The sequence below is a fragment of the Roseibium aggregatum genome (genome assembly GCF_017309185.1).
Taxonomy (GTDB): Bacteria; Pseudomonadota; Alphaproteobacteria; order Rhizobiales; family Stappiaceae; genus Roseibium; species Roseibium aggregatum_B.
The window spans coordinates 113,495-171,165 of record NZ_JAEKJZ010000008.1 but is presented as its reverse complement, the minus strand read 5'-3'; the positions used below and the strand labels follow the sequence as shown (position 1 = coordinate 171,165).

The 57,671-nt window shown below is 62.3% G+C and carries 48 protein-coding genes (2 of these 48 running past the window's edge); 27 read left to right on the top strand and 21 right to left on the bottom strand.

Features of this window, described 5'->3' with window-relative positions; genetic code table 11:
* Window positions 1-561 carry the 3' portion of a phosphotransferase family protein gene (locus tag JF539_RS26270; RefSeq protein ID WP_207144190.1) on the top strand. The gene continues 369 nt to the left of window position 1, outside the view, so 561 of the gene's 930 nt are visible here — the last part of the coding sequence; its start codon lies off the left edge, out of view; the stop codon is at window positions 559-561.
* Window positions 562-639: 78 nt separating this feature from the next.
* Here the strand turns inward: JF539_RS26270 and JF539_RS26265 are convergent, their stop codons facing one another.
* Window positions 640-1,416, bottom strand: a complete 777-nt coding sequence (locus JF539_RS26265) for an inositol monophosphatase family protein (protein ID WP_209017611.1) — start codon at window positions 1,414-1,416, stop codon at window positions 640-642.
* 234 nt (window positions 1,417-1,650) lie between these two features.
* Between JF539_RS26265 and JF539_RS26260 the strand changes: the two genes are divergently transcribed.
* The 9 genes from JF539_RS26260 (at window position 1,651) to JF539_RS26220 (ending at window position 12,162) form a co-directional block, all read left to right on the top strand.
* On the top strand, window positions 1,651-2,592 hold the full coding sequence (locus JF539_RS26260) for an ABC transporter substrate-binding protein (protein ID WP_207144189.1): 942 nt from the start codon (window positions 1,651-1,653) through the stop codon (window positions 2,590-2,592).
* A gap of 72 nt (window positions 2,593-2,664) precedes the next feature.
* Window positions 2,665-3,693 (top strand): quaternary amine ABC transporter ATP-binding protein, encoded by a 1,029-nt coding sequence (locus JF539_RS26255; protein ID WP_207144188.1) that lies wholly within the window; start codon window positions 2,665-2,667, stop codon window positions 3,691-3,693.
* Window positions 3,690-5,723, top strand: a complete 2,034-nt coding sequence (locus JF539_RS26250; protein WP_207144187.1) for an ABC transporter permease — start codon at window positions 3,690-3,692, stop codon at window positions 5,721-5,723. Before JF539_RS26255 ends, JF539_RS26250 begins: the two co-directional genes overlap by 4 nt.
* Window positions 5,720-6,595, top strand: a complete 876-nt coding sequence (locus JF539_RS26245) for a choline kinase family protein (RefSeq protein WP_207144186.1) — start codon at window positions 5,720-5,722, stop codon at window positions 6,593-6,595. Before JF539_RS26250 ends, JF539_RS26245 begins: the two co-directional genes overlap by 4 nt.
* Window positions 6,596-6,850: 255 nt before the next feature.
* The gene (locus tag JF539_RS26240) at window positions 6,851-7,993 is read left to right on the top strand and encodes a CaiB/BaiF CoA transferase family protein (RefSeq protein ID WP_207144185.1); all 1,143 of its coding nucleotides are present in this window, start codon (window positions 6,851-6,853) and stop codon (window positions 7,991-7,993) included.
* Between the two features lie 27 nt (window positions 7,994-8,020).
* On the top strand, window positions 8,021-9,190 hold the full coding sequence (locus tag JF539_RS26235) for an acyl-CoA dehydrogenase family protein (protein WP_207144184.1): 1,170 nt from the start codon (window positions 8,021-8,023) through the stop codon (window positions 9,188-9,190).
* Window positions 9,191-9,201: 11 nt separating this feature from the next.
* Window positions 9,202-10,026 carry an HpcH/HpaI aldolase/citrate lyase family protein gene (locus JF539_RS26230; protein WP_207144183.1) on the top strand — a complete coding sequence of 275 codons (825 nt, stop codon included), beginning with the start codon at window positions 9,202-9,204 and terminating at the stop codon, window positions 10,024-10,026.
* 1 nt (window position 10,027) lies between these two features.
* Window positions 10,028-11,338 carry an MmgE/PrpD family protein gene (locus JF539_RS26225; protein ID WP_207144182.1) on the top strand — a complete coding sequence of 437 codons (1,311 nt, stop codon included), beginning with the start codon at window positions 10,028-10,030 and terminating at the stop codon, window positions 11,336-11,338.
* Window positions 11,335-12,162, top strand: a complete 828-nt coding sequence (locus tag JF539_RS26220; RefSeq protein ID WP_207144179.1) for an FAS1-like dehydratase domain-containing protein — start codon at window positions 11,335-11,337, stop codon at window positions 12,160-12,162. The genes JF539_RS26225 and JF539_RS26220 overlap by 4 nt, the downstream gene beginning before the upstream one ends.
* A gap of 19 nt (window positions 12,163-12,181) precedes the next feature.
* On the opposite strand, the gene JF539_RS26215 is transcribed toward JF539_RS26220, so the two are convergent.
* The 8 genes from JF539_RS26215 to JF539_RS26180 all read right to left on the bottom strand — a co-directional run bounded on the left by JF539_RS26215 (window position 12,182) and on the right by JF539_RS26180 (window position 23,077).
* Window positions 12,182-13,114: a LysR family transcriptional regulator gene (locus JF539_RS26215; protein WP_207144177.1), complete on the bottom strand. Its 933-nt coding sequence runs from the start codon at window positions 13,112-13,114 to the stop codon at window positions 12,182-12,184.
* Window positions 13,115-13,527: 413 nt separating this feature from the next.
* On the bottom strand, window positions 13,528-15,024 hold the full coding sequence (locus JF539_RS26210) for an aldehyde dehydrogenase (RefSeq protein WP_207144175.1): 1,497 nt from the start codon (window positions 15,022-15,024) through the stop codon (window positions 13,528-13,530).
* A gap of 16 nt (window positions 15,025-15,040) precedes the next feature.
* Complete coding sequence (locus JF539_RS26205) at window positions 15,041-16,168, bottom strand: zinc-dependent alcohol dehydrogenase family protein (RefSeq protein ID WP_207144174.1); 1,128 nt, start codon at window positions 16,166-16,168, stop codon at window positions 15,041-15,043.
* A 30-nt stretch (window positions 16,169-16,198) separates the two neighbouring features.
* The gene (locus JF539_RS26200; protein ID WP_207144172.1) at window positions 16,199-17,704 is read right to left on the bottom strand and encodes a sugar ABC transporter ATP-binding protein; all 1,506 of its coding nucleotides are present in this window, start codon (window positions 17,702-17,704) and stop codon (window positions 16,199-16,201) included.
* Window positions 17,701-18,780: a hypothetical protein gene (locus JF539_RS26195; RefSeq protein WP_207144170.1), complete on the bottom strand. Its 1,080-nt coding sequence runs from the start codon at window positions 18,778-18,780 to the stop codon at window positions 17,701-17,703. Before JF539_RS26195 ends, JF539_RS26200 begins: the two co-directional genes overlap by 4 nt.
* The gene (locus JF539_RS26190) at window positions 18,777-20,906 is read right to left on the bottom strand and encodes an ABC transporter permease (protein WP_328809322.1); all 2,130 of its coding nucleotides are present in this window, start codon (window positions 20,904-20,906) and stop codon (window positions 18,777-18,779) included. Before JF539_RS26190 ends, JF539_RS26195 begins: the two co-directional genes overlap by 4 nt.
* Before the next feature lie 110 nt (window positions 20,907-21,016).
* On the bottom strand, window positions 21,017-22,036 hold the full coding sequence (locus JF539_RS26185) for a sugar ABC transporter substrate-binding protein (protein ID WP_207144168.1): 1,020 nt from the start codon (window positions 22,034-22,036) through the stop codon (window positions 21,017-21,019).
* Window positions 22,037-22,090: 54 nt separating this feature from the next.
* On the bottom strand, window positions 22,091-23,077 hold the full coding sequence (locus JF539_RS26180) for an ABC transporter permease (protein ID WP_207144166.1): 987 nt from the start codon (window positions 23,075-23,077) through the stop codon (window positions 22,091-22,093).
* Between the two features lie 176 nt (window positions 23,078-23,253).
* Here JF539_RS26180 and JF539_RS26175 point away from each other — a divergent pair, with 176 nt between their 5' ends.
* Entirely contained in the window at window positions 23,254-23,928 is a 675-nt protein-coding gene (locus tag JF539_RS26175) for a class I SAM-dependent methyltransferase (protein ID WP_207144165.1), read from the top strand.
* 93 nt (window positions 23,929-24,021) lie between these two features.
* On the opposite strand, the gene JF539_RS26170 is transcribed toward JF539_RS26175, so the two are convergent.
* Window positions 24,022-24,939: a LysR family transcriptional regulator gene (locus tag JF539_RS26170; RefSeq protein WP_207144163.1), complete on the bottom strand. Its 918-nt coding sequence runs from the start codon at window positions 24,937-24,939 to the stop codon at window positions 24,022-24,024.
* Between the two features lie 315 nt (window positions 24,940-25,254).
* Here JF539_RS26170 and JF539_RS26165 point away from each other — a divergent pair, with 315 nt between their 5' ends.
* Genes JF539_RS26165 through JF539_RS26140 form a run of 6 tightly spaced genes read left to right on the top strand, consistent with a single transcriptional unit; the run spans window position 25,255 to window position 30,764 of the window.
* A complete protein-coding gene (locus JF539_RS26165; RefSeq protein ID WP_207144162.1) occupies window positions 25,255-26,022 on the top strand; it encodes a 5-oxoprolinase subunit PxpA in 768 nt (255 codons plus the stop codon).
* A 28-nt stretch (window positions 26,023-26,050) separates the two neighbouring features.
* The gene (locus tag JF539_RS26160) at window positions 26,051-26,287 is read left to right on the top strand and encodes an acetyl-CoA carboxylase (RefSeq protein ID WP_207144160.1); all 237 of its coding nucleotides are present in this window, start codon (window positions 26,051-26,053) and stop codon (window positions 26,285-26,287) included.
* 9 nt (window positions 26,288-26,296) lie between these two features.
* Window positions 26,297-27,655, top strand: a complete 1,359-nt coding sequence (locus JF539_RS26155) for an acetyl-CoA carboxylase biotin carboxylase subunit (protein WP_207144239.1) — start codon at window positions 26,297-26,299, stop codon at window positions 27,653-27,655.
* A gap of 46 nt (window positions 27,656-27,701) precedes the next feature.
* The gene (locus tag JF539_RS26150; protein ID WP_207144159.1) at window positions 27,702-28,577 is read left to right on the top strand and encodes a 5-oxoprolinase subunit B family protein; all 876 of its coding nucleotides are present in this window, start codon (window positions 27,702-27,704) and stop codon (window positions 28,575-28,577) included.
* Entirely contained in the window at window positions 28,567-29,547 is a 981-nt protein-coding gene (locus JF539_RS26145; protein ID WP_207144156.1) for a biotin-dependent carboxyltransferase family protein, read from the top strand. The genes JF539_RS26150 and JF539_RS26145 overlap by 11 nt, the downstream gene beginning before the upstream one ends.
* On the top strand, window positions 29,544-30,764 hold the full coding sequence (locus JF539_RS26140) for an ABC transporter substrate-binding protein (protein WP_207144154.1): 1,221 nt from the start codon (window positions 29,544-29,546) through the stop codon (window positions 30,762-30,764). Before JF539_RS26145 ends, JF539_RS26140 begins: the two co-directional genes overlap by 4 nt.
* Before the next feature lie 12 nt (window positions 30,765-30,776).
* On the opposite strand, the gene JF539_RS26135 is transcribed toward JF539_RS26140, so the two are convergent.
* Window positions 30,777-31,799: a GntR family transcriptional regulator gene (locus tag JF539_RS26135; protein ID WP_207144152.1), complete on the bottom strand. Its 1,023-nt coding sequence runs from the start codon at window positions 31,797-31,799 to the stop codon at window positions 30,777-30,779.
* 222 nt (window positions 31,800-32,021) lie between these two features.
* Here JF539_RS26135 and JF539_RS26130 point away from each other — a divergent pair, with 222 nt between their 5' ends.
* From JF539_RS26130 to JF539_RS26085, 10 genes are all read left to right on the top strand, one after another.
* Entirely contained in the window at window positions 32,022-33,131 is a 1,110-nt protein-coding gene (locus JF539_RS26130; RefSeq protein ID WP_207144150.1) for an ABC transporter ATP-binding protein, read from the top strand.
* Complete coding sequence (locus JF539_RS26125; protein ID WP_209017609.1) at window positions 33,128-34,042, top strand: ABC transporter permease; 915 nt, start codon at window positions 33,128-33,130, stop codon at window positions 34,040-34,042. Before JF539_RS26130 ends, JF539_RS26125 begins: the two co-directional genes overlap by 4 nt.
* A 15-nt stretch (window positions 34,043-34,057) precedes the next feature.
* A complete protein-coding gene (locus JF539_RS26120) occupies window positions 34,058-34,915 on the top strand; it encodes an ABC transporter permease (RefSeq protein WP_207144149.1) in 858 nt (285 codons plus the stop codon).
* The gene (locus tag JF539_RS26115) at window positions 34,912-35,658 is read left to right on the top strand and encodes an SDR family NAD(P)-dependent oxidoreductase (RefSeq protein ID WP_207144147.1); all 747 of its coding nucleotides are present in this window, start codon (window positions 34,912-34,914) and stop codon (window positions 35,656-35,658) included. Before JF539_RS26120 ends, JF539_RS26115 begins: the two co-directional genes overlap by 4 nt.
* Before the next feature lie 15 nt (window positions 35,659-35,673).
* A complete protein-coding gene (locus JF539_RS26110; RefSeq protein WP_207144145.1) occupies window positions 35,674-36,426 on the top strand; it encodes an SDR family NAD(P)-dependent oxidoreductase in 753 nt (250 codons plus the stop codon).
* Between the two features lie 51 nt (window positions 36,427-36,477).
* Entirely contained in the window at window positions 36,478-37,689 is a 1,212-nt protein-coding gene (locus JF539_RS26105; RefSeq protein ID WP_207144143.1) for an extracellular solute-binding protein, read from the top strand.
* Between the two features lie 83 nt (window positions 37,690-37,772).
* A complete protein-coding gene (locus JF539_RS26100) occupies window positions 37,773-38,882 on the top strand; it encodes an ABC transporter ATP-binding protein (protein WP_207144140.1) in 1,110 nt (369 codons plus the stop codon).
* A 3-nt stretch (window positions 38,883-38,885) separates the two neighbouring features.
* The gene (locus JF539_RS26095) at window positions 38,886-40,259 is read left to right on the top strand and encodes an amidase (protein WP_209017608.1); all 1,374 of its coding nucleotides are present in this window, start codon (window positions 38,886-38,888) and stop codon (window positions 40,257-40,259) included.
* A 38-nt stretch (window positions 40,260-40,297) separates the two neighbouring features.
* Window positions 40,298-42,388, top strand: coding sequence for a hydantoinase/oxoprolinase family protein (locus JF539_RS26090; RefSeq protein WP_207144138.1), 2,091 nt, complete (start codon window positions 40,298-40,300; stop codon window positions 42,386-42,388).
* 18 nt (window positions 42,389-42,406) lie between these two features.
* On the top strand, window positions 42,407-44,179 hold the full coding sequence (locus tag JF539_RS26085) for a hydantoinase B/oxoprolinase family protein (protein WP_207144136.1): 1,773 nt from the start codon (window positions 42,407-42,409) through the stop codon (window positions 44,177-44,179).
* Window positions 44,180-44,447: 268 nt separating this feature from the next.
* Here JF539_RS26085 and JF539_RS26080 read toward each other — a convergent pair whose 3' ends face one another.
* The 10 genes from JF539_RS26080 to JF539_RS26035 all read right to left on the bottom strand — a co-directional run.
* Window positions 44,448-46,409 (bottom strand): hydantoinase B/oxoprolinase family protein, encoded by a 1,962-nt coding sequence (locus tag JF539_RS26080; protein ID WP_207144134.1) that lies wholly within the window; start codon window positions 46,407-46,409, stop codon window positions 44,448-44,450.
* 3 nt (window positions 46,410-46,412) lie between these two features.
* Window positions 46,413-48,440, bottom strand: a complete 2,028-nt coding sequence (locus tag JF539_RS26075) for a hydantoinase/oxoprolinase family protein (protein WP_207144132.1) — start codon at window positions 48,438-48,440, stop codon at window positions 46,413-46,415.
* 128 nt (window positions 48,441-48,568) lie between these two features.
* Entirely contained in the window at window positions 48,569-49,528 is a 960-nt protein-coding gene (locus tag JF539_RS26070) for a helix-turn-helix domain-containing protein (RefSeq protein ID WP_207144130.1), read from the bottom strand.
* Between the two features lie 284 nt (window positions 49,529-49,812).
* Window positions 49,813-50,631 carry a 5-deoxy-glucuronate isomerase gene (iolB, locus tag JF539_RS26065; protein ID WP_207144128.1) on the bottom strand — a complete coding sequence of 273 codons (819 nt, stop codon included), beginning with the start codon at window positions 50,629-50,631 and terminating at the stop codon, window positions 49,813-49,815.
* Window positions 50,628-51,524: a myo-inosose-2 dehydratase gene (gene iolE / locus JF539_RS26060; protein ID WP_207144126.1), complete on the bottom strand. Its 897-nt coding sequence runs from the start codon at window positions 51,522-51,524 to the stop codon at window positions 50,628-50,630. Before iolE ends, iolB begins: the two co-directional genes overlap by 4 nt.
* Window positions 51,525-51,590: 66 nt before the next feature.
* A complete protein-coding gene (gene iolD, locus JF539_RS26055) occupies window positions 51,591-53,432 on the bottom strand; it encodes a 3D-(3,5/4)-trihydroxycyclohexane-1,2-dione acylhydrolase (decyclizing) (protein WP_207144124.1) in 1,842 nt (613 codons plus the stop codon).
* The gene (locus tag JF539_RS26050) at window positions 53,429-55,375 is read right to left on the bottom strand and encodes a bifunctional 5-dehydro-2-deoxygluconokinase/5-dehydro-2-deoxyphosphogluconate aldolase (protein WP_207144122.1); all 1,947 of its coding nucleotides are present in this window, start codon (window positions 55,373-55,375) and stop codon (window positions 53,429-53,431) included. Before JF539_RS26050 ends, iolD begins: the two co-directional genes overlap by 4 nt.
* Before the next feature lie 30 nt (window positions 55,376-55,405).
* Window positions 55,406-56,185 (bottom strand): ATP-binding cassette domain-containing protein, encoded by a 780-nt coding sequence (locus tag JF539_RS26045; RefSeq protein ID WP_207144120.1) that lies wholly within the window; start codon window positions 56,183-56,185, stop codon window positions 55,406-55,408.
* A gap of 1 nt (window position 56,186) precedes the next feature.
* Complete coding sequence (locus JF539_RS26040) at window positions 56,187-57,317, bottom strand: ABC transporter permease (protein ID WP_207144118.1); 1,131 nt, start codon at window positions 57,315-57,317, stop codon at window positions 56,187-56,189.
* A gap of 160 nt (window positions 57,318-57,477) precedes the next feature.
* On the bottom strand, window positions 57,478-57,671 hold the end of the coding sequence (locus tag JF539_RS26035; RefSeq protein ID WP_207144117.1) for a sugar ABC transporter substrate-binding protein. The gene runs 748 nt beyond the window's last position; 194 of the gene's 942 nt are visible here — the last part of the coding sequence; its start codon lies off the right edge, out of view; it ends in the stop codon at window positions 57,478-57,480.

Below are 57,671 nucleotides of genomic sequence, written 5' to 3'. Positions count from 1 at the left end.
AAGCTGCATAATTCAGGCGAAAGCTTTGACTTCCGCTTCGAACTGTTCGCCATGATCGAAGACTATCTGAAGGTGCTTTCCACCAAGGATGTGGATCTGCCGGAAGGATATCACGACATCGTCAAGGCGGCTGAACCGGTCAAGGCAGCTCTTGAGGCCAATCCGGTTAAGCTTGCTCCGTGCCATTGCGATCCTCTTTGCGAAAATTTTCTCGATGACGGCGAACTAATGTGGATCGTCGACTGGGAATATTCCGGAATGAACGATCCGCTCTGGGATGTTGGGGATGTCGCGGTCGAGGCCGGCATGGATGCGGCCCAGGAAGCAGAGTTGCTGCAGGGATATTTCGGCAGGGAACCGACTGCTGCCGAAAAGGGCCGGGTCGTCATCTACAAGGCGATGTGTGATCTGCTTTGGACCCTTTGGGGTCTGATACAGCATGCCGACGACAATCCGGCGGAAGATTTCTGGGCCTATTCGGTGGAGCGCTTCGAACGCTGCAAGACCCTGATGCAAAACCCTGATTTCGGGACCCATGTTCAGGCGGTCAGCGCTGGCTGATTTCTTTTTCTTCCCTTTTGAATGAAAGTTCCCCTAGAGGTACAGCCTGAGTGCTGTACCTCCTTTTTCTTTGCAGTCTCAGACGTTCAGGATTTCGAGCATCTGGTCCCGGAGGGCCGGGGTCGCAGCGGTGATGACGCGTCCATCGGAGCCAAGGCTGAGGGCGTTTCCGTTCCAATCGCACATGATGCCGCCGGCTGCCTCGACAAGGGCAACGAGCGGCAGGTAATCGTAGGGCTCCAGACCGCAATCGACGACAAGGTCGATCTGCCCGGAGGCGACCAGCGCATGCGGATAACAGTCATAGGCCATGCGCCGGGTATGCCCGACCATGCATAGGCGTGCGAAACGCTCCGGGGAGGCGGCGTTCAGCTTCTCGGCTTCGTTGATGTAGACCATCGCGTCTTGAAGCTTTTCAGTCTTGCGGCAGGCTATGGGCGCGCCATTCAGTGTGGCGCCGATCCCGGCAGCTCCCACATAGGTCTCTTCGAGCGCAGGCATGCGGACAAGGCCGATTTGAGGTTGCTTGTCCTTGTAGCGGCCAAGCAACATGCCAAAGAGAGGGTTTCCGGTAATGAAGGAACGGGTTCCGTCGATCGGGTCGATGATCCAGATCGCGGAAGCATCGAGGTTTTCGGTGCCGTATTCTTCGCCGAAGATGCCGTCGCCGGGAAAGGCTTCGGACAGTTTGTCGCGAATGAAGGCTTCCGTTTTTCTGTCGGCAATTGTCACCGGGCTGTCGTCGGCCTTGGCCTCCAGATCCAGTTTCGCGCGGAAGTACTGCATCGGAAAGCGGCTGGCTTGAGAAGTTATTTCAATGGCTTGCTCAACAATGGAGTTTACGTCCCTGTCCAATTTCGCTTCCCCTTGAAAAGGTGGTTGCCGTTGGTTTGTACAACGGCAGGTGTGCATTGCAGCAAATCTGATATCGATGAAGATATGCGAAACCAGCGCAAACAGCCACATGAATTGCGCATATTTCCACGTGGAGTGTTGGCTTTGTGTTGCATTTTGTGGAATCGTTGGTACGCTTTTCTTTCCGGTCGATATACGGGTCGGACAAAGACCAAACAGTAGGGAACAACTTCAATGGCGCGTAAACTCTTGGCGGCGGCAGCCGCATTGTCCACGTTGACGTTACATACTGCATTCGCGGAACCGGAATCGACCGATCCGATCAAGCTGACCACCCACGACTGGACCGGGCAGCTGATCACGACGACAATCATGGGTGAGGTTCTGAAAAAGGCCGGATACAATGTCGAATATGTCCAGGCCGACTACATCGCGCAGTTTGCCGGCCTGAAAACGGGCGACCTCGATGTCGCCATGGAGATCTGGGAAACCACCGGTCGCGAAGCCATGGATGAAGCGACGGCATCGGGCAAGGTCGTGAACCTGGGTGAAACCGGAATGAACGCCATCGAGGAATGGTGGTATCCTTCCTACATGGAAGAGGTCTGCCCCGGGTTGCCGGACTGGAAAGCTCTCAACGACTGCGCGGAAGAGTTCGCGACGCCCGAGACCGCACCGCTTGGTCGCTACCTTGGCGGCCCGGTGACCTGGGGTGGCTTTGACGATGAGCGCGTGGAAGCGCTCGGCATGGATTTCGAAGTCGTTCATGCCGGGACCGATGCGGCCCTGTTTGCGGAACTTGAATCGGCCTATCAGCGAAAGGCGCCGATTGTGCTCTGGCTCTATGAGCCGCACTGGGCGCCGGCCAAGTATGAAGGCAAGTTCATCGAGTTCCCGCCGTATTCGCCGGAGTGCTACAACGATCCCTCCGTCGGCATCAATTCTGACGCCGCCTATGATTGCGGCAAGCCGACCGGTCCGATCTGGAAAGTCGCCTGGGAAGGTGTCGAAGGCAAGTGGCCGGGCGCAGCCAAGGCGATCAAGGCCTTCACCATCGGCAACCAGGACATGGGCGCCATGGTTGCGAAGGTGGACCTCGACGGCAAGTCGGTCGATGAAACGGTTGCCGAGTGGATGGATGCGAACAAGGATACCTGGAGCAGCTGGATCCAGTAACCGGAAGTCGCGGCGGTGCCGGGAACGGTGCCGCCGCCCTTGCATTTGAAGACCTCTTGACCGGAGTAGGCGATGGAGCGCCCAGTCATTCTGGATTGCCGCGGAGTATGGAAACTCTATGGGCAAAACCCCCGGGAATTTCTTACGCGCCACAATGGCGCGCCGTCGGATCAGGATCTGGCGGACAACAGAATCATTGGTGCGGTCCGCGACGCGAGCGTGAAAATCCGGAAGGGAGAGATCTTCGTCATCATGGGCCTGTCCGGCTCGGGCAAGTCGACCCTGGTGCGCTGTCTGTCGCGGCTGGTCGAACCGACAGCGGGAGAGATCAGATTCGAGGGGAGCGATCTCCTGTCGATGAGCGACGAAGAGCTGATCCATGTCCGGCGCAAGAAGATGGGAATGGTGTTTCAGCACTTCGCGTTGTTACCCCACCTGACCGTGCTTCAGAATGCCGCCTTTCCACTCGATGTCCAGGGCGTCGACCGCAGGACCCGCGAGGAGAAGGCGCGCCAGATGATCGAGATTGTCGGGCTGACCGGGCGTGAGGATTACTATCCGCGCCAGCTCTCGGGCGGCCAGCAGCAACGTGTCGGTATCGCGCGGTCCCTCGTTGCCGATCCGGATCTCTGGTTCCTGGATGAGCCTTTTTCGGCGCTTGATCCACTCATTCGCCGGGAAATGCAGGACGAGTTCCTGCGCTTGCAATCCATGCTGCATAAAACGATTGTGTTCATCACCCATGATTTCGAAGAGGCGATCCGCCTTGCCGACCGGATTGCCGTCATGAAAGACGGGCGAATTGAGCAAACCGCCACCCCGGAAGAACTCGTTCTGCGGCCGGCGACACCCTATGTCGAGGAATTTACCCGCCATATTCCGCGGGCCAAGGTGATGAAGCTGCGTTCCGTCATGTCGCCCGGAGTTCCCGAGGCCAGTTATGCCGGCGAACTTGCGGGCAGCCTGACGGTCGATGCCGCGATCGAACAGATCGATGGAGCCGCCCATCCGTTCAAGGTCGTCGACGAGGAGGGCACGGCCATCGGAACGATCGACGCCCGCGCCGCCATCGACGTCATGATCGGCCGGATAAGCGCATGAGCGAGGGGCTCGTTACGCAGGTAAAGCCGGCGACGGTACCCGGAGGCCTTCTGACTGCGTCCAGGGTCTTCTGGATCGGTCTTTTCGCTGTGACCTGGGTGCTCTCCACATGGTCGTTCGCGCTTTACAAGGCGTTGGACGCACGCTGGATCATCCGGTTCCCGAAAGCCTACGAGCTCCCCCTGGAAGGCTGGATTTCCGATGCGATAAACTGGCTCGTTGACGATTTGAGCTTCGGCTTGTTCACCTTTCGCGACGTGACACGGTTCATTTCAGCCCTGATCGAGGCACCGTACGATTTCGTGCGCGATTTGCTCATAGACGGCTTGATGCTGGGTCAGGGACAGCAGGCGGTCGAAATTCTGGCACCGCTGAGCTGGATCGCGATCATTGCGATCATGGTCGGTCTGGCTCTCTATGCCCGGGACAGGACCCTGGCGCTGCTGGTAGGGGGGTGTTTTTCCTATCTGGCCGTTTTCGGTCAGTGGGAAAGCGCCATGATCACGCTCTCTTCGGTGCTCATCGCGGTCCCGCTCGGTGTCGCCGGCGGGCTTGCGCTCGGCATCGCCGCCTACAGGTCTCACAAGTTCGAAAGTATGCTGCGTCCGGTCCTCGACCTGATGCAGACAGTCCCTGTATTCGCCTATCTCGTACCGATTCTGGTCCTGTTCGGATTCGGCCCCGTGGCCGCCCTTATCGCGACGGTCATTTACGCAATGCCGCCGATGGTGCGCATCTCGACCGTGGCGCTGCAGACCGTGCCCGAGGAGGTCATCGAGGCCGGCCACATGGTCGGCTGCAGGCCGCGCCAGCTGATGTGGAAGGTGCTCATACCGTCAGCCATGCCGATGCTCATGGTCGGTGTGAACCAGGTTATCATGCTGACGCTCAACATGGTGATCATCGCGTCGATGATCGGTGCGGGCGGCCTTGGCTACGACGTCCTGGCCGCGCTGCGCCGCCTCGATATCGGCGGAGGCATCGAGGCGGGACTTGCCATCGTGGTCATGGCCATCGCGCTCGACCGTCTCAGCCAGGCCTTTTCCGTCAGCCAGGTACGCGCCCATCCCGATCCGAAGCTTCTCTTCTACCGGCGTTACCCCCGGTTCTCGACCGTTGCCGCCATCGTTGTCGCAACGACGCTTGCCGGGATGTTCGTTCCAGCGATCCAGGAGTATCCGGAAAAATTCACGATCACGACCGGGACGTTCTGGAACTCGGCGATGGAATGGATCAACGTGAATTTCTTCGACGCCATCGAAGCCGTCAAAACGCTGCTGTTCAACGTGTTGCTGCTGCCCGTGAAGCGTTTCTTTGCAGGCATTCCCTGGGCGTGGGGCATCGTTGCCGTTGCGCTCGCCGCCGGACGGGTTGGCGGGTGGAGACTGGGAACGATGGCGGGGGTCATGACGGCCTTCATCGCCGCCTCGGGGCTCTGGCGAGAAGCGATGACGACGATCTATCTCTGCTCGGTCTCGGTGCTGATCGCCAGCCTGTTGGGCATTCCTCTCGGCATATGGGCCGGCCAGAGCGCGAGGGCCAATTCGGTGATCGGCGTGCTGATCGATACCCTGCAGACGCTGCCGAGCTTTGTTTACCTGATCCCGGTGGTTATGCTGTTCCGGGTCGGCGACTTCTCGGCGATTGTGGCCGTCGTTCTCTATGCTCTTGCTCCCGCCGTTCGCTTCGCCGCTCACGGCATACGCTCCATTGACGGCGAACTGATCGAGGCCGGAAAGGTGTCCGGTTGTACGGAACGCCAGATCCTCTGGCGGATTAAGCTCCCGCTGGCCGCGCCCTCCCTGCTTCTGGGGCTGAACCAGACCATCATGCTGGCCATCTCGATGCTGGTCATCACGGCGCTTGTGGGAACGCGGGACCTCGGCCAGGAAGTCTATATCGCCCTGACCAAGGCCAACACCGGGCAGGGGATCGTTGCAGGCCTGGCCGTCGCATTCATCGCGATCATTTCCGATCGCGTTGTCACGGCGCTCGCCCGCTCGTCGCAGGAAAAGCTGGGATTGAAATGACGCCACTTGACCAAGCCATCGCCAAGGCCCGGATTCTTCCCTGCTGGCAAGAACTGACAGACGTGGCGCCGCTCGAAGGCGGCATTACAAATGTCAATCTCGTCGCGACCGACCGGCGCGGCAAATACGTGGTCCGCTTCGGTGAGGACATTGTTGAGCACGGCGTCATGCGGTTCAACGAGCTGGCCATCAGCCGGGCGGCTGCCGACGCCCGGATCTCGCCGCGTGTCCACCATGCCGAAGACGGCATCCTGGTGCTGGACTACGTGGAGTCCGTGGCTTTGAAGGAAGACGATCTTCACGATCAGCAAACCCTTCTCGATGTCACGGACCTCATCCGCAAGGCCCATGTGGAGGTCACCCTGCAGACGCGCGGACCGGTCCTGACATTCTGGGTGTTTCACGTCCTGCGCGATTACGCGGCTTTCCTGAAGGCCCGCAATTCCGTTCATGTTTCGAAACTGCCGCTGCTGATGGAACAGGCCGGCCTGCTGGAAAAGGCCGTCGGCAAAGTCGATCTGTTGCTCGGCCACAACGATCTCCTGCCGGCCAATATCCTGCGGAGCGGAGACCGTTTCTGGCTGGTCGACTGGGAATACGGCGGCTACAACTCACCGCTCTTCGACCTCGGCGGACTTGCCACGAATTGCGGCCTTCCGCCCGAGGCGGAACATCTGATGCTTCGGCGCTATTTCGGCGCCGACCCGGATGCGGCCCTCATGCGAAGCTATGATGCGATGAAATGCGGTTCGCTGCTTCGCGAAACCATGTGGAGCATGGTATCGGAGATCACTTCGGACATCGATTTCGATTACGCCGCTTACACGAACGCCAATCTCGGAAAATACCGCCAGGCCTTCGATCGGCTCTGAGCGGCGAACTGAAAGGCCGGACTGGCCGCATGGGGATCCAGGCTTCGTACGTTCAGCCGGCAGGCCTTGCAAGGGAGGCCGGTGCGCGACGCACAAGCGCATGGACCGCCTTCACCCGAGCCGCGCGTGCCTGGACGTCCGCGAATTCCGCGTGTCATAGCCAAACCGAATAACACACCACGGATAGTGTTATTACCGAGGTCTGCCTGTTTCGTGCCAAATGGTCTCCTCTTCCGGATGACCTTGGAGCACTTCATGACGGACGACCTGAATGGCCTTTTGGTTGTTTCAATCGAACAAGCCGTTGCGGCGCCCTATCTGTCCGGGCGCCTGGCCGAGGCCGGTGCGCGTGTCATAAAGGTGGAGCGTGCGGAGGGGGACTTCGCCCGCGAGTACGATCATCTCGTTCACGGCGAGAGCGCCTATTTCGTCTGGCTGAACCGGGGCAAGGAATCCATCTGTCTCGACCTGCGCGACGATGAAGACAAGACGCTCCTCGAGGCGATGCTGAAAAAGGCCGATATCTTCATCCAGAATCTGGCGCCGGGAGCGGTCGACCGGCTGGGATTTGCCCCCGACCGGTTGCGCAGGGAAAATCCCCGGCTGATTACCGTAAGCATTTCCGGCTACGGCGAGGATGGGCCCTACAGCAAACTGAAAGCTTACGACCTGCTCGTGCAGGCCGAAAGCGGCCTGTCCGCAATAACCGGCAACGCGGCCAGCTCGGCGCGGGTCGGCGTCTCGGTCTGCGATATCGCCTGCGGGATGACGGCGCACGAGGCGGTTCTTCAGGCGCTGATCGGGCGCGCCCGCACCGGCAAGGGCCGGCACGTTTCGGCGAGCCTCTTCCATTCGCTCGCCGACTGGATGAACGTTCCCTACCTTCAGTTCGCCTATGGCGGAAAGTCGCCGGAACGCAACGGGTTGTCGCATCCGACAATCGCGCCTTACGGGGCTTTTTCAGGCAGCGACGGCAAGCAGGTCCTGTTTTCCATCCAGAACGAACGGGAATGGCTGAAGTTTTGCGAAAAGGTGCTCAAACTGCCGGATCTTGCCGCCGACCCCAGGTTCAACAGCAACTCCAATCGGGTGGCCCATCGCAAGGAGCTTGACGGCACGATCGAACGGGTGTTCGCGCAATTCCCGCGCGATGACTTGTCGGACATGCTGCATGACGCGGGCATTGCCTGCGGCAAGGTCAGCACGATGGAAGACCTGTCGCGCCATCCGCAGAACCGGTATGTCGAAGTCGACACGCCGACCGGCCCGGTGCGCCTGCTCGCGCCGGGAGCCCTCATGGACGGCGAAATGCCGAATTTCGGGCCCGTTCCGGCGCTCGGCGAACACTCCGAGCTCATTCGCGAAGAGTTTTCCTCCTTAAAAAGCGCGGCCGAGTGAGCCGCATCGAGAACAGGAAGTTTACCCTTGTCCCTACCGACCAGTTCGCCCGACCGGCATGACGATCTTCGCAGCGCGCTGCGTTCGCTTTGCGCCGACTACCCGGACGAATACCACCGCCGGCACGCGGCGAACGGTACCTATCCGGAAGAATTCATCGACGCGCTGACCCGCGACGGCTGGCTGGCCGCGATGATCCCGGAGAGCTACGGCGGGTCCGGTCTCGGTCTCGCCGAGGCCTCCATCGTGATGGAGGAGGTGAACCGTTCCGGCGGCAACGCGGGCCATTGCCACGGCCAGATGTACAATATGGGCACCCTGCTGCGCCACGGGTCGGACAGGCAGAAACGGGACTACCTCCCCGGGATCGCCTCCGGAGACCTGCGCCTTCAGTCCATGGCGGTGACCGAACCCACGACCGGAACCGACACGACCAAGATCAAGACGGTCGCGAGAAAACAGGGCGACCGCTACGTGGTCAACGGCCAGAAGGTCTGGATCAGCCGGATCGAGCATTCCGACCTGATGATCCTGCTGGCGCGCACGACGCCGCTCGAAGAGGTGAAGCGCAAGTCGCTGGGCATGTCGATTTTCATCGTCGACCTGAAGGACGCCATCGGCAAGGGCATGGAAATCCGCCCGATCAAGAACATGGTCGGACATGAGACCTATGAGGTCTTCTTCGACAATCTGGAGATCCCGGAGGAAAACCTCATTGGCGAGGAAGGTATGGGTTTCCGCTATATTCTCGACGGGCTCAATGCCGAACGGACCCTGATCGCCGCCGAGTGTATCGGCGACGCCTACTGGTTCCTGGAGAGGGCGCGGAATTACGCCGGCGAACGGGTCGTGTTCGGCCGGCCGATCGGCCAGAACCAGGGCATCCAGTTTCCGTTGGCGCGCGCCTATGTGAACACCGAGGCGGCGAACCTGATGCGCTTCGAAGCCTGTCGGCGGTTCGACGCGGAAGAAGACTGCGGAGCGCAGGCCAACATGGCGAAGCTGCTAGCGGCGGACGCCTCCTGGGAGGCGGGCAACGCCTGTCTCCAGACCCATGGCGGCTTCGGTTTCGCTGAGGAATACGACATCGAACGCAAGTTCAAGGAAACCCGGCTCTACCAGGTCGCGCCGGTCTCGACCAATCTGATCCTGTCCTATGTGGGCGAGCACCTGCTCGGCTTGCCCCGGTCGTTCTGAGGGCGCGTGCTTTGACAGATCTGACATCCGACCGGCTGTTCTTTCCCCTGTTTGCTCCCGCGACGCGGCCGGAGCGGATCGATAAGGCGCGCTTGAGCGGAGCCAGCTGCGTCATCGCCGACCTCGAGGATGCCGTCGCGCCCGAAGACAAGGCGACCGCTCGTCAGGCACTTGCGTCGTTTCGTTGCGACGCCGACGGGGCGCCGGTCTGCGTCCGGATCAACAGTGCCGGCACGCCCTGGTTCGAGGAGGATCTCGCGATGGTGCGCGCAGGTGGCTTTGCCGGAGTGGTGCTGCCGAAGGCGGAGGATTGCGCCGGGGCCGAAGCCCTCCGGCAGGCCCTGCCGTCCGGGACGGCCTCCTTCGCCCTGATCGAAACCGCGCTGGGTCTGGCGCGCGCGCGCGACCTGGCACCACTGTTCGACCGCCTGTTCTTCGGCTCGCTCGATTACGCTGCCGATCTTGGTTGCGCGCATACGGCCGCCGCACTTGCCCATGCCCGTTCAGAACTGGTGCTGGCTGCCCGGATCGCCGGCAAACCCGGACCTGTCGACGGGGTAACGGCGGATACGCGCGATTTCGATCTGATCCGGAGCGAAGCGGCCTATGGCGCGGAACTCGGTTTCAAGGGAAAACTGCTCATCCATCCGGCCCAGCTGTCACCGGCCAAGGCCGGTTACCGTCCGGACGAAGACGAAATATCATGGGCCAGCAAGGTCGTGGCGGCGATCGCCGGCGCCGGCGTTGCGAAGGTCGATGGCAAGATGATAGACGCGCCGGTCGTCGCCAGGGCAAGACTTGTTCTCGCGCGCGCCGCGGAAACCGCTGGGGAGTGACATGTCAGCTTTGTTGGACACCGTTTTGGACATCGCCGGGCTGCCCGCGGAGGAGGTGCCGCCGGAGGCGGGCGAGACAGCGCGGCTATCGCTTTACGACTGGCTGATCTGCGGCCTTGCGGGACGAGAGGAACCGCTTGCGAACAAGCTCCGGCAACTGGCGGCGGAGGAAGGCGGCGCGCCGGTCGCATCCCTCTTCGGTGGCGGCAAGGCGCCGTCGCGGGCGGCGGCTCTCGTCAACGGGGCGACGAGCCATGCGCTTGACTATGACGATACGCATTTCGCCCATGTCGGCCACCTGTCTGTCGGGATCTATCCGGCAGCACTTGCCGCCGGCGAGGAGACCGGCGCTTCCGCCAGGGACGTGACCACGGCGTTCCTCCTTGGATCGGAGACCGCCATACGGGTTGGTGTCGTGCTGGGGGCGGGCCATTACAATCGTGGCTTCCATCAGACCGCCACGGCGGGCGCTTTCGGGGCAACGGTGGCGGCGGGCCGTCTTTTCGGGCTGACGCGGCCGGAAATGCGGGCGGCGCTGGGCCTGTGCGCGACACGGGCCTCGGGACTGAAATCGCAGTTCGGCACGATGGGCAAACCCTATAACGCGGGCATCGCCGCCTCGAACGGCATCGAATGCGCGAAGCTCGCCAAGCTGGGCATGACCTCCTGCGACGACGGACTGATGGGCGATCAGGGCTTCGTGGCAACCCATTGCGAAGCACCGGGTACGGAGCGCGCGCCGGCAGACCGCTTTCTGTTCGGCGACATCAGCTATAAATTCCATGCCTGCTGCCACGGCACCCATGCGATGATCGAGGCCCTGCTTGAAGCGCTTTCCGGCTCCGAGGCACCGATGGAGTCTGTGACCTCTCTGACCCTCTATACAAACCCCCGCTGGCTGAAAGTCTGCGACATCAAGGCGCCGGGGACCGGCCTGGAAGTCAAGTTCAGCTATGCCTGGCTGGCGGGCATGGTGATCGAGGGCCGGAATACCGGCGCCTTTGAAACCTACTCCGACGATCTCGCGGCGGATCCCGGTCTTGCGGCTTTTGCGGCCAAGGTCGAAGTGATCGGAGACGCGGGGCTGACGGACATGCAGGCAGAAGGCGAGATTACATTCGCCGATGGCCGCAAACTGCCATTTTCGCACGACCTTGCCCGACGCCCGTCTCTTGAGGCCTTGACTGCGAAGCTCCGCGCCAAGGCCGAAGCGGTCCTGGGAGGCGGGGCGGTGCGGATTGAACCCGTCATCGAAAAGCTCGCCGGAATGAGCGCGATGGATCTTGGGGCTATCGTGAGGGAGAACGGATGACATCCGCGGCAAGCGAGTGGATCGGACGCAAGCGCGAGGCAAGCGAAACGATCACCGACCGGCAGATCCATGAGTTCCGCGTCACTCTGGATGGATTCCTCGGAGAGGGGGAGGACCTTCCGGGCTTTCATTGGTGTCTCGTTCCGGAGATTTACCCGCCCGAGGATCTCGGGCGCGACGGCCATCCCAAACTCGGTCTGTTCCTTCCAGATCTGGGGCTGCCGCGGCGCATGTGGGCGGGTGGACGCGTTTGCTACCACGGCGGCATCCGGGCGGGAGAGACCGTCACGCGCCAGACGACGGTGAAGGACATTCAGTTCAAGGAAGGCCGCAGCGGGACGCTCGGTTTCGTGACCCTTGACCACGACTATCTGTTCGACCGGGAACTCCGGATCTCGGAACAGCACAACATTGTCTACCGGGAGGATCCCGCCCCGGGAGCCCCTGCCCTGACGCCGCCAAAGGCCGAAGCGTGGACCGTACTGAAGTCCATCGAAGTCCTGCCGACGCCAACACTGCTTTTCCGCTACTCGGCGATGACCTTTAACGGTCACCGGATTCACTACGACAAGGCCTATGCGACGGGGGTCGAAGGCTATGACGGACTGGTGGTTCACGGGCCACTCCAGTCGACCTGGATGCAGATCCTCGCGACACGGATCCTGCAGCGTCTGCCGAAGGAGTTTTCCTATCGTGGAGTATCGCCGCTGATCTGCGGTCGGCCGGCGGTGGTCGAGGCCATGGAAAGCGAGCCGGGGACGCTGGCCCTGCGCGTGCGCGACAAGGACAATGACGTGGTCACCATGGAGGCGCGGGCAGCGTGAGGACTGCCGCGCCGCGCTCTCAGACCAGCCTGCCTTCCCACAAACCGCGCTCGACCATTTCCCGCGCCACCTGCAGTGTGAGCTTTTCCACCGCCGCACAGGCTCGGGTCTGAACGGAGGACGGGTTTCGAACCAGGTAGACCGGCCGTGAGATGACAGGGTCGACGATCGGCGCCTTCAGCAGGCGTCCCGCCTCGACGAAGTCGTGGCAGGCTGCCGGCGCGAAGATGGAATGCCCCGACCCGCGCGCGACCAGTTCCTTGATCTGGGTCATCGCGTCGAGTTCGGTCGTGACGTTCAAGACGATACCGGCCTTGTGCGCGGCGTCTTCGATGATCCTTCTGAGACCGTGCGGTTCGCCGGGCAGGACAAGTTCGGCATTCACCAGGTCTCTCATGGCGACCGGCGTACCCGGTTCCGACTTCAGGGGCCAGGCATCGGGTGCGGAGAAGAAGAACAGGTGCTCGTCCAGGACATGGGTCGCCTGAAAATGCTCGGCGCCGATCAGATCGTAGAGAAAACCGATTTCCACGGTGCCGTCATCGACCCAGGTCTTGATGAACCCGCTCATCGCCTCGCTGGCGCGAAGCCGGACATGGGGCAGTTCCAGGCGCACGGTTTCTGCGAGCGGAACCGACATCACCATGGAAACCGACGGCGGCATGCCGAACCTGACCTTGCCACGGACTTCGCCCGACAGTTCCTTGATGTCGGAAACGCAGTTCTCGACCATTCGGCAGATCTCGTAGGCATGGCTGAGCAGGGTCTCGCCTTCCTTCGTCAGCACGGATCCTCGAGGCGACCGCTCGACAAGCTTGACCTCCAGTTCCCGCTCCATGTTGACCAGATGCTGGGAGAGCGAAGGTTGCGCGATCCGGAGTTTTTGCGCGGCGGCGGAAACGGAGCGCGCCTCGGCTATCGCTATGAAGTATCGAAGCTGGCGAATGTCCAATGCGGCCTCATATCTGCAAGGATGGATCGGGAGGGAGCCCGAACCATCGGTATTTCAGCCTATAAGACCAGACCGCGGGAGCACGATCAATCGTCACAAGCCGCCGCTGCGCGGACGTCGCGGTGCAGACCTGCCGCCCTGGGATCTAGAGCCTTTCACGGTTAGATTGAAGCATTCTGCCGGAGCAGATTTGGTTCAAGGCCAAGGGCTTTGACGAAGGCCGTGCTGGCTGCACGGTCGAGGCAAAGCCCGACGGCATTGGGCCAAATCGGCCCGACCCTTCGGGTTCGCGTCCGGCGGCCGCCTGCTTTGTCGCGCCGCTTGCCCATAGCCCGCTATGGGCTTCACGTCCCTCCGCGCAGCTCGACTCGCCGGACGACAAACAGAATGTTTCAATCTAGCCGTGAAAGGCTCTAGCGCAGAATGAACGGGTTGGCCGGACCGGGGCCGTAGTCCATCCAGACGGACTTGGTTTCGAGATATTCGTACAGCGCTTCCTGCCCGCTTTCGCGGCCGATGCCCGACGCCTTGAAGCCGCCGAAGGGAACCATGTAGGAAACCGCCCGGTAGCAATTGGTCCAGATGTTGCCCGCCCGCAGGGCCTTGGCCGCGCGGAACATCCGGCCCTGATCCTTGGTCCAGACACCCGCCGCAAGGCCGTAATCGGTGTCGTTGGCCATGTGGTAGGCTTCGTCCTCCTCGCGGAACTTGATGACCGATAGCACCGGACCGAAAACCTCCTGCTGGGCAATCTTCATCGAATTTTCCACACCGGTGAACACCGTGGGGTCGATGAAGCGGCCATCGCCGCATTCGGGACGTTCCGACGGACCGCCGCCAAGCACGCATTCGGCGCCTTCGTCGCGGGCCATCGCGATCGAGGCCAGGATCTTCTCGAACTGGGGTTGCGTGGTCACCGGGCCGACCTGGGTGCCCGCATCCATTGGATCGCCGATGCGTGCCGTCCGGGCCAGATCGAGAAAGGCCTCGACAAACGCGTCGTGGATGGACTCGTGCACAAGCACGCGCGATCCGGCGATGCAGGTCTGGCCGGTCGCGGCGAAGATGCCGGAGCAGACACCACGCGCCGCGCTTTCGACATCGACGTCTGGAAAGACGAGCTGAGCCGATTTTCCGCCAAGCTCGAGGGTGAGCCGCTTGAACGTGTTCATGGCCGAGCGCGCGATGTGCCGGCCGCTCGCGTCGCCGCCTGTAAAGGCGACCTTGTGGACGTCCCTGTGCTCCGTAAGCGGCGCGCCAGCCTCCGCGCCAAAGCCGGTGACGGCATTGATCACGCCGGGCGGGAAGCCCGCTTCATGGGCCAGCTTGCAGAACTCCAGCGTGGAGGCGGAGGTGAATTCCGAGGGTTTCAGCACCACGGTGCAGCCCGCCGCCAGGGCCGGCGCCAGTTTCCAGGTGGTCAGGAGCAGGGGCGAGTTCCAGGGCGTGATCGCGGCGACGACGCCGACCGGGACATGGGTGGTGTAGGTGAACATGTCCGGCTTGTCGATCGGGATCACCGCGCCCTCGATCTTGTCGCAAAGCCCGGCGAAATAGCGGTACCATTGCGGCATGTAGCCGGTCTGGGCGCGCATCTCCGCGTAGAGCTTGCCGTTGTCCTGAACCTCCACGCGGGCCAGATGATCTGCCTCGCGCTCGAGAATGTCGGCGAAACGATTGAGGAGGCGGGCCCGCTGGGTCGGGTGCATCGTCGCCCAGTCACCCGCGGTCAGGGCCTTGTTGGCCGCCGCGACGGCGCGGTCGACGTCGTCTGCCCCGCAACGGGGGATCTTCGCCCAGACCCTGGACGTGAACGGGTCGTCGCTTTCGAAATACGCGCCCGTCGCCGGTTCGACCCATGCGCCGTCGATATAGCATTGATAGGTCTGGATGCCCGTGCTGCGCTCCATGGTCTTCCTCGTGATGTCAGTTGAAATCTATGACCTGGCGGATCGCCTTGCCCGCGTGCAGTCGGTCGAAGCCTTCGTTGATGTCTTCCAGCCGGATCTTCTCGGTCATCAGCCGCTCGACCGGCAGTCTGCCTTGCGTATGCAGGGCGAGAAAACGGGGAATGTCGCGGCTCGGGACACCGGAGCCCAGATAAGAGCCCTTCAGGGTGCGCTCTTCGCCGGTCAGCCCGACGGCCGGGATCTCGAGCATCGCCTTGGGGTTCGGCAAACCGGCGGTGACCGTTGCCCCGCCGCGCCGCGTGGCGTCATAGGCAAACCTGAGTGCGCGGACATTGCCGGTGAAATCCATCGCCGTGTCGACCCCGCCGGAAGTCAGCTCGCGCAGTTCCTCCAGCGCGCCTTCCTTCGAGGAATCGATCGTGTGGGTGGCGCCGAGCTCCCTGGCGAGTTCCAGTTTATCGGGAAGAATGTCCACGGCGACGATCTTCTCCGCACCCGCGACACGCGCCGCCATGACGGCGGAGAGGCCGACGCCGCCGAGGCCGACAACGGCGGTGGAGCAACCGGGGCAGACGTCACCCGTGTTGAACACCGCGCCCGCGCCGGTCAGCACCGCGCAGCCCATCAGGGCGGCGATATCGAGCGGGATGGCGCTGTCGATCTTGACGATCGAGTTCTGCGACACGACGGCGTATTCGGCGAAGCAGGACACGCCGGTCATGTGGTAGAGCGTCTCGCCGTCGCGTCTGAGCCGCGATCCGCCACCGATCAGAAGGCCGCTGTTGTTCGCGGCCGCTCCCGGTTCGCACAGGGCGGGACGCCCGGACCGGCAGGGGCCGCAGTGGCCGCAGCTCGGCACGAAGACGGTGATCACATGATCGCCGGGTTCGAACCGCTCCACGTCGGGTCCGACCGCCTGGACGACGCCGGCGCTTTCGTGTCCCATCACCAGGGGAAGCTGTCGGGGCCGGTCGCCGTTGACCACCGACAGATCGGAATGGCAAAGGCCCGCCGCCGCGATTTTGATGAGAACCTCGCCGTCACGCGGTCCTTCGAGGTCGACCTCGCACACCGAGATCGGCCGGGTTTCGGCATAGGGTCCCGGGCGTCCGATCTCTTCCAGAACTGCGGCTTTCATTTTCATAAGTCTCTCCCATCGCGCTTCGACCGCTCACTAGTGAACGGCGGCGTACATTATCTTTTCTTCCGTGGCTTCCTCGATGGAAAATTCCTCGACCATGCGGCCGAGCCGCGAGACCAGGATACGATCGGAGAGCGCCAGGATCTCGGGAAGGTAGGACGAGATCATCACAACCGGAAGCCCGGCATTGGCAAGCTCGTTGATCACCTCGTGGATCTCGGCAATCGCGCCGACGTCGACACCACGGGTCGGTTCGTCGAGAATGATCAGTTTCGGTTTCTGCACCAGCGCCTTGGCCAGAACGACCTTTTGCTGATTGCCGCCCGAAAGCTCGATCACCTTGGAATTGTTGTCGATCGCCTTCACGTTCAGCCGCTCGGTCCAGACCTTGGCCAGTTCCGTCATTTCGCTGTAGTTGATAATGGGGCTCTCGTTGAGATCCGCTCCGATGAGCCCCGAATAGATGTTCTGGGCAATGGACTTGGTTTCGAAGAAGCCCTCGATCTTCCGGTCCTCGGTCACATAGACGATACCGTCGCGGATCGCCGGGCGCGGCACGCGGTAGCGCACCGGGCGGCCGCTGAGGCGAACCTCTCCGCCGTGGAAGAAATCGCGTTTCAGGACACCGGAAATGATCTTGAAGGTTTCGGTCCGTCCGGAGCCGACCAGGCCGAAGACGCCGGTGACCTGACCGGCGAAAACGGAAAACGACGTGTTGCGCACCATCGAGCCCATGGACAGGTTCTGGACCGACAGCACCCGTTTTCCGGCCGGGCGGCCTTTCCGGGAGGTGTCGGCGCCGTCGCCGTAAAGTTCGTTGGTCAGGCTGCGCCCGACCATATGGCCGATGATCTTGTCGCGGTCGAAGGCCCCGACTTCGTCCGTGATCACGTGCTCGCCGTCGCGCAGGATCGTGATCCGGTCCGAGACGGTCAGTGCCTCTTCCAGCGCGTGGCTGATGAAGACAATGGAAACGCCTTCGTCCTTCAGGCGCTTGACCAGATTGAAGAAGTGGTACTTTTCCTCCGGCGTCAATGTCGCCGTCGGCTCGTCGAAGATGATCACCTTGGCGTTGTGGCGTACGGCGCGGGCGATCTCGACCATCTGCTTCTGAGCGGCACCCAGTTGCGAGACCAGGGCCGTCGGATCGACCTCGAAGCTGAGAGACTGCAGAAACTGCTGCGCCGAGATCCATAGCCCGCGCAGGCGGGTCAGGAACTGTTCGTTTCCGAGTTCAAGGTTCTGGGCGACCGTCAGCGAGGGGATCAGGCTGGTTTCCTGAAACACCATCGCGATGCCGTTTTCCAGGGCCTCCTGCGGACTGGTGAACTCCACCTTCTTGCCAAGATAGCGCACCTCGCCGCCGGTCGGTTCATAGACGCCGGCGATCATTTTCGTCAGGGTTGATTTTCCGGCGCCGTTTTCGCCCAGAAGCGAGTGGATTTCGCCCGGATGCAGTTCGAAGGAAACACCCTTGACCGCCGGGTTGCCATGGAATTCCTTGGTGACGTTTCGAAGTTCGACCACTGGTGTCTTCATGCCGCTGCTCCATCGTCCGCCAGGTTCAAACGCAGGATTTCATCGGAGCCGCGTCCCGCCAGCCACAACGCGCCGTCGGCTTCCAGAACGGACGTGATCCCGTGCCGGCGCCCTCCCGCCCGGCTGTGGAAACTGCGCAAGGGAATGAATTCGTCGTCCAGTTCAATCACCAGTCCGTAGGAGAGGGTGGGCGCCCAGGGTTTCAGGATCCCCATCTGTTTCAGTGCGCCGCCCTGCATGGGTTCGTTGAACGACTTGCCGCTGAAATAGTTGGGGGCGACCCAAAAGTCCTCGGGAACCTCGCGGAGCATGGCCTTGCGGTACGCCGGTTCCCTGAGCACGAATTCGATGAGCGGGCTGCGCGGAGCGAAGACGCTCAGCCAGTAGCCGCCACCGGCACGGGCCTGAATACGGCCCGGATAGCCCGGAAGTTCATCGAGAACGGTGCGTGTCATTGCCCCGTCGGCAGCCATTTCGGCAACGTGAGAGGACCAGGCTTCGCTGAAGACGACCGCTCCGTTCTCCAGAACGGCAATGCCCGAAGGGTAGCCCAGACGGTGTTTGACAATGTGGATATCCCCCGTGGCCGGTTCGGCCCGCCCGATCTGGCCGCTTCGGTTCATCTCCATCAGATCGCGGCGCCATTCGGCGGGTGAGTTCCGCTCCGAACCGACGCAGAACCAGATGTCGCCTTTCGGACCGAAGTCCAGCGCGGTGACGTTGCGCACGGGCTTGGTCCAAATCGGCGTTACCGGCTTCAGCCCTCCGTCGAGGACAAGCAGTTCACCGGCGAGGGTCGCCGCGGCGAGGCGATCGCCCCGGGAGGCCAGGGCGGTGATCCCGGACCCGAGATCCGCTTTCACGCCGTCTTCCGAGACCAGTTTTGTTCCTTCCGACCAGAGCGGGGCACCGCGCCAGGACACGATGCTGTCCGGTGCTTGTGCCGGAATGCCTGCAGGCAGGTCTTCCAGCCGGCTGTTGGGCTTCAGGGCACCGTCCAGCGCCGGCACGGTGACGGATGCCGAGCCGCGGCCGAGGAACCTGTCGAGTGCCCGGGCGATAAAGGTCTGTCTCATGCCTGCCCCCGCGCGCTGCCGCCCCAGTAGCTCGACCAGCCGCTCCAGCCGTCGTTCATGCCTTCAAGGCGTATCCGGCCGATCCGGTTATTGGTGATCCCGCCCAGATAGAGCCAGCCCTTGTGTTCGCGCATCGATGTGATCATCGGGTGATTGGTGGCGTAGCGGTCCCACATGGATTCCAGGAATTCGCCCTTGTCGTTGAAGCGCGCGACGCAACCGATATTCAGGTTCGGGTAAAGCCATTGGTCGGCCGCGATCCGCCGGGCCATGCGCCGCCGGAAATCGGGCATGCGAAGGGCCAGGTCGAGCGCGGGAGAGCGCATTCCCATGATCGCGACCCAGTAGGTGCCGTCCGAGGCGCGGTTGATGTTGTCGGGATAGCCTGGCAACCGGTCGGCGAGGACCTCGAGCTTGCCCTTCCTGGGACCTTCCAGCCAGTACCGGTTGATGCGGCAGCCCCAGCTTTCGGCGAACAGGATCGATTTGCCGTCATGGGCGGTGCAGACCCCGTTGGGGAAGACCAGATTCTTGAGGAGCGTGCGCGTCTTCTTGGTTGCCGGATCGTAGCAGATGATCCGTCCGTTGCCCCGGCTCTCCAGCGCGTCCACGGGCCAGTCGTGCATCTCGTAGCGGATGGTGGCCTCGGAGAAGTAGATCTTGCCGTCGGGTGCGATATCGAGGTCGTCGGCAAGGCGCAGGCGGCTGTCGTCCACGACGGAGAAGACCGAGCGGTTGGTTTCGTCGGTGACCTTGCTGACGCTGCGGTCTGCCTTGGACACCATGTAAAGCCCCATGCCGCCGACACAGACCAGAAGATTGCCGTTCCTGTCGAAGCTCATGCCGAGCGGCGCGCCGCCGATATGCGCGTAGACCTCGTGGGTTTTATAGTCCGGCGCGAAGTACCGGATGATGTCGCCGTGGCGATTGCCGCTGTAGAGATTGTCGTCCTCGTCGAGGATGACGTCCTCGGGGCTTTCCACCTCTCCAAGCGCGATCACCTCGACGTCGCTCAGTCTGTCGTTGATCTCGAACGGGCCCTTGTCGGTCGGCCGGGGGTCCGGCATTTCCATCAGGGTGGGAGAGACGTAAACCTTGCTCAGGAGTTTGTGGCGGTTCTTCATCCAGCGCACGTCGACGAAGACGGCAAACAGAAGGGCAAGCCCCAGGACCATCGGGCCGGAACCGCTGTTGAGCCCGAGCCGGAGCACGCCGTTGGACAGGACGAGAACCGTCACGGCACCCATCAGGGCCTTGGGGACCGAGCCGCGGCCGCCGCCCAGCGAGTTGCCGCCGAGGATTGCCGCCGTCAGCGCGGAAATTTCCAGGCCGATGCCGGTGTCGGTGCCGGCGCCGCTGAGCCGGGCGGCATAAAGGACACCGGCCATGCCGACCAGAGCCCCGGAGATGACATAGGCCGAACAGACGATCCGCTTGACGGGCAGGCCCATGTTGAAGGCGGAGCGGCGCGAGCCGCCGATCGCGAGCAGGCGCCAGCCGGGGCCGGACCGGCTGAAGGCGATATGGGCGACCACGGCAACGGCCGCCAAAACGACGAAGCTGAACGGGAAGATCCAGACCCCGCCGAGCCCCATCATGTCCCAGAGCGGCGAGGAGTAAAAGGACATCGACATGTCCTGGGCGTATTCGAGAAGCAGCAGGTCGACGACCGCGCGCACGATGATCAGGGTCACCAGCGTGGTCAGGAACGCCCGGAGCCGCAAGTAGCCGACAAGGAGGCCGTTGATCAGGCCGACACCGGAGGTGATCAGGATCGTCAGACCCGCCGACACGCCGACGGGCAAGTGCGCCAGGTTGAGGAAATAAAGCATCAGGAAATTGGCGAGCGCGAAATTGGATCCGACCGACAGGTCGATGCCGCCCACCAGGATCACCGTGGTCATGGCCAGTACCACCAGGGCGAGTTCGCCGTATTGGCGGGACAGGATCGAGATATTGCTTCCAGTAAAGAAATTGGGGAGCAGCAACCCGATCACGCCGACAACCACGATCATGAAGGCGAAGGGGATCGCGTTGTCGATCCAGCTCTTGGAAAGCATTTCACCGACGATGTGATCGGGGAAGAATCGATACCGGGCTTTTTTGATGCTACTTGCCAGCGACACGGGAACCTCTCTCCCCAAAGAAAGCGCAATTGTGTTGTGTTGGAAATTCTTGCCGGCGCTGCCGGGCCGCGTTCAGGAACACGCGGCCCGCGCCTTGGAAGGGGTCGTTCTTAACGCAGACGGCTTGCGTAGATCTCGGGATCCCAGCAGGACGCCTTGTCCACGTTTTCCTTTGTCATGACATAGGTCGGCGAGAACACCTGGGTCTTCAACTTGCCGCCGCCGCCGTTCTGCAGGGCGATCATGATCGAGGTCCAGGCGTCGCGGCCCATGCCGGGTGCGTCGTAGTTGACAACGATGTCGAACGTGTCGTCCCGGATAAGTTCGCAGGTGCTGGAGGCGCCGCCGCCCGATGTGATCACGGTGACGCTGTCGGCAAGGCCGGCCTGCTTGACCGCGGCTCCGGTACCGATAGCCTGGCCGTCCCACATATCGAGGATGGCGCAAAGATCCGGGTGCTGCTGCAGAACGGTTTCGGTGATCGCCCGCGCCTTGGAGGCATCCCAGTCGGCGGCCTGGCTCGACACGATTTCGATGTCTTCGCGACCGTTCAGGACTTCCATGATGCCCTGGACCTGAAAGTAGCTGACGCCGCCGGTCAGCACGCCCTGCACGATGGAAATCTTGTGGGAGGTGTCGGTTCCCTCGCCGCACTGCTCGATCGCCATGTTCGCGATCTGGCGGCCCATGGCGATATAGTCCGGTCCGACAAAGGCATCGGTCTGAACCGCGCCCTGCATGTTCATCTGGATCACCGCGATATTGGCGCGGTTGGCCTGCATCATCAGGCGGGCGAGCGACTGCGTATCCGGGTTCTGGGTCACGATCACATCAGGGCGCTCGGCGATAAGCGAAGTCATGCCCTGGGCCATGGCGTCTGTCGACCAGTTGGGATCCTGAATGGTGAATTTCATGCCGTAGCGTTGCGATTCTTCCTTGACCACGCCGCCCCAGGCCTGTGCGAGGTCGAACCCGGCCGAAATCGGCAGATAGGCGATCCACTTGTCCTTCAAGGCGTCGAGCGCCGGACCGCGGAACGGATCGTTGGGTTCCTGCGCCAGCGCGCCGCTTGCCAGACCGATACCGGCGGCGGTCAGACAGGCAACTTTCCTAAGCTTCGTCCAATTCATGATATTCTCCTCCAGGTGATTTATTTCATTGAAAGAATGACGGCGCGGGGTCGATCAGATGTCGCCTTGTTGACCGGTCTGCTCGTCACGCGGGTTGATGACGCTGTCGGCCACGATCGCAAGCAGCAGAATGAGGCTCTTGATCACGTTCTGGATGGTGTACTGGATGTCCATGATGGTCATGCCGTTGACCAGAACACCGATCAGAAGGGTGCCGACAATCACGTTGCGGACGCTGCCCCGGCCTCCGGACAGGCTGACCCCGCCAAGCACGACGATCAGGATGACGTCGTAGATCATGTTGGAATTGACGATCCGGGTGTTCATTGACTGCACCGCCGTCGCGGTGATCAGGCCGGCCAGATAGGCGGCCGTTCCGCTGAGCATGTATTGCAGCACCATGGTCGGGCGCACGGCGATGCCGGTGATCCGCGATGCCTGGGCGTTGTCGCCGATGTTGTAGGTGTTCCAGCCGTGCTTCGAGAACCGCAGGAACAGGTAGACCACCACCGCCAGAATGACCGCGAGAAGTATCGGTATCGGAACGCCGAGAAGACGCCCCTGGCCGATCTGGGCCGCCCAGCCGAAATCGGCGGGCAGATAGACCACGTCCGTTCCGGTGATGAGATGGGCGCGGCCGAAGCCGTAGATGAAGGTTCCCATGGCAAGGGTCGCGAAGATTGCCGGAATTTCGGCAAAGGCAACGAGGATGCCGGTGATCAGGCTCATGCCGAGGGCAAAGCCGAGGCCGATCGCAAGAGCGGCCCACAAGGGCATGCCGGTTCCGACAAGCTGAATCGTCCAGGCCACGGAAATCGCCATATTGGCGACCATGGAAAGGTCGATGCCCCTGCCAAGCACCACGATCAGCATTCCCAGGCCCAGAATTCCGAGCACCGCGACGCTTCGCAACAGGGCAAGCAGATTGCTTGTGCCTATGAAACCGTCCAGGGACACCGCGAAAACCGCGAACATCACGAGTGTGATCGTGAAAACGATCTTCTCCTGGGAGACGTATTTCAGTCGTCCGCCGAACTTCATTTTCGATTGTCCTCCCAATTGGTCGGCCACTCGAAAACAGTGCCTGTCCAATTGCCCAAAGTGTGCTGCGCAATTGTCATTTGCTGCTAATCCATAAATCTTAGCGCAGTCATAGTTTCAGGCTATGTCAACAAATCCCCCGTGCTTTCAGGGGCTTGAAAGGGTAAGTTTTGCTTATGGGACATATCGAGCATCTTCAAAGCGTCTTCGATCTCAAGAAAAAGGCCGTCGCCGACATCGGGGCCGGGACCGGCGCCTTTTCCCTGCAGCTGCTTGAGTGCGGCGCTCGGGTGTCCGCCGTCGAGATAGATCCGGAAAAGGTCGCCCGGCTCATGTCCAAACTGCCGCCGGAGATCCGCGTCCTACAGGGTCGCGCCGAGGCGCTGCCGCTCGCCGATAGGTCGCAGGACCTGCTTTGTTTCTTCTTTTCGTTTCATCACGTTCCGATGCAGGTTCAGGATCTGGCGCTTGAGGAAAACCTCCGAGTGCTGAAGCCGGAGGGACGGCTTCACGTCGTGGAACCTTTTCCCTACGGCTCGATGTTCGATGTTGTGCGCATGGTCGAGGATGAAACCGAAGTGCGTACAAATTCACATGCGATCATGGAAAGGCTCGATCAGGCCGGCGGCGCTTTCGAGGCTGTCGGCAAGACCGAATACACGCTCTCGCGTCCCTATCCGGATTTCGAGACGTTCCTGAAGCAGGTCGTTCTCGTCGACCCGGCCCGCAGTCGTGTCTTCGAGGAAAACCGGAGCGCAATCGAAAAGCGTTTCGAAGAGGCGCTGGATCGCACGCCGGAGGGGTGCTTCCTGCACCAGCCCTGTGCCGCCTATCATTTCAGGAAACGGTAAAACGATTCGGTGAGGCCGGGCTTCCGGCGATCGCGCGCCTTGGATAGTGCCGTGTCCCGCTCGGCCTGAAAACGCAACTCCCGGGTCCGTTCCCTAAAGAACGCGGTGACCGGTTGTTTGGGAAATCCGCGCCTGGGTGCGGAAATAGTCGCGGAAAGCGGCCATGGCCGGGGTGAAGTCGACATCCTTGCGCCAGACGAGACCCACGTCCATCGGAGGGATCCGTTCGTCGAGGTTCACGGTTTCCAGGCGCCGGCCTTCCAGCGACCACGGACGGTAGACCATGTCGGACAGGATCGTGATGCCGTGACCGTTGGCAACGAGGCTGCGAACGGCCTCGACGGAGGAGGTCCTGAGGCGGACCTGGGGCTGGAAAGGTGTCTTGGACCAGTAGCGCATGGTGGTATGTGCGGCTTCGTCGACCGTCAGCATCACATAGGGGTCCTGTGCCACATCGTCGAACGTCACTTTTGCCCGCTCCGTGAGTCGGTGGTGAGACGGCGTCCAGAGGCGCCGGGCCGAGCTGATGATTGTCTCGGACGCGATTTCCGGGTTGGTGATGTTGGATGTCAGCGCGACGCCGATGTCGAAGCGCCCGGCAATCAGCCCCTCCTCGATGGTCTCGCGCGTCATCTCGTGGATCTTGAGCTCCAGCCCGGGCAGCGAGCGTGAAAGCCGGTCCATGTGCGCCGGCAGGAAGTAACCGATCACGGTGTAGGAGGCTGCCACGGAGAGCGTGCCGGCGATCCTCGGAGACTCGGGAATGAGAAGCGCTTCCTCGACCTTCGACAGGATATCGTAGCTTGAACTCAGGAACCGCCTTCCGATGTCGGTCAGCTCGACACCGTTGGCCGATCTTACGAAGAGCTCTGCCCCGAGTGTCTTTTCCAGTTCCTTGATCGCGGTGGTCACCGCCGATTGGGATATCGACAACTCGACGGCCGCGCGGCTCACCTGTCCGAGTTCGGCCGTCGCGATGAAGTATTTCAGGTGGCGAAGATTGAAGGACATAACCTGCCGGTGTTTTTGTAAATTTGCATCTACAATATCAAAAAAACAGATAATGCAAATTATTCATTCTTGCCTACTTATGCGACATTCTAAAAAATATCATTAAATCAGCTATTTATAAGCGCGAACGAAAAGAGGTATTGAAAAAACAGATTTTCAAACGCGAGAAAAATGAACTTTTTTATCCTTGTAAAATATGCGGCAATTCCGGTGTGACGCGTTGCCGGCCACCGGGTCGACCGCGCGCGGAACCGAACCGGAAACGGGATGTTTCCGAGGTCAGGACGCCTTCGGGCCACGTGGAGATGGATAAGAATGCCGCTCAAATCGGTCGATCTCAACTGCGACATGGGAGAGGGCTTCGGTCATTGGTCCTACGGCGACGCGCCTGACGACAAGCTGATGCCGATCATCAGCTCGGCCAATGTGGCGACCGGGTTTCACGCAGGCGATCCGAACCTCATGGACGCGGTGGTGCGCATGGCCGGTGAATTCGGCATCGGCCTGGGTGCCCATCCCGGCTACAACGACCGTCAGGGCTTCGGCCGGCGTACGATTGCCGCCAAACCTGACGAACTCGTCAACGATATTCTCTACCAGACCGGCGCGCTGCGCGAATTCGCCCGCCGCCACGGTATTCCGCTCCAGCATGTGAAGCCGCATGGCGCGCTTTACATGACCGCCGCGTCCGACCCGGAACTCTCCCGAATTCTCGTCGAGGCGCTTCAGAAGACGGGACCGGAGCTGTTTCTCTACTGCATGGATATTTCCGAGACCTACAGGATTGCCCGCGAGGCGGGGCAGCCGGTGGTCCGCGAGTTTTATGCGGACCGCGACTACGACAGGTCCGGCTCGATCGTGTTCGCCCGCAAGATGCGCCGTCTCGACCCCGACCAGGTTGCCGAGAAATGCGTCCGCGCCTGCCTGGACGGCAAGGTCAGAACGGTGGAGGGCGACGACATCGAGATCGAATTCGAATCCATCTGCTTCCATTCCGACACCCCCGGCGCGCTGGCCATCGGCACGGCCGTACGGGACATGCTGCTCGCGAACGGCGTCAAGATCGCCGCGCCAAGCCACTGAAATTCAAGACCGGACAGAGGTAACGACAATGGCAAAACAGATCCGCTCCCCCTTGCCGGGAATTTTTTATCGCCGTCCGGCGCCGGACCAGCCGCCCTTCGTCGAAGACGGCGGTTCGGTCGAGGCCGGCGCGGTCGTCGGGCTGGTGGAGGTGATGAAGTCCTTCCATGAGGTCATCGCCGAGGAAGCGGGTACGAATGTGCGTTTCGTGGCCGAAAACGAGGACCCGATCACCGTTGGTGTCGTTCTGGCGGAAATGGACTGAGAGATGGATCTGTCGGGCCGCACACTCTTCATAGCCAACCGGGGTGAGATCGCGGTGCGGATCAATCGCGCGGCGAAGTCGCTCGGTATGACCGTCGTTCAGGGGCATTCGGAAGCCGATGCAGATATGCTGGCCGTGCGTATGGCTGACAGATCCGTCGAAATCGGCCCCCCGCATGCGACGAAGTCCTATCTGGATATCGGGCGTGTGGTCGAGGCAGCGAAGTCGGCGGGTGCGGATGCCGTCCATCCGGGATACGGATTCCTGAGCGAGAACGCCGGTTTCGCCGAGGCCGTCGAGGCGGCGGGGATGATTTTCGTCGGACCTTCGGCGGAAACGATTGCTCGGATGGGCGACAAGGCGAAGGCACGCGAGACCGCGGAAGCCGCGGGCGTTCCGACAGCGCCGGGGAGCGACGGCCGCATCGAAACGGCTGAGGCGGCCCTCGTCGCCGCGCGCGCAATCGGCTTTCCACTGATGATCAAGGCGGCCGCCGGTGGTGGCGGACGGGGCATTCGCGTTGCCGAAAACGAGGACGATCTCAAGCGTCTTGTGCCGCAGGCGAAAGCGGAGGCCGAGGCCGCCTTCGGCGATGGCGGTCTTTACCTGGAGCGCATGATCACGCAGGCGCGCCATGTCGAGGTCCAGATCCTCGGCGACGGCAAGTCGGCGGTGCATCTTTTCGAGCGGGAATGCTCGCTTCAGCGGCGCCGTCAGAAGGTCTGGGAAGAGGCTCCGGCCCGGTGCCTGACACAGGCGACGCGGGACAGAATGTGCGAAGTCTCCGTCCGGCTCGCCGAAGCCGTCGAATATCGCGGTGCGGGCACACTGGAGTTTCTCTACGAGCCGGACCGGGACGCGTTCTATTTCATGGAAATGAACACCCGTATCCAGGTGGAGCATCCGGTGACCGAAATGATCACCGGCGTCGATCTGGTCGCCGAGATGATCCGCATCGCTTTCGGCCAACCGCTGCGGTTCGCACAGGCGGACATCGGTTTTTCCGGCCATGCCGTGGAGGTCCGGGTCAACGCGGAAGATCCGGCGAGCAATTTCATGCCCTTTCCGGGTGTCGCGCAGAAGCTCGTCGTGCCCGACGGCGTCCGCTTCGACACCATGCTCTACGAGGGCTACGCCATTCCGCCCTTCTACGATTCCCTTGTCGGCAAGCTGATCGTTCACGGTGCCAGCCGGGAGGAGGCGCTTCAGAAGCTGCGCGAGGCCCTCTCCGGTCTGGAAATCGAGGGCCTCAAGACAACCCTGCCTCTCCACCGGGCGCTGGCCGGTGATCCGGATGTGAAGGCCGACAACACGACAACCAAGTTTCTCGAGGCATGGCTGGAAACGCATGCCATCAAGGCCGCCTGAGCGCGGCGCACCCAACCGCTGCCCTCGGCGCAAGGAGTGACACGCGATGAAGACACGCTATTCATTCGGCGGAGACGAGCATATTTTCGTCGAAGTCGATGAGGAAATGTCCCTGGACGCCTTTTTCAAGAGTCTGTCGATCACCAATGCGGTGCGCGACAGCGCCATCGAAGGCGTCACGGAAATCTGTCCGGCGAACGCGTCGTTCCAGATCAAATACGATCCGGATGTGATCGCGCCGGACGCGCTTCTGGAAAAGCTGAAGTCCCTCGAGAGTGCCGCGGAAAACGCGGAAAAGCGGATCGGCACGCGGATCGTCGAGATCCCGGTTTACTACAATGATCCCTGGACCCATGAGACGCTGATGCGCTTCCGCGACCGGCATCAGGACCCGGACGGGACCGATCTGGACTACGCGGCGCGTATCAACGGGTTCGAGACGGCCGAGGACTTCATCGTCGCGCACCATTCGAACCCCTGGTTCGTGTCGATGGTGGGTTTCGTTTCCGGCTTGCCGTTTCTCTATCAGCTCGTCGAGCGGGAACGCCAGCTGCAGGTGCCGAAGTACCTGCGGCCCAGAACCGATACGCCGAAATTGACGGTCGGCTACGGCGGCTGCTTTTCCTGCATCTATTCGGTGCGCGGCGCCGGCGGCTACCAGATGTTCGGGATCACGCCGATGCCGATCTACGACCCGACGCAGGAAGTCAATTATCTCAAGGACTTCATGGTCTTCTTCAAGCCCGGCGATATCGTCAAGTGGAACCCGATCGACCGGGAGGAATACGACCGGATCTGCGCGGAGGTGGAAGCCGGAACCTTCACGCCGCGCATGGCGGAGGTCGAGTTCGATCTGGAATCCTTCAACGCGGACATCGATGGCACCAACCGCAAGCTGATGGAGGCTCTCTATGGCGCTTAAGGTTCTCAAGCCGGGACTGCTGACCACCGTTCAGGATCTCGGCCGGCCGGGATATTTCCATCTCGGCATTCCGATGGGGGGCGCGATGGACCGGATGGCGTTGCGCGCGGCAAACCTCCTGGTCGGCAATGACGAAGGCGCTGCGGCGCTTGAGGCCGTGTTTGTCGGGCCGGAACTGGAGTTTACCGCCGACGGCACCATTGCTGTGACCGGCGGCGAAATCCCGGTGAAAATCGATGGCGAAGAGCAGCCCTGCTGGACAGCGCTCGCGGTCAAGGCCGGACAGAAGCTCTCCTTCGGTTTCCTGACCTCCGGCGCGCGGATCTATATCGCCATCTCGGGTGGCATCGACACACCTCCGCATCTTGGCTCGCGGTCAACCTACGCAATCGGAGCGCTCGGCGGTGTCGAGGGCAGGGCGGTGGCCGCTGGTGACGAACTGCCCGTCGGGACTTCGGAAAAGGCAGTTGCACCCGGAACCTCGGTGCCGGAGGAGATGCGCCGGAAGCCCGGGACCCCGACCGAACTGCGGGTCCTGCCGGGCCTTTATTGGCACCGCATCACGGACGCCGCGCAGAATGGCTTTTTCGAGGACGAATGGAAGGTCGCGCCGGAGGCAGACCGGATGGGCTACCGCTTCAAGGGGGGGCGTCCCCTGGAATTTATCGACCGGGAACAGCCCTTCGGGGCCGGGTCCGATCCGTCCAACATCGTGGACAGCTGCTATCCTTACGGTTCTATTCAGGTGCCCGGTGGAACCGAGCCGATCGTCCTGCACCGGGACGCGGTTTCCGGCGGCGGCTATTTCATGATCGGCACCGTCATTTCCGCGGATATGGACTTGATCGGTCAACTGCAACCTCATATGCCGGTAAGGTTCGTTCCCGTCGACATGGACGGGGCGCTGGCAGCCCGTGCCGAGCGCCGGACGGCGATGGACAGAATACGTAAGGAGCTTGCCGGTGAATGAATGAGTCTGGTCCAGTTCTGAGCAATGAGCCGATTTCGGCGCCGGCGGTCAAACGCCGCCGTCCTGCGCTTCGGGTGCTTGGAACCTCGGTCACGCAGCTCTCTGCGATCAAGGCCGCGGCGGAGGAAGACCTTGGACTGGATCTTGAACTCATCACCCTGGACGGTACCGAGGCGCAGCGCCGCGGTGCCCTGCATCCGGAAAGCTTCGACGTTTACGATCAGTGGTTCCACGATATCGACCTGATCTGGCCGACCGGTTCGATCCAGTATATCGACATCAACCGGATCCACCGGTGGGACGAAATCAACGCTTTGCCCAAGACAGGCAGGCTGAAACCGGAGTTTCCCCGTGCGCGCGGCGGAGACCCGGCTAAACGCCTGTTTGTCCAACTGGACGGGTCGCTCGGAGACATGGCGTCCGACCGGGTTTCCATGGTTCCGACCGTACATAATGCGGACAGTTTCGCGGTGGTCGGGGCCGATGCGGGCGAGGTCGACAGCTGGGCCGCGCTGCTGGACCCTGCCTGGGCGGGCCGCGTCGTTTTGCAGGCCGATGCGGCGATCGGCAGCCTCGACATGCTTCTCGCCCTGGAGGCCAGCGGTGAGCTGCATGCGGGCGATCTCGGCGACCTGACGCTCGAGGAGATCGATTCCCTGATCGAAAAGCTGCGCGGCTACCGTGACAGAGGACATTTCCGGCGGTTCTGGAGCGACGAGGACGAGGCCGTCGACGCGATGATGCAGGACGGGCCGATTATCGGGTCCCTGTGGTGGTCGGGTGTCACCCGGCTGCGGTCTATGGGCAAGGAGGTGACCATGGTCACCCCGCGCGAAGGCTATCGCGGATGGTTCGGCGGTCTGGCTCTGTCTGTTCACGTCGACAAGTGGTTGAAGGACGCGGCCTACGATTACCTGAACTGGTGGCTTGAGGGGCGTCCCGGCGCGATCATGGCGCGCAGCGGTGCCTATATGGCAAACCCAGATGCCGTCCGTCCCTACCTGGACGAGGCGGAATGGGACTTCTGGTACGAAGGCAAGCCGGCCGGCGACGATATTCGCGGCCAGGACGGGTCGATCCTCTATGCCCGAGGCTCGGTTCGCGAGGGCGGTTCGTATCAGCAGCGCATGTCACGGGTCACGGTCTGGGACACCGTCATGAACGAGCACAATTATCTGGTCCGCCGCTGGGAGCATTCGCTCGAAGGCCAGGGGTGAGATACTCGCCGGTCAGTGCTTGAGCGGCTTCAGATAGGCCGGCAGGTCCGGTTCGGGAAAGACGGACATGGCCATCAGGCGCTGGCGGGTCCGTTCCGCGGATAGCTTGAGATGTTGCTCCAGGGCATCGGCGGCCGCCTCATACGAACCGCGCTTGATGAATTCCAGAACGATCGAATGTTCCTGAAGCCCGACCACGAACGGCCGTGAGCCGATCACGTGACCGAACACGCTGTTGACCACCAGCGCGATCTGGCTTTGCCGGATCATGCGCAGAAGATGCTCGTTCGGGGAATTCTCCAGGAGGCGAATGTGGATGTCCGTTTCCAGTTCCTCGATCGTCGCGCTGCTGAGGCGCATGCCGGACTGCAGGGCGTCATGGGTGCGCTTCCACATCGCCTCGACGATCCGGGGCTTCGTCACCGGTGCGCTGTCAAGCAGGGCGAGCGGTTCGAGTTTGCTGCGCACGGCGAAGTAATTGGCGATGTCGCGCGCGGTCAGCGGGCCGACGATCCAGTGTGAGCGCAAGTCCTTCCGGACCAGACCCCGGTCCTGAAACCGGGAAAGAAGTTCACGGACCACCGTCCGGCTGACGTCGTAGTGATCGGCGACCGCCTGTTCGTTGATGAGGAACAGGCCGAAGGGCAGGGCAAGGGAGATATTCTTTTCAAAGTCCCGGGCGATCCTCTCGGCGGTCCCCGGGCGCGGCCTGATCGGCTGGTCCGCGGACAGGCCGAGCGATTCATGCGTCAGCCCGATCCGGATCGGTTCGGCGGCGGAACTGGACCCGACAAGAAAGCCGCGCCCCTCGAAACGGGACAGCAATCCCTGCTGCTGAAGTTCGTTCAGGGCGGTGCGGACGGGCGTGCGGCTTGTTCCAAAGAGCCGGGCGACCGGGTCTTCAGTCAGGACGGTTCCATCAGCCAGAAGACCCCGCTCGATCGCTTCTTGCAGGGTGTTTTTGATTTTCAGGTATCGCGGCTCAGGGCGGCCGTTGCCGTGGTCTGCAGCGCTTTCAGTCCCGGTCTTGTCCATTTTCCTGCCCTGTTCCAAAGCGTTCGGTCTCTCTCGTAGAATAAATGTATTTTGTACTCAGAAGTGCAAAAAAATGCTGCATAATGAGGCTTTGATGCTCAAATTTGCGTCTTTTATCGGTTTTTTGTCTTCGATATCCGTTTTAACTTTGACTTTTGGGTTCAAAGTACATTTCATATGGCTGTTCCCTCGTATGACCAAGATATCGAGACCCAAACATCCATGATGGAACTGATCCGCCTCACCAAAGCGTACAAGGGCGTTCCCGCGGTTCGGGACGTTTCCCTGGTTGTCCAGGAAGACGAGTACCTCACGCTGCTGGGACCTTCCGGCTCCGGAAAAACGACTCTGCTACGCCTTCTCAGTGGATTGGAGAAGCCGGATGCCGGGCAGATACATCTGAACGGCGAAGATGTCACCTATCGTCCTCCCTATTTGCGCGGTCTTGGTATCGTTCAGCAGAATTACGCCCTGTTCCCGCACCTGAGTGTCGAGGATAACGTCGCGTTCGGATTGCGTTACCGGCTGATCGATCCTGTCACAGATGACTCCGAAGTAAAGCGCCGGGTCGCGGAGACCCTCGAGCTCGTCGGACTGACCGGGTTCGGCGGCCGGATGGTCGGTCAGATCTCCGGCGGCCAGAAGCAGCGGGTGTCACTCGCCAGAACGCTTGTGACCCGCCCGAAGATCTGCCTCCTGGACGAACCGCTCGGTGCGCTCGACGCCAATCTGCGCGAGCGCATGACGGTTGAGCTGCGCAAGATCCGCGCGACGCTCGGTGTGACCTTCCTGCATGTGACCGGCAACGAGACAGAGGCCCTCGCTATGGGCGACCGGATGGTCGTCCTCGACAAGGGCGGTATCGTTCAGGCCGACCGGCCCGATGCTATCTTTTCCGCGCCGTCCGATGTCCGGGTGGCGCGCTTCGTCAACACCTATAACGTCCTGACGGGATCCGGTCAGGACAGCGTCTTCCGGACGGCGGATCAACTCGTGTCCCTGCCGGAAGAGGCGCATGGCCGCGAGGTCGGGTTCTATGCGATCCGTCAGGACAGCGTCGAAATCGATGCCGCCGGAACGGTTCCGGAACCCGGGCGCACGAGCCTGCAGGCGACCTATATCACCAGCGAGTTCCTCGGCAGCCGTTTCATCTACATCTTCCGCCTTCCCGATGGCGGTGTTTTCGAAGTCGAGCGGCATCTGAGCCACTCCGACCCCGTCACCTACAAAGGCGGCGAAACCTGCTCGCTGTCCTGGAATCTCGCCGACGCACTGGTCTTCGACCCGTCCGGCGCCGCCCTTGAAACCAACGCCTTCAAAGGAGCCGCATGATGGACGGGGCCGCCGTCGAAACGCCTATCGCTTCCTCCGTTCCCTCCAGGGACGGTCCCGGCTTTTTCCAGCGTCACGGGCATTTGCTGCTGCTTGCGCCGGGCGTGATCTGGATGATCCTGTTCCTGGTCATCCCGCTCGCCATGATGGTCTATGTGAGTTTCTGGACGCAGACCACCTTCGCGATCAAGCCGGATCTGACACTGAAATCCTGGACGACGTTCTTCGCTTCCGAAACTTATTTCGGAGCGCTCTTGAGAACCCTGCGCATCTGGCTGACCGTCCTGTTCCTGACGTTTCTCTTCGGATATCCGACGGCGCTCTACATCGGCCAGTTCGTCCGGAACAAGACCGTTCAGACAATCCTTCTGGTGGCCTGTGTCATTCCTTTCTGGACATCGTTTCTGATCCGCGTTCTGGCCTGGAGGCCGATGCTCGGCAAGGAAGGCGCGATCAATATCCTCCTGCAGGGTCTCGGCATCATCGATCAGCCGATCGAAGTCCTGTTGTTCACCGAGCTCTCGGTGATCATCGGCATGGTGCAGATCTACGTGGTGTTCATGGTCGGGCCGATCGCCTTCATGCTGGCGCGGATCGACGACAGCCTGTTCGAGGCCGCAAGGGACCTCGGCGCCTCTCCAATGACGATCTTCCGGAAGATTACCTTTCCCCTGAGTCTGCCGGGGGTCGTCGTTGGAGCCATCTTCGTCTCCGTCATGGTGCTCGGCGAATTCGCAACCGCCTCTGCTCTGTCCGGCCGGAAGGTCAACCTGCTCGGCAACATCATCGTCACTCAGGTCGGATCGCTGAAATGGGCCTTCGCCGCGGTGATCGGCGTGGTGCTGACCGTCGTCATGGCCAGCGTGATCACCGTGCTCCTGCGGGTGGTCAACCTGCGCCGCGAGCTGTGAGGGAGATCCTGAACCATGAATCAGAACACTGCCATCCGGACCTTGCTCGCGTTCTACACGGCCCTTTTCCTGGCCTTTCTCTACGGTCCCTTCGTCGTCATGGCGATTATCAGTTTCCAGCAGGGGCCGGAAGGCGGGCCGCAATTCCCGATCATCGAGTGGTCCACATTCTGGTACCAGCACGTGCTCGGTTTCGCGCCGCCGTCCCGCGTCGCGCCGTTGCCCATCGGCGAGGCTCTCACCCGTTCGCTGACGCTGGCCTTCGCGACCATGGTCGTCTCCACTGTTCTCGGTACCCTGACCGCCCAGGCATTCCGCACCCAGTTCAAGGGATCGGGGTTCGTCTTCTATCTCGTCGTGCTCGGCATGATGGTGCCCGGTGTTCTTCTGGGTCTGGGCATGGCGCTGGTGTCCAGCCAGTTCGGCATCGACCGGAACTGGTGGAGCACGGCCTTCGTGCTGCATGTGGTCTACACCTATCCCTTTGCCTTCCTCGTCATGCTCGCGATCTTCAACCGCTTCGACAAGTCGATCGAGGAGGCCGCCTGGGCGCTGGGCGTCCCGCCGGGGCGGACGTTCCGAAAGATCACGTTTCCCATGATCTTCCCGGGCGTGCTCTCCGCCATGCTGTTTGCCTTCACGCTCAGCTATGACGAGTTCCCGCGGACCCTCTTCACGGGTGGACGCGAGGTGACCATGCCGATTGCGATCTACGGCACCTTTGCGGTCGAGATCCATCCAAACCTCTTCGCCTTCGGCGTCCTCACCACGCTGTTCTCCTTTGCGCTGCTCACCGTCTACGGCGTGCTGATGAGCGCGTCCGTCCGCCGGGCCCGCGTCCGGGCGACCGGCATGCAGGAGGATGTGGCATGAGCCGTCTTCAGAAACACCGCGCGGTCGTCACGGGCGCCGGAGCGGGCATCGGCCGGGCCATCGCCCTTCGGCTCGCGGAGGAAGGCGCGAAAGTCGTTGTGAACGATCTTCTGGCCGAAAGCGCCGAGGCGACGGCCGACCTGATCAAGGAGGCCGGAGGAATCTCGGTTTCCGTTTCCGGTGACGTCAGCGATCCGCAGGACGTGGATCGGGCGTTCGGTCTTTGCGAGGAGACCTGGGGGCCCTGCACGCTGGCGGTTAATAACGCCGGCATCGTCCACCAGGCCCGGTTGGCGGAGCTCGACCTGGCCGACTGGGACCGGATGATCGCCGTTCATCTGCGCGGCTGCTTCATCGGCTGCCGCCGTGCCATCGGTCCGATGCTCGCGGCCGGAGAGGGCGTGATCGTCAATGTCGCTTCGCAGCTCGGACAGATCGGCGGCATCGAACTGACCCATTACAGCGCGGCCAAGGCCGGCATCATCGGCCTGACCAAATCGCTGGCTCGCGAGGTCAGTGCCCAGGGCGTGCGCGTGAACGCTGTCGCGCCGGGCCCGATCAACACGGAACTGGTGCGGGCCCTGTCCCGGGACTGGCAGGAAGCGAAAGCCGCTGAGTTGCCGCTCGGCCGCTTCGGCGAGCCGGAAGATGTCGCCGCGACGGTCGCGTTTCTCGCGTCCGATGACGCGAAAATCTATGTCGGCCAGACACTTGGGCCGAATTCCGGCGACGTGATGCTTTAAAGGAGAAGAACGGCAATGAAGACGGTACTGATCACGGGGGCCGGAATTGGAATTGGACGGGCGACCGCCAAGGCATTCGGTGCGGCCGGCTACCGGGTGATCGTGACGGATGTTCTGCCCGACGAGGGGGCTTCCGTTGTCGGCGAGATTGCCGCGGCCGGAGGAACGGCGGAGTTCCATCCGCTCGATGTCACATCGACCGAGGCTGCCAATACGCTCGTCGCCAGGGTGGAAGCCGACTACGGTGCGATCGATACCATCGTCTGCAACGCCGGCATCGCCCACAAGGTGCCTCTCGACGAACTGAGCGACGAGAAGTGGGATCACACCTTCGACGTTGACCTGAAAGGCATGTTCCGGGTGATCCGGGCTGCCGCGCCGAAAATGCGCGCGGCCGGCAAAGGGTCCATCGTCTGCCTGTCCTCGATCATGGGGGTCGCCTATGGCTGGGACGAGCACGTTCAGTATTCCTCCGCGAAATCCGGTGTCGTTGGGCTGGTGCGCGGGCTCGCGGTTGAACTGGCGCCCTCGGGCATCAAGGTGAACGGCGTCGCGCCCGGCTATATCCGCACCGCTCAAGCGCTCTCGGAACAACATTCTCTCGGCCCGGAAGGTCTGGCCAAGGCCGCCGATTTCATCCCCATGGGCCGCGTCGGCGAAGCCGAAGACATCGCCGACGTCATTCTTTTCCTCGCTTCGGACGCAGCCCGGTATCTGACCGGTCAGGTTGTGACCGTGGATGGAGGATTGCTGGTCGGACGCTACTGACGGCGCCGGCCTCGAGGTGGTCTCGAAATACCAAAACAGAGGGTAAGACAGATGGGACAACTTAGCATAAATCGCCGCCGTTTTCTTGCAACAACCGGCATGGCTGCCGGATCCGCGGCCTTCCTGCGTCCGGGCATGTTGCGCGCGCAGGACCTCGCCAGCCAGGAACTCCGCACGGTCGGTCTTTCGGTGACCGTGCAGGAACGCATTCTCAATGACTTCAAGGAAAAGTCCGGTGTTGGAGCGGTCTCCGGCAAGGCGGACATTTTCCCCAACACGCAAACGGAACTCCTGTCCGGTTCCGACGCCTACGATTGTTGGGAAACCATCGGCGAGCGTCTTCCGGCAATGACGATCACCGACACGATCAAACCGATCGATACGGCCGATCTGAAGAACTGGGACAGCATCCGCCCGATCTTCACCGAGACGGATCCCAAGCTGCCGCCGGCCGCGCAGATTTCCGGTCAGATCTGGGCCGACGAGGCCAAGACCAAACTCTGGATGGTGCCGACCGTCTTCAATTTCGACTCCATCGGCTATCGCCCGGATCTTGTCAGCGCCGAGGAAGCCAACACCTGGACGTCGCTCTTCGACGAAAAGTTCAAGGGCAAGACCGGCCTGAACGTCGATCCGCTGATCGCCTTCGGCCAGGCGATCCTCGCCATGAACTCGCTGGGTCTGCTTTCGGTCGAGAACCCGGGCAATCCGAATGCCGAGGAAATCGATGAGGCGGCGAAATTCCTGATCTCCAAGAAGAAGGACGGGCAGTTCCGCGCGCTCTGGGGCGACTTCGGCGAACTCGTCAACCTGCTGGCATCCGGTGAAATGATCCTTGCCGATGCCTGGCAGCCGGCCGTGATGGCGGTGAAGGCCCAGGGGATCGAGTGCTCCTATGCGGTGCCGAAGGAAGGCTATCGCGGCTGGGCGATCGGGATTTCCGAGATCGCCAATTCGCCGAACGCGGACGCCGTCAAGGCTTACGCCGACTATTGGCTCTCCGGTCCTCCGGCCATCACCGTGTCCGAGCAGGGCTACTATTCGCCGACGACCAAGATCAAGGACGTCATGGACCCCGACAAATACGCCTTCTGGTACGAAGGCAAACCGTGGGTCGGTCCGGAGGAACGCGGCATCAAGGAAGGCGATCTGCGCGATGGCGGCTCGCTGGAAGAGCGCGCGTCCCACGTCGCCTACTGGCACCAGTGGCCGGACGAATACGACCACCTGATCATGCGCTGGGACGAATTCCTGAGCGCCTGATCTGAAACGTGCCTTGTCCGGGAGGGATGCGTCTCTCCCGGGTTCTCTCCGCTTATCGGTGTTTTCTTTAGGATTGGTTCGTCATGGCCGATTACGACCTCGAGCTTGTCAAGCTGCGCAAGGTTTATCCCGGCGGCACTGTTGCCGTCGAAAATTTCGACCTGAGGGTGGAGCGCGGTGAGTTCATCTCCTTCGTCGGGCCGTCCGGCTGCGGCAAGACCACGACGTTGCGCATGATCGCCGGTCTTGAAAGCATCAGTTCCGGAGACCTTCTGATCCGCGGCCACAATTTTACCGATGTGCCGACGGAAAAGCGGCCGACCTCCACGATCTTCCAGAATTACGCGATCTTCCCGCACATGACGGTGCGCCAGAACATCGAGTTCGGTCTGCATGTCCGCAAGGCGTCCGCGCCGGACATCAAGAAACGGGTCGATTCCATCATCGACAAGCTGCAACTCGGCGATATCGCGGGAGCCAAGGAAGGATCGCTTTCGGGAGGCCAGAAACAACGCGTGGCGCTGGCGCGCGGCCTGGTCACGGAACCGGATATCCTGCTGCTCGACGAACCGTTGGGCGCGCTCGACGCCAATCTGCGCAAGTCGATCCAGGAGGAGCTCAAGATCCTCCAGCGCGACTTGAACATCACCTTCGTCTTCGTCACCCACGCGCAATCCGAAGCGCTCAGCATGGGCGATCGGGTTGTCGTGATGAATTCCGGCAAGGTGGAACAGATCTCGGCGCCGTTCGAGCTTTACACACGGCCGAAGTCGCCCTTCGTTGCCCGGTTCATCGGTCGCAACAAGATCATCGAAGGCCAGCTTGCGCAAACCGGCAATGGCCGCGCGGTCGTTCAAACCCGATTCGGGGCTCTTTCCGGCGTGCCATCCTTCGATCCCGCGACCTCGGCCGCCGACGCGAAAGCCCTGCTTGTGGCGCCCTCGGAATATGTCGACATCCTGCCCGCGGGCGCAGCTGCCGATACTGCCCTGACCGACATGGTTTCCGGACAGGTGAGCGCCATCGATGCGGTCGGCCATTTTGCTTATGTCACCGTTCATCTCGACGACGACCTGAGTATCCGTATCGAGACCCACCGCGAAAAGATCGCCGAACGCGGCATCGAAACCGGTGGACAGGTCGATCTGCGTTGGCAGCCCGAACGGGCGACCGTTGTCCTGGAAGCCGCGTGACCGATGATGGTGGATATCGACGATCTGGCGCAAAAGCCGGCGGCTGAGATTGCCCGGGTGCTGGCGGACAGACGTGCCGATCCGGTCGGTTTGACCGAACACTATCTGGAGAAGATTGGCCGGCAGACATCCCCGATCTTTTTGACCGTTACGGCGGACCGGGCGCGACGGGAGGCAGAGGCCGCCGCCCGCAGGTTGAAGGCCGGCCGCCCGGCCTCCGCTCTCGACGGCGTTCCGATGGCCTGGAAGGATCTCGTCGACTTCAGGGGCGAAACCACAACCGCCGCTTCGAATATCTATCGGAACGCGCTGGCAGCCGAGAGTGATGCGCCGATCCTGGCCAATGCCGCCAGAGCCGGCATGATCGCTCTCGGCAAGGTCAACCTGTCTGAATTCGCCTATTCGGGACTTGGCCTGAACCCGCATTTCGGCACACCTTTGAACCCGAACGATACCGTGACGCCACGTGCACCGGGTGGGTCCTCCTCGGGCTCCGGCGTCGCCGTTGCGGCCGGTCTGGCTCCCTGCGCAATCGGCACGGACACGGGCGGCTCGGTTCGCATCCCCGCGGCCTTCAATGGCGTGGTCGGCTACAAGTCCTCGGAAGGGAGGATACCGGCCAGGGGTGTCTTCGCGCTTTCCAGAACGCTCGACACGGTCGGTCCGTTGGCCCGCACGGTGGAGGATTGCATTCTCCTGGACATGGTGTTGCGCGGTGCAGTGACGTCCGGTGTGACAAGGCGTCCGGTGGAGACCCTGCGGATCTTCGTTCCTGAAACAGTCGTTCTCGACGATCTCGATCCCGCGGTTTCGGAGAACTTCGAAAAGAGCCTGGCGTTGCTGGAACAGGCGGGGGCGGTCGTCACCAGAGGGCCCTTGCCTCAGTTCGCCGAGGCGGCGCGGCTTGCGGCTGAATTAGGATCGATCACGGCGGCGGAAGCCTATGTGGAGCATCGAGACCTCGTTGACGGACCCGGAGCCGCGAACATCGACCGGCGCGTTCTGGCGCGCATTCAGGGCGGCAAGGCCATGTCGGCCGCTGACCTGATTGTCTTGCACAGGGCACGCCTTGAAGGCATGGCGGCAATTTCGGGTCTTTTGGACGGGGCGTTGCTGGCCATGCCCACGGCGCCGCATGTCGCACCGGCGATCGCGCCCTTGGAGGCGGATGATGCCCTGTTTCACAGGATCAATCTGAAAACCCTGCGCAACACAGTGATCGGCAACTTCTTCAATCTGCCGGGTGTCGCGCTTCCCAACGGAACGGATGGCGGCGGTCTGCCGACCAGCTTTCTTTTGTGCACGGTCGGCAACGACGACGAACGGCTGCTGGGTGCGGCTCTCGACGTCGAGCGCGTGCTCCGAACCGCCGGCTGACGGCGAAAACTGGAACGACAACGGAAAAGGAAAACAGAATGATACGAGTAGGCGTGGACGTCGGAGGGACATTCACCGACATCGTTCTGGAACACTCGGAGGCCGGTGACGGCGAGCAGAAGGTCTTCGTCACCAAGGTGCCGAGCACGCTGCACGACCAGTCCGAGGGCGTCGTCAAGGGCGTTCTCCAGGTCTGCAAGCTGGCTGGTGTGGAACCGGGCGAGATCGACATGCTGTTCCACGGCACGACGGTTGCGACCAACATGGTGATCGAGCGCAACGGCGCCGAGGTCGGCATGCTGACGACCAAGGGCTTCCGGGACATCCTCCATATGGGCCGTCACAAGCGGCCTCATAATTTCAGCCTCCAGTTCGATGTGCCCTGGCAATCCAAGCCGCTGGTCAAGCGCCGCAACCGGATCGCCATCAGCGAACGCATCATGCCACCGGACGGCACGGTGGAGGTCGGGCTCGATGAGGACGAGGTCCGGGAGGCCGCCGAACTCTTCAAGAAGCGGGGCCTCAACGCGGTCATCATCTCGTTCCTGTTCTCCTTCCTGAATGATTCCCACGAGCAGCGGGCCAAGGAAATCGTCAAGGAAGTGATGCCCGGCGCCTATATCTGTGCCTCGTCGGAAGTGGTCAACGTGATCCGCGAATACGAGCGCTTCAGCTCGACGGCGATGAACGCCTATATCGGTCCGAAGACGGCGCGCTATCTCAGCAATCTGGAAAACCGGCTGAAGGAAAACGGCGTCGACGCGATCGTCCGTATCATGCAGTCCAACGGCGGCATCTCGACCATCGAGAATTCCTCCGAACGGCCGATCGGCCTGTTGCTGTCCGGCCCTGCCGGCGGCGTGATCGGCGGCCGCTGGACCGGCGGCCACTGCGACACGGGCAATGTGATCACCATCGACATCGGCGGAACCTCGGCCGACATCTCGGTGATCCAGAACGGGGAACTGCGCATCAAGAACCCGCGCGACACCGAAGTCGCGAGCCTGCCCGTGCTGGTGCCGATGATCGATATCGACGCCATTGGAGCGGGCGGAGGCTCGATTGCCTATGTCGATGCCGGAGGTGCATTCCGGGTCGGACCGCGTTCGGCCGGCGCAACACCAGGCCCGGCCTGTTACGGCAACGGAGGAACGGAGCCGACGGTGACCGACGCACAGGTGGCGCTCGGCCGTCTTGATCCCGCGCATTTCCTTGGCGGCGACATTTCCATCGATCCGGATCTTGCGGTCAAGGCGATTGAGGAAAAGATCGCCAAACCGCTCGGGTTCACCGTCACCGAGGCCGCGCTCGGCATCCTGAAGGTGATCAACAACAATATGGCGCTGGCAATCAACGCCAATTCGGTTGCCAAGGGCATCGATCCGCGCAGCTTTACCCTGATGGGTTTCGGTGGCGCCGGTCCGCTTCACTCGGTGGCGCTCGGCGAGATTATCGGCGCCAAGGACGTGATCGCTCCGCTCCAGCCCGGCATTACCGCGGCAATGGGCCTGCTGGTGACCGATCTGCAATACGAATACACGCGATCGGTTCTGGCCTTCCTCGATACCGCCGACGAAGCGAGCTTCGCGAATGTCAACAAGATCGCCGGTGAACTGATGGCGGAGGCCGACGCCCAGCTTGAATCCGACGGCATTCCGAAGGAGGCACGCCGGTTCAAGAAGGTCATGGAATGCCGTTATGTCGGACAGGGCTTCGAGCTGCGTGCGGAAATGCCGGACGAGCCGCTGTCCGCCGACAACGTGAAGGTCGTGATCGACAATTTCTTCGACATCCACAAACAGCAATACGGTCACGCTTTCCGCGACCAGGTGACGGAGGCCGTGACCATCCGCGTGGTTGCCAATGCAGCCGTTGAGCAACTGCGCTTGCCCGACCTGCCGAAAGGCGGTCGGGCAAATCCGGAGGACGCTCAGCTCTATACGCGCAAGACCGTCTTCGACGACGGGGTCGAGGTCGAAACACCGCGTTACGACCGGATGAAGCTTCTGGCCGACGACACGGTCGCCGGACCGGCGCTGATCACTCAGCACAATTCCACGACCCTTGTGCCTCCGGGACACACCGCGACCGTCCTCGGCCACGGCGACCTGCGCATCGCGCGCATCTGATTGACAGGAGATCGAACAATGACAACCGAACTTGACCCGATCACCCTGCAGGTCGTCGGCGGCGCACTGCACTCCATCGCCGAGCAGATGGGCAATGTGCTTTACCGCATGAGCTACTCGTCGATCATCCGCGAAAGCCAGGATCTTGGCGCAGGCCTGTTCGACACGGAGTACAACACGCTGTGTGAATCCGACAGCACCCCGATGCACATCGGTTCGCTTCCCGGATACCTGCGCGGCATCGAGCAGACCGTGCCGCTGAGTGACTGGAAGCCGGGCGACTGCGTCATTCATAACCATCCCTACAAGGGCGCCAGCCACTCGCCCGATATCGCCATCGTCATGCCGGTCTTCTTTGAGGGAGAACTGGTCGGTTTTTCGGCGAACACCGCGCACCATGTCGATATCGGCGCGGCAACGCCGGGTCTGATCATCGACGTGCCGGACGTCTGGGCGGAAGGCATGCTGCTGGACGGCGTGAAGCTCTACGAGGAAGGTGTCCGCAACGAGAACCTCTGGAAATACATCCGCGACAACACCCGCGTGCCGGGCCTCGTCATGGGCGACCTGGAAGCCCAGATCGCCTCGGCCGAACTCGGCGTCAGGCGGTTTGAGGAACTGCTCCAGACCTATGGAAAGGCGACGGTTCTGCAGGCGACCCGCCAGCTGATGGACTACACGGAGCGGATGATGCGCCGGGAGATTGCCAAGATCCCGGACGGTGAATATTTCGCCGAGGGCTTTCTGGACGACGACGGCCGCGACCGCACCAAGACCCTGCCCATCAAGGTCTGTGTCCGTGTGACCGGTGATAGCGTCGAGATCGATCTGACGGGGTCGTCGCCCCAGGTGCCGACCGCCTTCAACGTGCCCTTCGATGGCTCGACCATGGTGGCCGCCTTCTTCGTCTTCCGGGCGATGCTGCTGGATACCTACACCTCGACGGAATTCGTGCCGCAGAACGAAGGTTCTTTCCGCCCGATCAAGGTCACCGCGCCGAAAGGCTGCATCTTCAACCCGGTCATGCCGGCGGCCGCCGAAGCGCGCTTCTGCCAGATCCAGCGCATGGCCGATCTGGTGATCAAGGCCTTGTCTCCGGTCCTTCCGGAAAAATGCACCGCGGGTAACGCGGCGACGCTTTCCTTCGCCGCCTTTTCGGGCGTCCGTCCGAATGGCGACTACTGGGTGTTCCTGGAAGTCAACGAGGCGGCCATGGGCGGCCGTCCGGAATCCGACGGTCCGGACACCATCGAGGAACTGATGCGCAACACGCGCAACAACCCGCTTGAAGATCTCGGCATGCATCTGCCCCTGATCTGCGACCGCTACGAGGTGCGCGACGACGTGCCTCCGGGGGCGGGCAAGTTCCGGGGCGGTTCGGGGGTCGTCAAGTCCCAGCGCTACCTCACGCCGGGCTACATGACCCACGAATCCGACCGTCATCTGGATGTGCCATGGGGTGTGTTCGGCGGAAAGGAAGGGGCATGCGGCAAGATGGAGATCTACAACTTCGAACGTCCGGACGAGATCCGTCAGGAATACTCGAAATTCTCCGGGCTCCGGACCGAAGAAGGCGATGTCGTCAGCTACTTCTCTCCCTCCGGCGGCGGCTACGGCGATCCGTTGGAGCGCGATCCGCAAAAGGTGCTGGACGATGTGCTCGACGGCTTCATCGACGTCGACCACGCCAAGGAAGCTTATGGCGTGGTCCTCAAGGAAGTCGACAACGGTTACGGCTGGGATCTCGACCTGCCAGCCACCGAAGCCCTGCGCGCCCAAAGCGCCGCTTGAATGAAAAAGGCAAGCGGGCCGATCGCCCGCTTGCCGGTTTATCGACTGCCCGATATCGGCGCTGTTTTTCCCCGGATGAGCGGTATTTCAGGTGTCACCCCGGCCAAGCGCAGCGCTGAGCCGGGGCCAACTCGCCGACCCGCTTGTTCCATCGCTGGCATTTCCTCTTCGTTTCCTCTGAGACTGTATCGGCACTCTGGAAACGAGTGAGCCCCGGGTCTCACTCCGTTCGCCCGGGATGACACGGCGGGGCCCAAGGAATATCGGTTCAACCCCAATGCGCCACGGTGCGCTTCTCGAAGGAGTCCCGGAACTGTTCCGTCGTCTTCGGCAGGACCTCTCCCGTTTCCCAATCCAGGATCACGGCATGGCGGCGGACCACGTCCAGCACGTCGATCTCACCCTTCCTGTAAAGCTCCGAAACCTCTTCCGGCGCCATGCGGGCCCAGGCGACGCGCTTGGATCTCAGATCGGCGCGCAGCGCTTCCGTCGCGGCCCGGTCGATCTCATAGTCGCAGAGATCCGCGTCGACTTCCCTGATGACGACTCCATAGTCCTTCGCCGCGCGTTCGAGCGAAACGTAGTCGTCGATAACATCCTCGCGCACGGCCTCCGGGTCACGTTCGAGCGGGTCGCCGAAGCCGCCGCCGCCCGCCGTCGGCCGGGCGAACTCGTCGCCGGTAAAGACCGGGTAGTCGGAAAAGACGGATCCCAGCCATTTGGCGGTTTCCTCGCCCTCACGGCGGATCGACAGCCCGTGCGGCATCGAAGGCAGGCCACCCTCGACACCCCAGACCACGGCCCGCTCCCGGTCGCAGATATAGGACATGACCGCGTTTTCGCTGTCGAGCAGGACGGAGGTCTTCTGCACGCCCGTGCCCCCGCGCCACTTTCCGGGACCCGCGCTGTCGCGCAGGATCTGGAATTCGGTCGTTCGGGTCGGGTTGACCCGTTCGTTGCCCTCGTTCGGTTGCGACATCAGCCCCGTGCCGAAGCAGGCGGTGGTAACGTCGGAGCCGTCCTTGCCGTTTCGTCCGCCCCAGCCCCCTGGCAGCCACTCGTAGAACATGAAAATCGGCTTGTCGGGCGTGCGCAGGTCCCGTCCGCCGGCCAGCAGATATTCGAGGTTGAAGGCGCAGGCGATAGCGCGTTCGGGCATGATCTTGGACCACATCTCGAAGATGGCATTCATGATCTTTTCGAATGGCATCAGGAACCCGGTCACGGCCACCGGCCACTCGGCACTGACGACGCTGTTTTCCGGTGCCGTGATGCCGATCATCCGGTAAAACCCGCTGTTGAGCGGCAGGTCCGGGAAGAAGGTTTTCATGCCGGCGACGACGGCCGAGAAGGTCGCGCCCGGCGCCGAATTGTAGATCGATGAAATGGTCGGGTGACTTCCGGTGAAGTCGTAGTGGATGCTGTCGCCGTCGATGGTCATCTTCACCCGGATCGGGATCATGCCTTCACCGCTGCCCGGGTCCCGGTCGATGTAGTCGACCGTTTCCCAGGTGCCGTCGGGCAGGGCGGCGATGCGCTGGCGCGCGGCCCGCTCGACGTAGTCCTGCACCTCGTTCATGCCCTGCAGAACCTGGCCGCGGCCGTATTTCTTCACGAGGCGGAGGATTTCGCGCTCCGCGACCAGGGTAGCCTGGGCCTGGGAGTGGATGTCGCCGATGATCGAGCTCGGATCGCGGGTGTTGGCGGCGATCATTCCGGCGACGTCATGGCAGAACTCGCCGGCGCGGAACAGGCGGACGGGCGTGATCCGCACCGCCTCGCGGAACATGTCCCGGGCCGACACGTCGAAGGAGCCGGGCACGGAGCCGCCGAGGTCCGACCAGTGGCCGTTTGACTGGGAGAAGGCGATCAGCGTGTCGTCGTCGAAGATCGGCCGGATCAGGCGCACATCGCTGAAATGGGTGCCGCCTGCGTAAGGATCGTTGATCGCATAGACGTCGCCTGGTTTCATCTCTCCGTCGAAGGTCCGGATCACGTCCTTGCAGGTGAAGTGCAGCGTACCGACGTGGACCGCGATGTCCTGGTTGCCCTGGGCGACCGAGTTGCCGTCGGCATCGTGCAGGCCGTTTGAGAAATCGCGGTTGTAGATCACGAAGGAATAACAGGTGCGCAGCATCTGTTCCGCCATCTGGTCGACGGCGGTAATGAAGGAATTTTTCAGGACCTCGAATGTGACCGGGTCAAGCGGGGTGGTTTCGTTGGAGGTCATGGGTCAGCCCTTCGTATCGATGAGGATGTTCATGTAGGCGTCCACCTCTGCGGTCATGGCGGGCGGGACGACGGTCGTGGAATCGAATTGCTCGATGATGGCCGGACCGGCGATCTTCGCGCCGGCCTTCAGCGTTTCCCGTTCAAAGACGGAGGCCTGAAACTCGCTGCCTTCGAACCAGACCGGACGGTGTGCAACGGGTTCCGGCGTGTAGGGCGTGACCGCGTGCTTTTGCAGTTCGGCCTTCGGCACGAGGCCGATCGCCTTGACCGCCACGCGAAAGATGGAAACGGCGGCTTCCTTGCGGGCGTAGTTGTACTCGCGCTCGTGTTCGGCGTGAAAGGCGTCGGCGAGATCCTGGACATCTTGGATGTCCGCCGACACCGGAACCTCCAGCGAGCGCCATTGACCGTGATACATCATCTCGGCCGTGCGGGTCAGGATCATGTCCTTCTCCTCGACACCCTCGTGTTCGAGCTGCGTACGGGCTTCCGCCTCGATCTTGCGATAGGCGGCCTCGAGTTCCGCCATCTCGGTCTGGTCCGCGCGCTTCATGAAGCTGTCGGAGAAATCGTGCTGGATGTCGACGAGCAGGCAGCCGAGCGCCGAAGTCACACCGGGGTTCGGCGGCACGATGACGGTTGGAATGGAAAGTTCCCGGGCGACGGCGGCGCCGTGCAGCGCACCGGCACCGCCGAAGGCGCAGAGGGCGAAGTCGCGCGGGTCGTAACCGCGCGAGATCGACAGGAGCCGTACCGCGTTGGCCATGTTGGCATTGGCGACACGCACGATGGCCTCGGCGGCCTCGTGCAAGGTCATGCCGAAGGGTTCGGCGACGGTCGTTCGCACCGCTTCCGCCGCGAGCGCCGGGTCCAATGTGACTTTTCCGCCGGCCAGCGACGTTCCGAGGCGTCCCAGAACCACGTTGGCGTCGGTGTTCGTCGCCGTCTCGTTGCCGTTCTTGTAGCAGGCGGGTCCCGGATAGGCGCCCGCCGATTGCGGGCCGTTGCGCAAGGATCCGCCCTCGTCCTTCCAGGCGAGCGATCCGCCGCCGGCCCCGATGGTCAGCACCTCGATGGACGGGAAACGGATCGGGTAACCGTATTCGATGTACCAGTCCTTGGTGATCCTCGGCTCGCCCTGATAGGACACGGACACGTCGGTCGAGGTGCCGCCCATGTCGAAGCCGATGGTGTTCGGATAGCCGCACAGATTGCCGATGAAGCGGCTGGCGATGGCGCCGGCGGCAATGCCCGATCCGGCGAGGCGGGCGGCGTAGTCGCGTACGGCGCGCGGTGTCATGACACCGCCGCCGGTGTGCAGCAGAAGCAACTCGCGTGCGTAACCGCCATCGGCGAGCTTGTCGCTCAGCCGCGAGACGTAATCGACCACCACCGGAGAAACGACCGCGTTGGCCATGGCGGTCGAAAAACGCTCGTGCTCGAAGATCTCCGGCATGATCTCCGCGGAGATCGAGACCGGAACATCCGGAATGACTTCCAGAAGAATGTCCCGCATCCGTTTTTCGTTCTCCGGGTTCACGTAGGAGTTCATGAAACAGACGGCGATCGACTTGACGCCCCGTTTTTTCAGCACGTTCGCCACGCGTCGCGCATCGTCTTCGTTCAGGGGAGTGAGAACCTGGCCCTCGGCGTCGACGCGCTCGCGCACGGTCAGGCGGTCCCGGCGCGGGATGTAGGGCTTGGCGACGTCCTTGTAGGTATCCCAGAGATCCTCCTTGTTGGCGCGGCGGATTTCGACCACGTCGCGGAAGCCTTCGGTACAGACCATGGCGGTGCGCGGCAGGTTGCGGGTGATCAGCGCGTTGGTGGCGACCGTCGTGCCATGAGAGAACATGGAGACGTCGGTGAGATCGATCTCCGCCTGCCCGACGCCGTTCATCACGGCGCGCATCGGGTCGTCCGGAGTCGAGGCGGTCTTTTCGATCCTGATCGCACCGGTGGTTTCGTCCATGATGCAGATGTCGGTGAAGGTTCCGCCCACATCGACGGCGACTCTCGTCTTGGTCATTTGAGTTCCTTGTTGGGTTGAGCAGGCACAGCCTGAGCGTCCGGCGGAAACGGCCCGCCGGCGGATGGACTGTCGAAAAAGGTGAAAAGGATCGGAAAGCGGTCCGGATTATCCGGCGCGGTCGTGCATTATTCGCGCTTCTGGAAGCGCCCCACTTCCTTGCGCGTGGAGTTGGGCGTGCGGCCGTAGCGGGCCTTGTAGTATTTGGAGAACTGCGACTGGTCGGCGAACCCCCAGCGGTAGGCGATTTCCGCCACCGTTCTGTCCGAGACGGTCGCGCGCAATTCCTCGTCGCAGCGGTTCAGCCGCCGTTCCCGGATATAGACATTGATCGATTGGTCGGCTTCGGAAAAGAGCTGCTGCAGATAGCGCAGGGAAATGCCGCAGGCATCGGCGATCATTTGCGGCGAGAGCTCCGAATTCTTCAGGTTGTCGCGGATGAATTGCTCGGCCCGGGCAAGATGCGCGGCGCGGATGGAGGACGTGTTGCTGCCCAAAACCCGTTGATCGTTGCGGATCGTCAGGCAGAGAAGCTCCAGAAGATGCGACCCGGCGGCCTCGCGCGCGGCGTCATCAATGGCCTCCACATGCTCGACGACGTTGCGGAGGCTGCTGAGAAAATAGGCGGCGACACCCTGGGTCGCGTCGAAGGTCAGGCCACCCAGGCGCTCCGATGCGCCGACGCGTGCCCGGACGCTGGCGGAGGGCACCTTCAGCACCCATTGCCGGTTCCGGCGGCCGTGCCAGTATTCGTAAGGCGCATCGCTGCGCTCCACCAGGAAGCCGCCGGGCTTGCAGGTGGTCCGCCGCTGATTCTGAAGGAATTGTATTTCGGCGTCCTCGGGGATCGCGATCAGCAGGGAACTGTCGTTTTCATTGAGGAAATGCCGGTTGTGGCGGCGGTAGATCAGTCCGTCGCAATCGACGTGAGACAGGCCGACGACCCCCAGCGACCAGCGGCGCAGCTGGCCCGCGAAACGGGTCCGGTCGCGGCACTCGATGTCGAGGGGGAAATAGGCCTCGGACACTTCCTTCTGCCACCGGTCGCCACCGTTGCGAGTGCCGTCTGTCTCTTCGATTGCTGCCATGTCTTTCGCTCGCGCATCTTGCGTGTGCTCGCCGCACACCCAGATCTCAAGCAAAAAGGATACCATGGCCTTCAGCGGGCTCTTGGTAATTTGCGCATAAATTTTTGTCGTATGCCCCGTATCCGGCACATGAACGCTTCGGGAGACCGCAGGGCCCCTTCAGGCATCCGCGATCCGAAAAAGGCTTCATCCCGCCTGACATCGGTCCGCGGATCCAAACGCGGCGGTACCGGGAAACCGGCAGCGGCCTGCACGGAGGACGGAACGCTTTCTGTCGGCCGGGCTTATTGATCTCGCTGCGCGATCCAGTCGTGATCCGGGTGGTTCTGGAAACGCCATTTGCGCAAGGGGCCGGCCATGACGTTCAGGTAGTACATTTCATAGCCATAGGGCGCGCCGCAGGGGTGGTGGCCCTTGGGTACGAGAACCACATCGTGGCTGCTGACGGAGATGGTTTCGTCCAGCGCGCCATCCTCGGTGAAGACCCGCTGATGACCATAGCCCTGATCCGGATTGAGGCGGTGATAGTAGGTCTCTTCCAGATAGGTCATGTCCGGAAAATTGTCCTCGTCGTGCCGGTGCGGCGGATAGGAGGACCAGTTGCCGGCCGGGGTGAAGACCTCCGTCACCAGCAGGCTGTCGGCGACGTCGCTTTCCTCCATGGCGATCGGATAGATATAGCGCGTGTTCGCGCCCTTGCCGCGCGTGACTTTGTCCGGGGTCGGCAGAACCCTGGCCTTGTGACCGCCCTTGCCGGGCGCCGTACAGACACCGATGGTGCAGTCGGTCGTCGCCGTCGCGGACCAGTCGCTTCCGTTCGGAACGTAGACGCAGTGTGGCGGAAGCTGCTCGAACACGTTCATGCGTTCGCCCTGCTCGCCGAAATCCTCGCCCGCCGCGGCTATCCGCGCCTTGCCCTCGACCATCACCAGGATGACTTCAAGGTCGCCGGTCGGCTCCGAAACCGTTTCACCGGCCTTCAGCCGGTAAAGTCCGAAGCCGACATAGGACCAGCCGGACGATTTCGGTCCCCTGGCGCTTTCGATGGTGATGTCATGGACTTTGCCGCTGCTTGCCGCGGGCTCGCGCAGGAGATCGCTCATGTCAGGTTTACCTCCGCCGCAAGGGCTTTCAGGGTCTTCAGACCCAGGCTCTGGTAGTGATAGGGACCGCGGACCTCAGGGTCCTGTTCGGCCTCGATGACAATCCAGCCCTGGTATCCGGCCTCCTTCAGGATGCGAAGCAGGGGCTCGAAGTCAATGCCGCCCTCCTCGTCGCCCGGGACGGTAAAGACGCCGGCCCGCACGCCGTCCATGAAAGACTTGCCGTTGTCGCGGATGTCCTGCATCACCGCCGGGCGGACGTTCTTGGCATGAAAATGCCGTACCCGGTCGACGTATTTCTTCAGGATCGGCGCCGGATCCTGGCCCCGGCTGCCGAAATAGCAATGCCCTGCGTCGAACAGCAGCTTGGTGAACGGGCCGGTCGCCGCCATGAACGCGTCGATCTCCTCCGGGGTCTCGACAACCGTGCCCATGTGATGGTGATAGACGAGGTCGATCCCCTGCTTCGCGCAAAACGCGGCCAACTCCTCGATCTTCGCCCCGAACGCCTTCATCTCGTCGGCGGTCAGAACCGGACTTTTGGAGATATCGGTGGCCGCCCCCTGAATGGAGTTGGAGGTTTCGCAGGCGATACACACCTTGCAGCCGTTGTGCGTCAGCTTGTCGAGATGCGGCTGGATCGCCTTTTTCTCGTCCTCGACCGACTGGGTCAGAAGGTTCAGCGAATACCAGCCGGAAATGAACGTCAGCCCGTATCCGCCCAAAAGGGCTTTCAGGGCCCGCGGATCGTCGGGCCAGCGGTGGCCGTTTTCAATGCCGTCGAAGCCGATATCGGACGCTTCCTTCAGGATCCGGTCCGTCGGGATGTGCGCGCCAAGGGTCTGATCGTCGTCATTGGCCCAGGCGATTGGGTTGGTGCCGAAAAGGATCATTGAAGGGGTCCTGAGTAAAAGGAGGACACCGGCCAAGGTTTCTGAAGCCGAAATCCCCAAGGTCTGTCAATTCACAAGGTTCTGGTGCGTCCTGTTTTCCTCGTAGGACGCGCGGGCGCGTTTCAGCTCTACCGTGGTGCCGACTTCCGGAACCGCCACGTCCCACCAATGTCCACCTCCGGCCTCGCCCGGACCGTGCATCGGATCGGTGTCGATGACGATCACCGTCGGGATGGGCCTGTCGCGCGCTTCGAGGATCCGCGCTTCGAGGTCGGCGATATCCTTGGCCTTCACTGCCTGTGCGCCCATGGAGGCGGCATGAGCGACGAAGTCGATGTCCGGCTGCGCTTCGACGTTGCAGTCGGCATAGAGATTGTTGAAGGGCGCACCGCCCGAACCCGCCTGAAGCCGGTTGATGCAGCCGTACCCGCGATTGTCGGTGAGAACCACCGTGAAGGGAACGCGGCGCATGACGGCGGTGGCGAGTTCCGAATTCGCCATCATGTAGGAGCCGTCGCCGACGAAGCAGACGACGTCCCGGTCGGGGTTCGCGAGCTTGACGCCCATGGCGCCCGCGATCTCGTAGCCCATGCAGGAATAGCCGTATTCCATGTGATAGCCGGCCTGGGGCGCCCGCCACAACAGCTTCAGCGCTCCCGGCATTGTGCCTGCGGCGCACATGGCGATCGTCTTGTCCGTCGCGGTCCTCTGCACGGCGCCGATGACCTCCGCGTCGAGCGGCAGGTAGCCCTCCGGCACGCCGGTCCGGGCACTGCAATGGGCATCCACCTTTGCCAGCCAGTCGAGCCGTGACTGCGGGTCGAAAGCAGACGACTTGTGTGTGCCGAGAGCCTCGGAAAGTTTTTCCAGCGCAACCTTCGCGTCGCCGACGACGCCAACGGAGCCGTGTTTCAGGGCGTCGAAACCCTGGACGTTGATGGAGACGAGCTTCCGGTCGGTTTCCTTGAAAAGCGCCCAGGAGCCGGTGGTGAAGTCCTGGAAACGCGTGCCGACACCGATCACAAGATCGGAGTGTTCCGCGAGCTCATTGGCGCACGCGGCGCCGTCGACACCCGCTGCGCCGAAGTTCATCGGATGGGACTGGGCGAGCGCCGACTTGCCTGCCTGGGTTTCGATTACGGGAATGCCATGCCGCGTGGCGAAGTCGGCCAGGGTGTCCTCGGCCTGCGAATAGACGACGCCACCGCCGCAGACTAGGACCGGCTTCTTCGCGGACCGGATCAGTGCGGCCACCTCTTCGATGTCGCGGCGGTCCGGTTCGGGCCGGCGGATGCGCCAGACAGTCGGCTCGAAAAAGCTCTCCGGATAATCATAGGCCTCGGCCTGCGTATCCTGACAGAAGGCGAGCGTCACGGGACCGCAGTCCGCCGGATCGGTCATGACGCGGAACGCGCGCGGCAAGGCGGTCAGAAGGTGTTCGGGACGGCTGATCCGGTCGAAATAGCGTGACACCGGGCGGAAGCAGTCATTGGCGGAGACCGTCCCGTCGGTGAAATCCTCGACCTGTTGCAGAACCGGATCGGGGGCGCGGTTCGCGAAGACATCTCCCGGGATCAGCAGGACGGGCAGTCGGTTGACGTGGGCCAGAGCCGCGGCCGTCACCATGTTGGTCGCCCCGGGGCCGATGGAGGTGGTCACGGCCATGGCGCGGGTGCGCTTTTTGGCTTTTGTGTAGGCAATGGCCGTGTGCGCCATCGTCTGTTCGTTCTGGCCGCGCCAGGTCGGCAGCGCGTTGCCGGCTTTTTCCAGCGCTTCGCCAAGACCGGCAACGTTGCCGTGGCCGAAGATTGCCCAGACCCCGTCGATGAAGCGCTCCCCGTCCTCGGTCATCTGGGCGGCGAGGTAGCGGACCATGGCCTGCGCGGCGGTAAGACGGACGGTGCTCATGCGGGAACTCCCTGAGGTTCGTTGACACGGGCGGTCGCGCGCGCTTCGTCCCAGATCCCGCACAAGCGTTCGAAGCGCCGGGACATGTCCGCGACGGCCTCGGCATCGGTCATGTTGCCGGACAGCCACTCGCGGGCTGCCGCGCCGAAGATCGTCCGACCGACGGCGAAGCCCTTGACCAGGCTGAACTGGGCGGCTTCTCGGAAACTCGCGGCGAGCCGGTCCTCGGGGGCGTCAAGGCCGAGCACGACGATGCCGCGCGTATTGGGATCGTTGTCGGTGATGGCTTCGCAGGCTCTCGCCCAGGCTTCCTTCGATATCATCGGTTCCAGCTTCCACCAGTCCGGATAAATACCGATTTCATACATGCGCCGGATGACTTTTGCAGTGGTGTCGTCGTCGATGTCGGCGACCTTGGAAGGAATGACTTCCAGCAGCATTTCGAGCCGGTGGCGGCGGCAGGCGGCAAAGAGCCGTGTCAACACGTCTTCCTGTTCCGCCTTCATGGCATCGGTATCGTCCGGATGATAGAAGCAGAGCACCTTGACCACGTGCTCGACGGGCCATTCGGACAGGCCGCCGAAATCCGGGCCGAGCTCGGGCTCCAGCGACAGCGGCCGGGAGGCGGGCCACTCGACCGGATGGCCGATCCACAGACCGGATCCGGCGGCCTGATAAAGCGCCTCGCGGCCGAGCCGGCTGTCGCAGAGGATGCCGTAGCCGGGCTGTCCGTCCGCGACTTTCACGGCCGCGTCGAGGCAGAGTTTCTTGAAGCTTTGGATTCGCTTGTGGTCCGTGCCGGCCGCATCGGCCATCTGCTCAAGCTGGATGCGGTGATCGAAGGCGAAGACCCGCATGGTCGACCAGTCGCCCCCGTGCATTCGCTGGCGATTGGTGGACCAGTGGACCTGCTCCAGCTCCGGATCGTTGCGGAGGTCGTTGCGGACAACGCCGCGCTTGAGAAAGAACCGCAGTTCCTGCCAGCTCGGATAGGCGGGCGTACAGCCGTGCCGCGATACGGCGAAGGCTCCGCAGGCATTGGCATAGGTCAGGCTCGTGACCCAATCCTCTCCCTCGATCCACCCCTTCAGCAGGCCGGACATGAAGCCGTCGCCCGCGCCGAGAACATTGAACACCTCGATCGGGAAACCCGGTCCGGAAATGCCATCGTCGAGGTGCGCCGGTATCTCGCCCTCGAAAGCCGAGGCGCCCATGGGACCGCGCTTGCACACAAGGGTCGCGGAAGAGACCTTCCGGACGGCCCGCAAGGCCTCGAGCGTGTCGGTCGAGCCGCCGGCGATGTGAAACTCCTCCTCCGTGCCGACGATCAGTTCGAACAGGTGCAGGGTGGATTGGAGCTTCTCTGTCACCTCGCCGGAGGCGATGAAGCGGTTCTCGCCGTCGCCATGCCCGGAAAGGCCCCAGAGATTGGGACGGTAGTCGATGTCGAGCGCCGTCTTCGCGCCGGTTTCACGGGCAAGATTGAGAGCCTTCAGGACGGCGGCTTCGGTACTTGGATGGCTCAAGTGCGTTCCGGTCGCCACAACCGCTTTCGCCGAGGCGATGAAATCAGGATCGATATCGTCTTCGCAAAGTGCCATGTCGGCGCAGTTCTCGCGATAGAAGATCAGCGGGAACTGTTCCTGGTCGCGGATGCCGAGCAGCACAAGCGCCGTCAGTCTTTCCGTGTCGGTGACGACCCCTTGCGTGTCGACCCCATGCCGCTCAAGCTCCTCGCGGATGAACCGGCCCATATGCTCGTCGCCAACCCGGGTGATCAGTCCGGACCTCAGGCCGAGCCGGGCGGTTCCGCACGCCATGTTGGTGGGCGAGCCGCCGATATACTTGTTGAAGGACGCCATGTCCTCCAGGCGGCCGCCGATCTGCGCGCCGTAGAGATCGACGGAGGACCGGCCGATGGTGATGACGTCGAGCTTTTTCACGTGCACATCCCGTTCTTCTTGCCGGTTTTGTCAGACGGTTCCGCCGAGCGAACCTTCCAGCTCGGCCAGTTCCTGGCCACCCGCCATGAGGTCCTGAAGCTCTTCGGCCGTGATGTTGCCGCGTTCGGCGGTTCCGTGCGTCTTGCCTCGGTTGAGTACCGTGAAGCGGTCGCCCACGGCCATGGCGTGACGGACGTTATGCGTGATGAACACCACACCGATACCTTTCTTGCGAACCTTGTCGATGGTTGCCAGAACGTTCGAGGTCTGACGGACGCCGAGAGCCGATGTCGGCTCGTCCAGGATCAGGATCCTTGCGCCGAAATAGACGGCGCGCGAAATCGCGACGGTCTGCCTTTCGCCGCCGGACAGGGTTCCGACCGCCTGATCGGGCGAACGGAGGTGGATCCCCATCTTGGCCATTTCCGTCATGGTGACTTCGTTGGCCTTTGCGAAGTCGAAGAACTTGAAGGGCCCGAAGGCCTTCCGGGGCTCCCGGCCCATCCAGAAGTTCCTGGTGACCGACATCAGGGGGATCATGGCGAGGTCTTGATAGACGGTCGCGATTCCGGCTTCCATTGCGTCACGGGGGCTCTCGAACCTGACCTCCTTGCCCTCGATCAGGATCCGGCCGCCGGTGGGCTTGTGGACGCCGGACATGGTCTTGATGAAGGTCGACTTCCCGGCGCCGTTGTCGCCCAGCAGGCAATGGCATTCCCCCGCCTTGACCGTAACCGAGACGCCGTTGAGCGCGATCACCGGGCCGAAGTGTTTTTCGATGTTGTCGAGTTCGATCAGAGTGTCCGACATGTCAGCGTTCTCCCGTGATCATGCGGCGGATATAGGTGTTCAGGATCACGGCCAGCAGCAGGATCACACCGAGGAAGACCCGGAAGAGCGAGCTTTCGACCCCGGCGAAGAAAAGGCCCTGCTGGACGACGCCGAAAATGAGCGCTCCGAGCGCGGCCCCGATCACCGAGCCGTAACCGCCCGTCAGCAGCGCGCCGCCGATCACCACGGAAATGATGGCTTCGAATTCCTTCAGCAGGCCTCTGTCGGCGGCGGCGGAGCCGAATTCCATGACCTGACAGGTGGCAAAGACGGTTGCGCAGACGGCCGAGAGCATGAACATCAGGATCTTGACCCGGTTCACGGGCACGCCGACATAGCGGGCCGCCTGGGTATCGCCGCCCGCGGCGAAGATCCAGTTGCCGAAGCGCGTCCGCGTGAGCAGAACGTGCCCGAAGACGACAAGGATCACGGCCCAGACCATCAGCATCGGGATACCTTCGACCACCGGCTGACCGGCACGGGGGCCCGCGACGAATTTGCCGACGACTCCGAGGTCGGCGAGCCAGACGAAGAGACCCGAAAAAATCTTGCCGCCGAACAACCAGGCAATCGGGTCTCCCTCTGCGGCTTCCTTGACGCCGCCGATGATTGTCTTGCGGGTGGTTGCGATTGAAATGAAGATCGTCAGACCGCGCAGAATGTAAAGGAAGGCCAGGGTAACGATAAAGGAAGGCAGGCCGGTCTTGATCACCAGATAGCCGTTGAGGGCGCCGATCGCCATCGCGAGAAGGAAGGCGACCAGAATGCCCAGCCACACGGGATAGCCCCATTGGACGGTCATCAGGGCGATGACGATCCCGGAAAACCCGATCATCGAACCGACGGACAGATCGAACTCGCCGGCGATCATCAGGAGGCAGGCGCCGACGGCGATGATTGCGAATTGCGCCGAAACCGTCCCCCAGTTGATCATGCCTTCGGGAGCGAACATGCCGCTGTCGCCGGCAATGCTGAGGAAGAAGACGAAGACAAGGATCGTGCCGCAGATCGCGCCCAGTTCCGGCCGGATGAGCGCCTTGCGCAGGGGGGACATCTCCCTGACGCGTTCGTCCTTTTCCAGCGAGGCTATTTGCTGGGTCGTATCAGCCATAGGGTCCTCCTGCGGTCCGCGTTACCGGCCGCATCGACGCGGCCTTGCCGCGGTTCGTGCATGAGCTTGAATTTCGTAGACCGCTCCGGGCGGCCTTCGGTCCTGAAACGGGAAGAGACGGATCGCCGTCTCTTCCTTGAGGCATTGTCTGCCGGGGTGCTTAGCGGTACTCGCCCGCGAATTCCTCAACCAGCGAAATATTGGCCTTGGTGACAAATCCGGGACCGGAGTTGATGGAGTTGCCCGGAACCACGCCGTAGCGGGAAAGGTTGGTGAGGATGACGACAGGCAGGTAGCCCTGCAGATAGGGCTGCTGGTCGATTGCGAAGGCAATCACGTCGCTCTTGATGCCGG

Coding starts and splice junctions, on each gene's coding strand:
- JF539_RS26105 (WP_207144143.1), top strand. CDS start 36,478: ATGGGACAACTTAGCATAAATCGCCGCCGTTTTCTTGCAACAACCGGC.
- JF539_RS26225 (WP_207144182.1), top strand. CDS start 10,028: ATGTCAGCTTTGTTGGACACCGTTTTGGACATCGCCGGGCTGCCCGCG.
- JF539_RS26085 (WP_207144136.1), top strand. CDS start 42,407: ATGACAACCGAACTTGACCCGATCACCCTGCAGGTCGTCGGCGGCGCA.
- JF539_RS26260 (WP_207144189.1), top strand. CDS start 1,651: ATGGCGCGTAAACTCTTGGCGGCGGCAGCCGCATTGTCCACGTTGACG.
- JF539_RS26170 (WP_207144163.1), bottom strand. CDS start 24,939: ATGTCCTTCAATCTTCGCCACCTGAAATACTTCATCGCGACGGCCGAA.
- JF539_RS26185 (WP_207144168.1), bottom strand. CDS start 22,036: ATGAATTGGACGAAGCTTAGGAAAGTTGCCTGTCTGACCGCCGCCGGT.
- JF539_RS26110 (WP_207144145.1), top strand. CDS start 35,674: ATGAAGACGGTACTGATCACGGGGGCCGGAATTGGAATTGGACGGGCG.
- JF539_RS26180 (WP_207144166.1), bottom strand. CDS start 23,077: ATGAAGTTCGGCGGACGACTGAAATACGTCTCCCAGGAGAAGATCGTT.
- JF539_RS26145 (WP_207144156.1), top strand. CDS start 28,567: ATGGCGCTTAAGGTTCTCAAGCCGGGACTGCTGACCACCGTTCAGGAT.
- JF539_RS26240 (WP_207144185.1), top strand. CDS start 6,851: ATGACGGACGACCTGAATGGCCTTTTGGTTGTTTCAATCGAACAAGCC.
- JF539_RS26160 (WP_207144160.1), top strand. CDS start 26,051: ATGGCAAAACAGATCCGCTCCCCCTTGCCGGGAATTTTTTATCGCCGT.
- JF539_RS26120 (WP_207144149.1), top strand. CDS start 34,058: ATGAATCAGAACACTGCCATCCGGACCTTGCTCGCGTTCTACACGGCC.
- JF539_RS26250 (WP_207144187.1), top strand. CDS start 3,690: ATGAGCGAGGGGCTCGTTACGCAGGTAAAGCCGGCGACGGTACCCGGA.
- JF539_RS26150 (WP_207144159.1), top strand. CDS start 27,702: ATGAAGACACGCTATTCATTCGGCGGAGACGAGCATATTTTCGTCGAA.
- JF539_RS26075 (WP_207144132.1), bottom strand. CDS start 48,440: ATGACCAAGACGAGAGTCGCCGTCGATGTGGGCGGAACCTTCACCGAC.
- JF539_RS26165 (WP_207144162.1), top strand. CDS start 25,255: ATGCCGCTCAAATCGGTCGATCTCAACTGCGACATGGGAGAGGGCTTC.
- JF539_RS26135 (WP_207144152.1), bottom strand. CDS start 31,799: ATGGACAAGACCGGGACTGAAAGCGCTGCAGACCACGGCAACGGCCGC.
- JF539_RS26095 (WP_209017608.1), top strand. CDS start 38,886: ATGATGGTGGATATCGACGATCTGGCGCAAAAGCCGGCGGCTGAGATT.
- iolD (WP_207144124.1), bottom strand. CDS start 53,432: ATGAGCACCGTCCGTCTTACCGCCGCGCAGGCCATGGTCCGCTACCTC.
- JF539_RS26070 (WP_207144130.1), bottom strand. CDS start 49,528: ATGGCAGCAATCGAAGAGACAGACGGCACTCGCAACGGTGGCGACCGG.
- JF539_RS26100 (WP_207144140.1), top strand. CDS start 37,773: ATGGCCGATTACGACCTCGAGCTTGTCAAGCTGCGCAAGGTTTATCCC.
- JF539_RS26115 (WP_207144147.1), top strand. CDS start 34,912: ATGAGCCGTCTTCAGAAACACCGCGCGGTCGTCACGGGCGCCGGAGCG.
- JF539_RS26080 (WP_207144134.1), bottom strand. CDS start 46,409: ATGACCTCCAACGAAACCACCCCGCTTGACCCGGTCACATTCGAGGTC.
- JF539_RS26090 (WP_207144138.1), top strand. CDS start 40,298: ATGATACGAGTAGGCGTGGACGTCGGAGGGACATTCACCGACATCGTT.
- JF539_RS26140 (WP_207144154.1), top strand. CDS start 29,544: ATGAATGAGTCTGGTCCAGTTCTGAGCAATGAGCCGATTTCGGCGCCG.
- JF539_RS26195 (WP_207144170.1), bottom strand. CDS start 18,780: ATGAGACAGACCTTTATCGCCCGGGCACTCGACAGGTTCCTCGGCCGC.
- JF539_RS26200 (WP_207144172.1), bottom strand. CDS start 17,704: ATGAAGACACCAGTGGTCGAACTTCGAAACGTCACCAAGGAATTCCAT.
- JF539_RS26045 (WP_207144120.1), bottom strand. CDS start 56,185: ATGTCGGACACTCTGATCGAACTCGACAACATCGAAAAACACTTCGGC.
- JF539_RS26040 (WP_207144118.1), bottom strand. CDS start 57,317: ATGGCTGATACGACCCAGCAAATAGCCTCGCTGGAAAAGGACGAACGC.
- JF539_RS26175 (WP_207144165.1), top strand. CDS start 23,254: ATGGGACATATCGAGCATCTTCAAAGCGTCTTCGATCTCAAGAAAAAG.
- JF539_RS26210 (WP_207144175.1), bottom strand. CDS start 15,024: ATGGAGCGCAGCACGGGCATCCAGACCTATCAATGCTATATCGACGGC.
- JF539_RS26220 (WP_207144179.1), top strand. CDS start 11,335: ATGACATCCGCGGCAAGCGAGTGGATCGGACGCAAGCGCGAGGCAAGC.
- JF539_RS26205 (WP_207144174.1), bottom strand. CDS start 16,168: ATGAAAATGAAAGCCGCAGTTCTGGAAGAGATCGGACGCCCGGGACCC.
- JF539_RS26255 (WP_207144188.1), top strand. CDS start 2,665: ATGGAGCGCCCAGTCATTCTGGATTGCCGCGGAGTATGGAAACTCTAT.
- JF539_RS26130 (WP_207144150.1), top strand. CDS start 32,022: ATGATGGAACTGATCCGCCTCACCAAAGCGTACAAGGGCGTTCCCGCG.
- JF539_RS26245 (WP_207144186.1), top strand. CDS start 5,720: ATGACGCCACTTGACCAAGCCATCGCCAAGGCCCGGATTCTTCCCTGC.
- JF539_RS26125 (WP_209017609.1), top strand. CDS start 33,128: ATGATGGACGGGGCCGCCGTCGAAACGCCTATCGCTTCCTCCGTTCCC.
- iolE (WP_207144126.1), bottom strand. CDS start 51,524: ATGATCCTTTTCGGCACCAACCCAATCGCCTGGGCCAATGACGACGAT.
- iolB (WP_207144128.1), bottom strand. CDS start 50,631: ATGAGCGATCTCCTGCGCGAGCCCGCGGCAAGCAGCGGCAAAGTCCAT.